The following is a 54,674-nucleotide window of genomic DNA, read 5'->3' as shown; positions in this document are numbered from 1 at the left end:
ACAACTGGTCAGCAAGCCAATGAGCAACGCGAACATCAGCTCCATTAGAAATCTCCCCTTCGCAGCGGCACCTTGGACAACTTGCCCAGGTTCGCGAGTATCAACAAAGTAGCACCGACCACAGTCAGATAGACCCCCAGATCAAACAGCATGGCAGTCGCCAGCTCGACGTCACCCACCAGTGGAATATAGAAATGGTCGAAGGCGCTGGTCAGGAAGGGATAACCAAACAACCAGCTGCCAGCACCGGTAGCTGCTGCGATCAACACGCCCGAAGCTGCCAGGTAATGGTAATTCACCGGCCAACGCTCGGATGTCCACTCTTCGCCGCTGGCAACATACTGCAGAATCAGCGCTACAGCGGTAATCAGGCCGGCAATGAAGCCGCCGCCCGGCAAATTGTGTCCGCGCAGGAAGATGAACACCGAGATCAGCAACGCCAACGGCAGCAACACCCGCGACAGGTTCACCAACATAAGTTGCTCGCTGCGTGTCGCCCAAGGCTTGCCAAGACTATCGCCGCCGGGCAAACGTAATCGCAAGCCATCGATCAGCGCGTAAATACCGATGGCAGCAACTGCCAGCACGGTGATTTCGCCCAAGGTATCGAAGCCACGGAAATCAACCAAAATCACATTGACGACGTTAGTGCCGCCACCGCCGCTAAGACTGTTTTCCAAGAAAAACCCGGCAATACTGTCATAGGGCCGTGTCATCACCGCAAAAGCCAGCGCTGCCACCAACAGGCCACTCATTAACGCCAGCAACAGGTCGCGCCCACGGCGTAATAAAGAAGACTCGCGTGGCGTACGCGCTGGCAGGAAGAATAACGACAGCATTAGCAGCACTATGGTGACCACTTCGACCGATATCTGCGTCAAGGCCAGATCCGGCGCGGCGAAACGAGCAAACGCCAAGACCACGCCCAAGCCCACTACGCTGAGCATGGTCAAGGAAACCAGCCGCTGCCGGTGCCAGAACACTGTCGCCAAGGCAGCTACGGCCATGATGAGGGTAACGGCCAGGCTAGTACCATCAATCGACGACATAGCTACGTCACCACGCAAACTTGGCAGTTTAAACAGCCAGTAACCGCTGACCACTAGCGCTGAGCCCAGCAAAAACGTGAGGTAACGCTGTAACGAAGCATTCTCCAGCATCAGCGTGAACTGACCGGCGCCACGCACCATAGACTGAATCATGCGTTCGAAAACCAGCTTGGCATCCAGCTCTCGCTGGCGCTCGTACCAGGCAAACAGAGGCGCACGTGCGGCGTAAACCAGAACACCCACCACCAGTGCCACAAAGCTCATCATCAGCGGCAAGTTGAAACCGTGCCAGATCGCCAAACTGTATTCCGGCAAGGCGCCGCCAACTGTCGCTTGCGCTGCGACGGAAAGCAGACCTGCAACCGTCAGGCCAGGAGCCAAACCAACCATAAGACACATGGCCACGAGAATTTCTACCGGCACCTTCATATAGCGCGGCGGCTCATGCGGCGGGTACTTGGGCAGGTTGACCGGTTTGCCGTTGAAAAACACATCGTGGATAAAGCGCAGCGAGTAGGCGACAGAGAACACCCCGCCCAAAGTCGCACCCAGCGGAATCAGCCAGCTGAAACTACCAAGCATGTGTTGCTCCAGAGTCTCGCTGAAGAACATCTCCTTGCTCAGAAAGCCGTTGAGCAGCGGTACACCGGCCATTGCCGAGGCGGCTACCATCGCCAGGGTGGCGGTGTGCGGCATAAAGCGCAACAGGCCATTAATCCGCCGCATATCACGCGTACCCGTTTCGTGATCGATGATGCCGGCGGCCATGAACAAGGACGCTTTGAACGTCGCATGGTTGATGATGTGGAACACCGCCGCCACTGCGGCCAAGGGAGTATTTAAACCAAACAGCAGCGTAATCAAGCCCAGATGACTAATCGTCGAATAGGCCAGCAAGCCCTTGAGATCGTGCTGAAATAACGCCGTACAGGCCCCCACCAACAGCGTGGCCATGCCGGCACTGCTAACCAAATAGAACCACAGGTCAGTATCGGCCAGCGCCGGATAAAGCCGCGCCAGCAAAAATACCCCAGCCTTGACCATGGTCGCAGAATGCAGGTACGCCGACACCGGGGTAGGCGCCGCCATAGCGTGGGGCAACCAGAAATGGAAGGGGAACTGCGCCGACTTGGTAAACACCCCAAGCAACACCAGTATCAGCATCACCGGGTATAGCGCGTGTCCGCGCAGCAAATCGCCTGCAGCGAGTACATCCGTCAGCTGGTAGCTGCCTACCACTTGGCCAATCAGCAACACGCCTGCCAGCAACGCCAGACCGCCAGCGCCGGTCACCGCCAAAGCCATGCGCGCGCCCTTGCGGGCATCTGTAGAGTGCGACCAGTAACCGATCAACAAGAAGGATGACAGGCTAGTCATCTCCCAGAAGAACATCATTAGCAGCAGATTTTCCGATAGCACCACACCCAGCATTGCTGACATAAACAGCAGCAAGTAGGCAAAAAAACGACCCATCGGGTCGTTTTTAGCAAGGTAATAGCGCGCGTAGAGAATCACTAGCAGGCCAATACCTAAAATCATCAACGCAAACAGAAAACTCAGACCATCCAGGCGGAAACTGATGTGCAAACCGAGCAGGTCGAGCCAACGCCAAGTTTGTACCAGCGTTTCACCGGCAAATACTGCCGGCGCCTGTTGCCACAACAGCACCATGCCGATGACCGGCGCCAACATAGTCATGCTGGCACAAAGCGAGCGGCCATGATTACTAAACAATAACGGCAGCAGACTGCCGATCAGTGGAAGGATGACGATAAGCGCCAAGGTCATGCAGGACTCACTCCATCTATGGCCAAGAAGGCTATTACCGGTATTTCCGCGCTCCGAGCGCGGTAAGCCGACGGTTCAATCTGGCCGCCCAGCCTATCACGGTAGCGGCATAGAGGCCGCAGCGCTCATATAAGAAAGCGCGCAAGCAAAGATCGATAGTATAAAGGCAGGAGCTCTTGCTGCGGGCTGCGCGGAACGCGCATTGCGTTACAAAATGCGTAGCCTACCGGCGAGATGCCGACAGGCTTTGGCGCAAACTGGAGGTCACTTAACTACGCGCGACTCGCCGTTTACCGTCATTACACGCACTCTATCCCCTACAATAAAGTCCACACCCTCCTGCACTTCCTGCACATAGGCTCGGGTCTGTCCTCCATCTTCGGTTACCGTGACCTCAACACCCTGAGTACGGGTCACACCCTCCTCAGCTGCAGCGCCGGCCACGCCACCGGCCAGAGCGCCAATGATAGTCGCGATTGCGCGACCACTGCCGCCGCCCACACTATTACCAGCAACACCGCCAATTGCCGCGCCGGCAGCGGGCCCGATTACGGTTTTAGTGCCTTCGATCTTCACCAACCTGACCGACTCCACGGTACCCATACGCACAATTTGCGGTGCACGTGCGTCGTCGCGGCTATAGCTGTCCCCGGTCAACGATGAAGCACAACCGCCCAGTGTCAGCAATGCGCTAATCAGCAGGGTCGTTATCAGTTGTTTGTTCATATCAATAACCTCAAGGTGGGTGTAAAAGGTTGCATTCTAGGGTTGCGCAGCTTGCCGAAATTGAGCGATCCCCACCAGTGGTCGGCACAACCATTGATCGGGAACTGTACAGCGCTGGTCGAATTAAATCGCCAAATCGCCTAAAATCGCGCCTGCTTATGAACCGGTGGAATGGCAGAAGCCGCCACCACATCATCCCATTTGTGTATCGCTGTAACCCTCCATAACCACAAGAATAGACAGGTACAGGCTGGACTGAAAGCGTCGTGATAACACATGTCGCCGCCGCTAGCGTACCGCAGGTTACCGATTACGTTGTTCGGAGGACCCGCTATGTATCCGTTGCAGGCAGCATGGATGTACTACCTCGCGCATCCCGCGTTGGTTATCAATAGTCTGGCGTTATTTTTTGCCGTCAATGGCAGCTGGCTGTGGATTGCCACCCAACTACGTGGCGTGCTCAACGCTCAGCGTATCGCTACCGCGCCGCAGGGTGCTGAGCTAAGTACCGATGACCAGGCGACTCAACGCAGCAACCGTTTATTCTATCGCGTGGGTGCTGTGGCACTCACGCTGGCACTGTTGTTGAGCCTAATCAGCACCCAGCTCTGAGCGCATTCAACGCTATTGTTGCGCCAAAACTCGCAAGCGGCTGAGCACTGGATTGGCGTATTGCAATAGCCAGAATGGCCGCTGTGCAACCGGGCACTCCGCCAAACGTGCATTGAAGCGTGCTTCTTCTTCGGCTATCTCAGCCGCAGTAAAAGATGCACGCCAATCCGCCACATCCGCAGGAATATCCCCCTGCTGCTCTAGCGCTAAATAATTACTTGGAAACAGCCGGTAGTGGGTCAGCACCTGCTGATCCACCGCACGGGCGACTGCCTTCGCATCAGCGTAATCATCCTGCAGTGGCTCGCCAAACGCCACGTGCACACGCCCTTTGTAACCAGTCAGCCCTTTGGCGATGGACCTATCGTCCTCGCCAGGCTCCTTGCGGTATTCGCCCAGTCGCGCCTTTTGTTCAAGCTCGCGCGCCTTCATGCTGTCACAGGGGTCCCATTCGTAGGCGATCGATACCGGCACAAGATTCAATGACTGAATCAGACCGGAAAACTCCTCACTCTTACGACTCATACACACCATTTTGATGATCGCCGGATCGGTTTCGTCCACACCATCCTTGGCTCGCCCTTCTGCCTGAGCAATCCAGATCGACTCGCCCTGCGCCAATGAATGGCTGATGTAAGCGGACAAGGTCTGGTACGCCTGCAGCTTTTCCCGACGACCGGTTAACGAACGGTGCACGATAAAGCACTTATTCAGCCGCATCAGATCGGCAACAAAAGACCGCTGCAGCAGATTATCCCCAATCGCCATGCGTGGCGTCGGATGGCCGGCGTGGTAAAGCGCATAATTGACGAAAGCCGGATCCATGACGATGTCACGATGGTTAGCCAGAAAAAGGTAGGCCTGGCCATCGCGCAGATGTTCCATACCGCTATAAGTGACCTGCAACGTGCTGCTTTCAATCAGCCGGTCGAGGTAAGGCTCCATCCGGTGCTGCAGGGTATCAACACACTCAATGCCGCGCGCCTCACGCCGCAACCCGAGCTCCACTGCGCGCTGCATCAAGCCCGGAAACCAGCGCGCCAGGCGCGGAAAACGATAAGCAGCCAGCATCCGCATCAGTTCCCGATCGCCTAGCAGGCGGTCCATTACGGCTGGAACCTCAGCATCGTCATACGGCCGAATAGCATCAAACGCGCCCATGTTTTCCTCAATCTAGTAAGCTTTAGCCGCGCATTATGCGACGTGTACGGCGGTTTCGCCAAATTGACGATAGGGCTACACTGGGCGCCACACGTTAACCACTGGAGCCATCCTCTTGCAGGCCATTGAAGAAGCCAACCTCGCCTGCCCCTATTGCGGCGAACCCATAGCCTTGCTGCTCGACCTCACCGGCGGCTCTCAGGACTATATCGAAGACTGTCAGGTGTGCTGCCAACCGATCCAGGTGAACCTGTCAATTGACCCCGAGCAGGACGATTATCAGGTCGACCTGCGCCGCGAGCAGGACTGAGCATGCAGTGTGCATATCGACCCTTCGACATGGCCGAGGCCACCTTGCTGCAAAGCATGCTGGCGGACCATCACATTAACTGCCATATCAGCGGTCAATACTTGCAGGGCGCCGTTGGCGATTTACCAGCGCATGACCTGCTCGCCATCTGGCTTAGCGACGAAGATATTCAGCGCGGCAGCCAACTGATTAATGATTATCTAAGCGCTAGCCCACTCGAAGAACCTAGCGACCTTATAGCGCCGGATCCCACCAATCCATGACTGGCCGCCTTGCCCAATTCACCCCTCCCCATCCCAGCACCCCGTCCGATTGGCAACCTGAATGGAATCTGCCACCCGGCGGGCGGGTATTGATTTTGCGTAAACAGCAGGGGCGCCTGGAATGCGTGCCGGTGTTGTGGAACCTGACGCCTGGCTGGCTGAAAGACCTCAGCCGTGCCAGCTTTAATGCGCGAGCGGAATACCTGCATGAGAAACCCATGTTTAAACAGGCTTTCGCGCAGCGGCGTTGCTTGGTACCGATCAATGGTTATTATCTATGGAAGAGCAATGGCTCGCGCAAACATCCATGGTATCTGCGTCGCCGCGACGGCGGGCTGGCTTTGGCCGCCATCTGGGAGCGTTATCAGCTCGACGAAGGGATCTATTGGGACAGCTGCGCGATCATTACTGCACCGTCCAAAGACCTACCGGCTAAATTGGCCGAGCGCATGCCGGTTGCGCTCAATAGCGGCGAGCAGGCCATCTGGCTGGCAGATGCCACACCGGTCAGCGCGTTACAGCCATTGCTACTGAACGCCGACGCTCAGGTAGAGATGATTCACCCTGTGAACAGCGCCGTCAGCACGCCACTGACCAAGGGGCCGCATTGCTGCAACCCCAGCGGCCCGATTCAAACCTTGAACTGATTGATCAGACGGCGTTGATGCTCTGCTAGCTTGGTCAGCGAGGCGCTGGCCTGCGATGCTTCATCGGCGCCAGCCGCTACTGATTTAGCCACCGTATCGATAGTAGTAACGTTGCGGTTAATGTCTTCAGCTACCGCACTCTGCTGCTCCGCCGCACTGGCAATTTGATTATTCATATCGTTAATCACTGATACCGCTTGAGTGATTGAGGTCAGCGCAGCATCCGCCTCTTCTGCCTGTAGTACGCTCTGATCGGTGCGTGAGCGACTTTGCTCCATCACTTTAACGGTCTCGCGCGTACCGTTCTGCAGCTGCTCGATCATCGTCTGAATCTCGGCAGTAGAGGCTTGGGTTTTCTGCGCCAAGTTACGTACTTCATCCGCTACCACGGCAAAACCACGGCCTTGCTCGCCAGCCCGCGCTGCCTCAATGGCGGCATTGAGCGCCAACAGATTGGTCTGTTCCGCGATGCCACGAATGGTGTCGAGAATCCCAGTGATGTTCTCGCTGTTACGCGCCAGCGACTGCACACTTTCGACCGCGCGCTGAATATCCTCTGAAAGATTCTGAATAGTGGCCGAAGTCGCTCTGACCACCTCGCGGCCATGATTAGCAGAACCGTCCGCGTTATGCGCAGCGCTTGCCGCCTGGGCAGCATTGCGCGCTACATCCTGCGCAGTCGCTGTCATCTCGGTAACCGCGGTGGCTACCAGGTCAATTTCACTGAGCTGCCGCTGCACCCCATCGTTAGTACGAATGGCAATATCGGCGGTGTGCTCGGAAGCATCGGTAACCTGCTGCACCGAGCCAACCACTTCCTTGATCATCCCCTGCAACTTATCGAGGAAGGCGTTGAAACCGGCCGCTATGGCACCTAGCTCATCCGCGCGATCCACATTGAGACGTTTGGTTAGATCGCCGTCACCCTTGGCAATGTCATCCAGCATGGCGACCAGCTGACGTGCAGGCTTGGCCAAGCCATAGGCGACAAAGATCATCACAACAAGACCAACCAGCGCTACCAGAAAGCCAACCACAGCCAGCATCAAGGCAGACTGAGTGCTCTGCTCGGCCACTTCGCCATCCAGCGCGATCAAGTCAGCCATGACTGCATCCATAGGCAAGATGATCAACAACGACCAGCGCGTACTGGTATTACCTAGGGTGATGGGCATGGCCAATTCAATATGGCCACGGGCCTCGTCTATCGAATAGATGGGTTGATCTTGTAACTTTGCCAGATTGGCCAAGTCACTGCTGTCCAGGACTTTGTCGGCGCGATCACCAGGCTTGGCGCCCTCGCCGGTAAAGGCAACCAACCGTCCGCTACTGCTAACCAACGCCTGGGTGCCCACGCCGTCGTATAACGCATCATCGCCACGCTGCAGCATGCCCTGCAAAAAGTCCATGGACAGGTCAGCCCCCGCTATACCGCGAAACTCGCCTTCGCTGATCAGCGGAACGGTAAAGGAAGACAACAGAATAGTTCTGTCACCGACCTCGTAAGGTGCCGGATCAGTCACGCAGGGTTTGAGGGTATCCTTGGGGCAAAGATAGTACTCGCCAGCGCGCACGCCGGTATCTAGCAGAGTTTCATCTTCCAGGTCAGCCAGCGAATCCATCTCAAGGCTGCCGTCTTCGCTGCGGTACCACCACGGCATGAAGCGGCCGCTACCATCGTAACCGTCGGTCTCGATACCCTGAAAGAAGTTATCCAGATCGTCAAAAGCATTTGGCTCCCAGCCAACATACGCGCCCAGCAGATCAGGATTTTCCTGCAGCGTCATACGAATAACCCGGTTCATTTCCTCGCGCCCCATCATCAGCGAAGGCATACCGTCTGGTTGTATCTCACCCAACATAACGTTCAGATTGGCCAACTGTGAGGCCACTCCCAAGGGGTATTCCAGCTGGCGGCGAATCTGCTCCCGTTCACCGTTAGCGATGGACAGGAGTCGGTCTTTCACTACACCTTCGAGTAACTCCTGACTGCGATCTTGCACATAAGCTTGGCTGCGCTCTGAGGAGTAGACGGAAAAAAGGGTCATGACCCCGACTGCGATGAACAGACAAGCTCCAGCCAGAACTGCGATGGATAGCTGAATCGACTTGAATTTCATTAATTACCTCGGCTTAGCCGCCAGACAAAGGCGCGCATACATGTTCTTGTTGTTATATCGGCGACCAGCAAAAAAACTTCAATCCTGTGAAGACATTAGCGCGTTTGCGCTGTCTGATTGCCTGAAACCGGTGATGGCCATACCATACTAGCCGTGTTTCATTGAGCTGAACTACCTCGTTCTGGCACCGCAGCGATCTCAACAGAGAATCCCTGCGTAAGCAAAGAACGTCACGAAATCTGCAGCTCTGCTAGATTTAAAAGTGCTGGTCTGTATTGCGTTCAATAATCCTGGAGATACAAAGCAATGAAAAAGACGCTGATGATGCTTGTAGCAACCCTGTTTGGTATCGCTGTTCTCTCGGGTTGTAATACCGTTGAGGGCTTTGGCAAGGATGTGCAAAAGGTTGGCGATGGCATAGAAGATTCTGCTGATCGATAAGCACCACAACGGCGTGGCGGTTGTCCGCCACGCCCAGTTCATTCAAGGATAAAAGAACCATGCGATTGCGTTTTCTACTGTGTGTGCCGGTCATTGCCCTGGCCGGATGCCAAAGCGTGCAAACCACTCAAGGCGGCAACGTTGGAGTGGACCGTACCCAGTACATGATGAGCGGCCTGTCGAGCGAAGAAGTCAACCAAATGGCGGCTCAGTCTTACGACGAGATTCTGGCTGAAGCCAAGAAAGCCGGCGTGCTCAATACCAATGCTGCGACCGTCAGCCGTTTGCGCAAAATCGCTGACGACCTGACCGCGCAAGCTACCTATTTTAGGCCGGATGCAGCTCAGTGGGATTGGCAAGTCAATCTGATTAAGGATGACCAGCTCAACGCCAGTTGCGCGCCCGGCGGTAAAATCCTGTTCTACTCCGGGATCATCGATAAACTCAACTTAACCGATGACGAAATTGCCCAAATCATGGGCCACGAGATTGCTCACGCCTTACGCGAGCATGGCCGCGAAGCCATCTCCCGTGCGTACGCCACTCAGATGGGCACTCAATTGGCTGGCGCACTACTGGGCTTGGGCTCTGGCAGCCAGCAGGCAGCGGATATGGCTGTTCAGTATGGCCTAACGCTGCCCAACAGCCGCTCCAACGAGAGCGAAGCCGACCTGATTGGCCTCGAACTCGCTGCCCGGGCAGGCTACAACCCGCAGGCCGCCGTCAGCCTGTGGCAGAAAATGTCAGGCGCCTCGCAGGGCGAGCCACCACCGTTCATGAGCACTCACCCATCATCCTCAGGCCGTATTGAAGCTCTGCGTGCCGCCGCACCGCGCGTGCAGGCGTTGTACGAAGCCAATAAGTAAGCCACAGGCCGGGCAGCTGAAAAGCAGCCCGGCTTTTCACTTTACTCTTTCTGCTGGGCCGTCCCGTTCATCCGTTGTGCCGGAAATGTCTGGCTGTCTGCGAATAAATCATTAGAATGTGCGCCGCTTAAGGTCATTCTGACCGCATGGGTTCCCTAACCCCATTTATAAACAACGGCGGAGGCAGCGGCTTCCGGATCCGTAAAAAGGACACAAAATGACGACCCTCTCTTCCGCACGCCGGCAAAAAGCCTTGGCGTTGCTGATTGCTTTTCATATTGCCATCATCATTGCCAGCAACTACCTGGTACAACTGCCTATCACCTTGTTTGGTTACCATACGACGTGGGGCGCTTTCAGCTTTCCTTTCATTTTTCTCGCCACCGATCTAACTGTGCGCTTGCTCGGCAAAAGCGCCGCCCGCAACGTCATTGCCAAGGTGATGCTGCCAGCGTTGCTGGTGTCCTATGCGGTGTCGGTGGTATTCCAGGAAGGCAGCTATCGCGGCATTGAATCACTGCTGTCATTCAACGACTTCGTACTGCGTATTTCACTGGCGAGCTTTGTCGCTTACGTGATCGGTCAGTTACTGGATATTCAGGTATTCGACCGCCTGCGTCAGTCGAAAAAGTGGTGGATTGCACCCAGCCTGTCGACAGTACTGGGCAACCTGGCCGACACCTTTGCCTTTTTCTCGGTGGCCTTCTGGCGCAGTAGCAACCAGTTCATGGCGACCCATTGGGTCGAGATCGCTACCGTCGATTACGCCATCAAGCTGGGCATCAGTCTGTTGCTATTCTTGCCGCTGTATGGCGTGTTACTCAAAGCGCTACTGCGGCGTTTTTCTGGACCGGATACCGCCACCAGCCATTGATCCAATTGCCGCGCCAACCTGGCGCGGTTACCAAAGGCTGATAAGCAACCCCAGCAACGCGCAGCACCCAAGCGTTTGTAATACTGAGCGCTTGGCAACGAACAATAGCAATGTTGCCAGCCCGGCGATCAGTACAGACCCAAGGTCCAGCCCCGCAGCAAACCCCTGTGGCCAGAGCACGTGCCAAGCAAAGAACAAAGCTAAATTCACAATCACACCGACTACCGCGGCAGTGATCCCCGTTAACGGCGCGGTGAACGAGAGCTTGTTATGGGTCGATTCCACCAGCGGCCCGCCCCCCAGAATGAACAGAAACGAGGGCAAAAAGGTAAACCAGGTTACCAACAGCGCCGCGACCAAACCCGCCAACAACGCCTGCTCCGCGCCAAACACCTGCAACACATAACCGCCAACAAAAGCGACGAAGGTCACCACCATGATCAAGGGTCCCGGCGTACTTTCACCCAAAGCCAAGCCATCAATCATCTGTGTTGGCGTTACCCATCCATGTTGCTCCACCGCCCCCTGAAAAACGTAAGGCAGCACTGCATAAGCGCCGCCAAAGGTAAGCAGCGCCGCTTTGGTGAAGAACCAGCTCATCTGGGTCAGCTCACCGGCCCAGCCATAACATACCGTCAGCACCGCCATCGGCAGTACCCACAGCAATACACCAACCGCCAGCAGACGTGACAGAGAGCTCCATCTGAAGAGCGCATGCTCAGGCGTAGGGGTTGTGTCATCAATCAGCGCTGGAGGGTGATCAACCTGTTTAACCGTCGCGTCCCCGCCCGGCTGAAACAACGCGGGCCGCAGACGACCACCCAAGTAGCCGAGCAAAGCTGCGCCGAGTACGATCAGCGGAAACGGCAACTGCAACACAAAAATTGCCAGGAAAGCTGCTATCGCAATCGCCCAGAGCCACCGATTTTTTAATATACGCCCGCCAATTCGCCAGGCAGCTTGAAATACCACCACAGTAACGGCCGGCTTGATGCCATAAAAAATACCTGCCACCCAAGGCAGATCGCCGTATGCGACATATACCCACGCGAGTATGATCAGCAAAAACAACGACGGCAGGATAAACAGCAGCCCTGCCAACACACCGCCCCAGGTACGGTGCAACAGCCAACCGAGGTAAGTAGCCAATTGCTGCGCTTCCGGCCCGGGTAGCATCATGCAGTAATTGAGCGCATGCAAAAAACGCCGCTCCGAAATCCAGCGCCGTTTGACCACTAGCTCTTCATGCATTATCGCGATCTGCCCTGCCGGCCCTCCGAAACTGATAAAACCTAACTTCAGCCAGAACAGCATGGCCTGGTAGAAAGGCGCGGTCGGGGCAGCACTATCAAGATTTAGGGAAGTCGGTCTGTTTTGCATCTTATCTGGCAATCTCTTTTCAGATGTTACGTAGCGGTTCGGCATAGCACATCGGCTCTAGAACGCAGCATGCCAGAATCAGGTTGCAACCTGATTGCAATATTCTTGAAAAATAGCTGCCAATGGGGCTAGGCGAAAATATAAAGCGAAGGCATTATTCTGCCATCGCAGGCATTGCCTCGCGGCCCCACCTTGCGGCACGGATGCCTCGACACTCTGCCTTGTTTTTGTATTTATCCGGTCTTTTTTCGGACACCCGCGCGTGGGCAAATACTGAGACCCAATGGGTCTTCATACCCTCAGCGCTTTGCGTCAAAGAGAATTACCCACAAAAAGGAAGTAGTCGATGTTAGCCAGGAAAATGCTGTTCTCTGCCGTACTCATCAGTGCTGTTATGGCCACAGGTTGCGCCAGCGTCAACAAGGCGCCCAGCGCCATGGACGCCGAAGCCAAGCAATTCAATACTCACCCCGACTACGCTCAGGTGTACGTCTACCGCAACGAAACCTTCGGCGCGGCGATCTCCATGCCGGTTGCAGTCGACGGGCAACGCGCAGGCACTACCGGCCCAAAGTCGTTCTTCAAGTTTCAACTATCTGAAGGCCAACACACCATCAGCTCTCAAAATGGCGCCTCTTCGCTGCTGCTGAATACCGAGAAAAACAAGAACTATTTTGTCTGGCAAGAAGTAAAAATGGGCATGGCTTCCGGCGGCTCTAAACTGCAGCTGGTAAACGAAAGCACAGGCCGTTCAGGTGTTAAGGAATGCAGCCTGATTCAGAGCAACCTCTAATAGTCCAGGAGGAAGGCCGGCAGCGATTCAGGCTGCCGGTCACGCTTGCTCGCGGTTACTGAAAACGATGAAACATCCAAAGCCAATACCAGCCAACCAAAAAGGATAAAAAAATGGCGACCTGTGCAAACTGCAAAAAGATCATTCTTATGGGAGGCGTTCGTCAAGAAGGTCTTCGTTTCTGCGGCAGACCTTGCTTACAGCGCGGGCAAGCCGCACTGCTGGCCGCTCGCATGCCGGAAGCGGAGCGAGTAAGAGCAGCGCAAACGCTGTTTCGCGGCCCCTGCCCCACGTGCAACAAGCGTGGAGGTATTGATCTATACAAATCCCATTACGTAATGTCTTTTGTGCTTTTTACCCGGCATGGCAGCCATTCACTTATCAGCTGCCGTACTTGCGCGCTAAAAAAGCAAGGCGGCGATTTCATGCTGTCATCCCTGGTTGGGTGGTGGGGTATACCTTTTGGCTTGTTGCTAACCCCGGTGGCGTTGCTGCGTAATGGCTATGCCATGCTTTTTCCACCCAATGGGGTAGAACCTTCCCCGGCATTTCAACAGGAAGTAGCGCTACGGTTGGCCTGCGCCGAAATAGATCGCCAGCAAGCGGCGCAAAATCCACCACAGCAGAGGCCTGAAAAAGCCAACTGGAAAGAGTAAACCGATTAAATGCGGCGAATCCCAAGGAGAAACCGATGGGCGATATAAGTGGGAAGTGTCTCTGTGAAGCGGTGCAATACCGCATCTGCGGCAGTCTGGGGCCAATATACAATTGTCATTGCAGCAAATGTCGGCGCTGGCATGGCGCGGCTTTTCGCACTCGTGCCTCTTTCAAGCGCGAGCAGTTCAGTTGGTTGAGCGGTGCTGACAATCTTTCCAGCTACGCCTCTTCGGATAACGTCACCCGCTACTTCTGCAGCACCTGTGGCTCGCCGCTGATAAGCACCTATAAAGATCATCCCGACGTACTGGGTATAGCCTTGGGAGGGCTGGAAGGCGATATCATCGGCCGGCCGCAAGCACACCTTTTTACCGACTCCAAGGCCAGTTGGCATCAGATAACCGATGACCTGCCCCAGCATTCTGGCTGGCCCGGGACTGAGTCGGCGGTTAGAAAAACCGTGGATTAGGCGGGGTTAGCGGCGGCATTTTGCTGGGCAATTTCGCGTAGCGCCTGAACCAGGTAATCCGCTTCCTGCGCGCCAGAGATCAGGTATTGATCGTTGACGATAAAGGCCGGGACCGATGACACGCCAGCTTGCTGGTAACGTTGCTCATCGCTGCGCACTGCTTCCACGTAGGCATCTGACTCCAATACCTGGCGCGCCGCAGCGGCATCCAGCCCTACCGACTCAACGCAACGCAGTAACACTTCTGTCTCACCTACATTCTCGGCGTGGCCAAAATAAGCATCGAACAGCGCCTGTTTCATTGCCGTCTGCTTGCCCTGCTCTGCCGCCCACTTGACCAGCCGGTGGCCGTTAAAGGTATTAGCGGTATAGCGTTCCTGCATCTTGCTGAAGTTAAGCCCTAGACCGGTGGCAATTTCGATCATATTGGCCTGCGCGGCTTCCATCTCTGCCTCGCTACGGCCGTATTTGCGGCTCAATGCCTGCAAGATCGGCTGCGGTTGACTGTCGGGATTAGGGTTCAACTCAAAGGCGTGCCACTCAACATCAAGTTCAAGCTCGCCCGCCAAACTGGCCATAGCTTGCTCCAGCCGCGCATAACCGATAGCGCACCAAGGGCAAGCGATGTCGGACACAATATCAATATGCAAATTGCTCATGGACTGTCTCACTCTGAGTCGTTATCAATAGGCATAGCCTACACGCCCCGCAGCGCGCTTTCACCTATGACAACATCTTGAATAGTGCCAAATAGGCTTGGGGCCATATACTCAAAGCAGTTCAAAAGGAAGATGGCTTGGATGATTATTAGGTCAGTAAGCATCATAGCCACGGGCTGATCATCAGCCACCGCGGCAATACAAACCTTTATCGGAGTGCGCCATGCTGGAATTACGCCCCAACTGCGAATGCTGTAACAAAGACTTGCCGCCCAGTACCTCCGATGCGCTGATCTGCAGTTTTGAGTGCACCTTCTGCCGTGATTGTGCAGAACGTCAGCTGCAGCTCACCTGCCCAAATTGCGGCGGCAACCTGGCCGAGCGACCGATTCGACCGGAAGCGCTGCTGGCGGCCAACCCAGCATCGACTGAACGGGTGTTAAAAAAACGCTGTTAGGGCACAGGCATGCCGAACTTAGACTTTAGTCACATAGCTGCCTATTTCTTCCCAAAGCCGGCTATCCTATGCGGTCGCGTCGTCTATAGTTGACCAAGACTAGTAAGTGGCTGGTTGGCGTCTGTTAGCAAAAAAACAAGAGATAACCGGGAGCCTTGCATGAGCGCTGTAATCCTGTTGGTGGTAGGTCTAGTCCTGATGAGCCTAGGATATTTCATCTACTCCAAATTCATTGCTGAAAAAATCTACCGACTCGACCCTGACTACCGCACACCTGCGCACGAATTCGAAGACGGCGTAGATTTTGTGCCCACCAACAAATTTGTACTTTGGGGTCACCACTTCACGTCGGTTGCCGGCGCAGCGCCCATTGTTGGCCCGGCCATCGCCGTTATCTGGGGCTGGGCCCCTGCCTTCATGTGGGTAGTGTGTGGCACCATCTTTTTTGCCGGCGTACACGATATGGGTGCCATCTGGGCCAGCGTGCGTAACCGGGGCCGCTCGGTTGGCTCATTGACCGGCGACGTAGTCGGCAAGCGTGCTCGCAGCATATTTATGATCGTCATCTTCCTGGTGTTGCTGATGGTCAATGCGGTATTCGCCGTTGTCATTGCCAAGCTGATGATGAAATTTCCAACTGCCGTGCTGCCCGTCTGGGGCGCTATTGTCGTGGCGCTAATTGTTGGGCAGTTAATCTACCGCCGCATTCTCAACCTGGTCAGCGTTTCGGTGATTGGCGTCATTGCGCTCTACGCATTGATCTTCGCGGGCCCCTCCATGCCGATTCAAATGCCTGCCGAAGTGGCCGGGGTATCCGGCAACGCCCTCTGGATCGTATTGCTGTTCATTTACGCCGGTGTGGCTTCCATTCTGCCGGTGTGGATGCTGCTGCAACCACGCGACTACATCAACGGCTTGCAGCTTTTCGTTGGCTTGCTGATCCTCTATGGCGCCATACTGCTGCTGAATCCGACCATGGTCGCGCCGATGTTCAACGATGCTGTACCTCCGGGAACGCCATCGATAATACCTTTGCTCTTCGTCACCATTGCTTGCGGCGCGATTTCTGGCTTTCATGGTTTGGTGGCCTCGGGCACAACATCCAAACAGCTCAATAAAGAAACCGACGCGCGCTTTGTCGGTTACTTTGGTGCTATCGGTGAAGGCTGTTTGTCGCTGGCGGCGATTCTGGTCGCCACCGCCGGCTTTGCCAGCCTGACTGACTGGAAAGCCATGTATTCGGCTTTTGGTCAGGGCGGCGTAACAGCCTTCGTTGAAGGTGGCGCTTACATCATCCACAACGGCCTCGGCCTGTCAGAGGTTACTGCGGCAACACTGCTGACCGTAATGGCCGCGCTGTTCGCCGGTACTACCATGGATACAGGCCTGCGCCTGCAACGTTACATTTTCCAGGAGTGGGGTGAGATTTATAATCAGGAGTGGATGAAGAAGCCGCTGGTTGCGACCCTGCTGGCCGTAGGTAGCTGCATGGCGCTGGCTTTCGGCGCCGGTGCCGATGGCTCTGGTGGCATGATCATATGGCCGCTGTTCGGCACCACCAATCAGTTGTTGGCCGGGCTGACACTGCTGGTGATCACTGTGATGCTGGTGCACCTTAAGCGTCCAATGTGGTACACCCTCGCGCCGCTGTGTTTCCTGATGGTAATGACCGTGGTTGCTTTGGTTCTGCAACTGCGCACCTTCTATCAGCAGGGGAACTTCTTCCTGCTGTTCCTGGGTGTGGTGGTATTAATTGCTGCCATCCTGGTGGCTATGGAAAGCGGAGCGGCGCTCAAACGACACCGTGCATTGGCAGCAGCCGAGGACAGCAATGCCTCCTAAGCGTCACCCCGGAGAATGGCGCGCCTGGCTTAGCAAGGCGCGCTTTTTTCTGGAAGAGACCTACAGCACCCGTTACCGTGGCGCCATTGCGCGAGCGCGGCGTGACGAGGATGACCTGTTTATGCTGCTGGTCTTCTCGGAAATGATGGGAGTGCCTAACCCCGCCAGTTATTACACCCTTGAGTTGCAGCCACTATTGCTGCAGCGCTTCCATGACTGGCATCGCCGTATGGGCATGGAGCATTCCCCGCTTGATCACTTTCGCTGCTGCTGATCTGGAGCACCTGTTATCACTACCCCAAGCTTTGACCTGCTCAACCGCCGCCTAATCTGGGTGGGAGGTAAAGGCGGAGTCGGCAAAACCACCGTTTCCGCTGCCCTCTCGGTATTGGCCGCTAGCCGCGGCAAACGTTGTTTGATCGTCTCCACCGACCCAGCGCACAGCCTCGGCGACGTATTTGCCAAGACGTTGGACGACAAGCCGCGCCGCCTGCTGCCCAACCTAGATGCCATGGAAATTGATCCTGACGTTGAGGTGGAAGCTCATCTGGCGCGCGTTAAAGCCCAGATGCGCAGCTTCGCCAGCGCCGAAATGATGCCTGAGCTCGAACGCCAGCTAAAATTGACGAGGCAATCGCCGGGCACTCAGGAAGCAGCGCTATTAGAGCGTATCGCCCGGCTGATCAGCACGCCACAACCCGATTATGACCTGATCATTTTTGATACCGCGCCAACTGGGCATACCTTGCGGCTACTGACGTTGCCCGAGGCTATGGCCGCGTGGACTGAAGGCTTGCTCAGTCATAACCGCAAATCTGAAGAACTCGGAAAGGTGCTGCAGCATCTCACGCCAAAGCGCGGGCGTGATATCGACAGCCCTTTTGATGACCCGCAGGACAATGCATTAAGCGATTTTGATCGCAAAACCCGCGATGTAGCCGAGACGTTATTGACCCGTCGCCGGCTATTCCATCAAGCCAGACGCGTATTGCAAGACCATAAACAAAGCGGCTTCCTTTTTGTACTTACCCCCGAACGCTTGCCTATACTGGAAACAGCCCGGGCGGTCAGCACCTTACAATCAGTCGATATTCCGGTGGTAGCAGCGCTGGTTAACCGCGTTATACCCGAGGACGCCGACGGCCAGTTCCTGCAGCGCCGACGCGAGCAGGAAGCAACCTACCTGCAGCGCATAGATAAGGAGCTAGGGCATTTGCCGCGTCCGCAGTTGCCTTGGTTGGAAACCGATGTGCAGGGTGTAGAAATTTTGCAGCAGATTGCTGAACAGTTGGCCGCACAAGGGTTCTGAGTCTTTACTGGCGGTAATGCCGGGCTGGCAAGCTCTGGTCAAATCAACCTGAAGGGACACGACCATGAAACACGCTCTACTGATTGCCGCAGCGCTGCTGCTGATCGCCGGCTGTTCCAGCCAGCCCATTTACAACGTCGACGATAACAATACGTCTATCTACAACAACGACTTTCAGCCCACAGAGCAACAGGTCGAACAAGCCATTATGCTGGGTGCGACCCGCTATGGCTGGCAACCAAGGCTGGTGGAGCCTGGCCTGATTGAAGCCAGCATTTTATTGCGCGATCACCAAGCGACCGTAGAAATCCCCTATTCCGCCAACAGCTACAGCATTCATTACAAGAGCAGCGAAAACCTGGATTATGAAGATGGCGAGATACATCGCAACTACAACCGCTGGGTGATGAACCTGTCTTCTGCTATCCAGCAACAGCTGAGCGCCGAGGCCTATGGCGACACGCCACAAGGTGGCCAGATACGCTGAAGCCTAAGCTGCACCAGCAGCCCGCCGTCATGCACAAACCGCCGCCCGGAGAACCAATTTATGCTCAACATCACTCTTGATCCCGAGAATGCCATTGTCATGCTGGAACCGCATGGCACCCTGAGCGAAGAGGATTTTCGTCGCGTGCGCGCGGCGGTTGATCCATTCATCGAACTGCATCAAGGCTTGCGGGGCATGATTATTCATGTGCACTCCTTCCCCGGCTGGGATTCCTTCAGTGCAATGATCTCGCACCTGACGTTCGTGCATAACCACCACAAGAAAGTAAAACGTATCGCCGTTGCCAGCGACTCTAATCTGGGCAACGTCGCAGAAGCACTCGGCTCACACCTGATCGCAGCCGAGATAAAATCATTCGACTTTACTCAGCTGGCCGACGCTCAGCGTTGGATTCTCGAGGGGTGATCCAACCCGCGCGTTAACTCGAAGCCGACACACATACGTGCTATACAGGAGCCATTAACATCCACGGACAGGATTAGACATGGCACTCAACCCAGCTACCATCACCCAGATAAAGACCCTTCTCTCCGGCGCGCAGGACAAGATCGAGCAACTGCGCACGATCGAGCCGTTCTTCATTGATCTATCCCTGCGAGAAAACCCGGTTGGCGCACGCGTCGGGCAAACTCTGGCTGACAAGCTGGCGATACTGCCGAAAATTCGTGCCTTTGGTTTCGACAAGATCCTGCTCGGCACCCTCGATTACTCCATGCCAGATGAGCTGGAGGTCGATGACGACTTTATGATGTATCTGCGCGATCAACAGATGGATACCACAGGTTGTTACGCCTTTACCGATATAGGCTTGGTAAATGAGCAGGGGCTGTTCACGCCCTCACCTTCCATGCTCAAGCTACGCGATTACGCAGTGCCCAATACCCTGCACGAAATCTATTTGAGCAAGGACGCCATGGCCGGTCAGTACGATCTGGCTACCTTGCTGCGCAGCCTACCCGCCAGCATTCAATGGCTGCAGGAGAATGTGCGCGGCGATCACGGCGGCGCACCGCGCATCCTGATCAACGTAGTGGATGGCTGCGACGCCTTGGCTGAAGATCCTGAGACCGCGTGTGAGGTCTTTGCCATGCTTGCTCAGCAACCTATTGAGGGCATCAGCATTGAGGATGACCGGGGCACCTACCTGCCCTTTCAAGTTGGCGCCTTTGTGGCGGCCATTCGCTGTGTACTCCCGCGGCCGCTAAAGCTATTGGTACACATGCACGCCGGCGGCGGCTTTGAGAATGCTTCGGTACTGGAAGCTCTGATCAGCGGTGCCGATGGTGCCTGGGGAGGCCTACCCAAGCGCGCAGCTATTATTGGTCATGCCTCGCTCGGTGAGTTAATCGCCAACCTGGTGCGGGTCGGTAATCCGCATATGCAGAACACCTATCAGCTGAATCAGCTGATGCCGCTGGCGACTAACTTGCAAATCATGGATGAGGAGCAGGCCGTGCCGGATGATCTGCCTATCCTCGGGCATAACGCCTATCGCCTGACGCTGAGTTTTTTTCGTCAGCGGGCAGATCGTGTCATGGACTTGGTGCCGGAAGCTATTGGCGGCCGTTACGGTTTTCGAATTTGTCCGGTGGTCAGTGATCCCGCCGTCATTGCCGGTCGCCTGAGCGAGGTAACCGGTCTGCCTGCAAGCAGCTTTCCCTCAGCCGTACTGGAGCAAATGGTCCGCCTGATGCGCCGCGATCTGCGCGCGGGCGAGCGCATTGTTTACGACGAGCCCGCACAGTTGATGGCGCTGTATCAGCGCGCCGGTGGCAATAGCTGAGCAACCACTCGGCGGCTGATGCTTTACAACCGCCCCAAGGTAGGGCTAAAACAAGGTGCTGCGGACTTTTTCACAGTTCAGCATGACGCTTTTACTCGCAACGGATCAGCGCCCCTATGCCATGGAACTGGCTGAGCCTTGCACTCTGCACTCACACACACAGAGTTGAAGGACGATGACAGACATAGCCCGAGAGATAGAAGAAGACAGCGCGGTCTACAAGACCCTGCTCGAATCCACCAAGGCCATCCCCTGGAAAATCGATTGGGCAAGCATGCAGTTTGCTTATATCGGCCCTCAGATTGAAGCTCTACTGGGCTGGACACCGGGCAGCTGGCTCACCGTCAACGACTGGTCAGACCGCATGCACCCCGAAGATCGAGAGTGGGTGGTCAACTTCTGCGTCTCCCAATCCCAAGCCGGTATCGACCATGAGGCCGACTATCGCGCACTTACCAGCGATGGCAACTATGTGTGGATTCGTGATGTGGTGCACGTGGTGCGTAACGACGACGGAGAGGTCGAAGCGCTGGTTGGCTTTATGTTCGATATCAGTGAGCGTAAAAAAACCGAAGAGAAGCTACTGAGCCTGCAAAAGGAGCTGGAGGAGTTGTCGTTCAAGGACGGTCTGACTGGCGTCGCCAATCGCCGCATGTTCGACTCCATACTGCAACTGGAATGGACCAACGCCCGACGCACCGGCCAACCCCTGTCGGTCATCATGATCGATATTGACTACTTCAAGCAGTACAACGACCACTACGGCCACGTTAAGGGTGACGATTGCCTCAAGCGTGTTGCCAAGGCACTGGATACCGCCGCCGCTCGCTCACGCGACTTCTTCGCCCGCTTTGGCGGCGAGGAGTTTGTGTTGGTATTGCCTGAAACCGACGCGGCCTCCGCCGAACGCGTTGCCGAGCGTTGCCGCAACCTGGTTTTCAAAGAGCAGATTACGCACGGCTCATCCCAAGTCGCTCAAATACTCACGATCAGCATGGGTTTGGGCACCATAGTGCCCACCCAGAAAGACGAAACCCGCAGCTTTATCGACGCGGTAGACCGCAATCTCTATTTGGCCAAGCAGCGCGGGCGTAACCAACTGGTCAGCGGCCTCGACTAAGCTATACCGAGCTAAGCAACTCAGGTTGACTGAAATACCAGCCAGCCTGAGTATAGCCCTAGCAGTAGAAACATCAGCGCGGTAAACCGACGAATCCATGTCAGCGGCAACTTGTCGGCGGCGGCATTGCCCAGCAACACTACAGGCACATTGGCCAGCAGCATGCCCAGTGTCGTACCCATCACCACCCAGACGTAGGCATCAAACTGCGCCGCCAGTACCACGGTAGCAATCTGCGTTTTGTCGCCCATTTCCGCCAGAAAAAACGCCACCAGCGTCGCCATGAATGCGCCATAGCGGCCGATCGGTGGGGTGTCTTCTTCGTCGAGTTTGTCCGGCACCAGCGTCCATGCTGCCACGGCCAAAAAAGACACCGCAAGCAAGCCATGTTGCCATTGGTAACTGAGCATATCGGCGGCTATCTGCCCAACCGCACCCGCGAGGGCGTGATTGACTATGGTCGCGACAAGAATACCCCAGATAATCGGCCAAGGCCGACGGAAACGCGCGGCTAGCAGCAAGGCCAGCAGTTGGGTTTTGTCGCCGATCTCTGCCAGCGAGACAATCCCGGTTGATACAAAAAAAGCTTCCACGGAGGTTCCAACGGAGGGCGGGTCAGACAAACCAATGACATACAGACACCCCCGCCCTCGGCTGGTGTTCGTATGTCATAGGTCTCGTCAAACCCGTGCCGCGCAGAGCGGCTGAGGTTTGCGAACGCCATGATCTGCGGATCAATTGTGTTGACGTTCGCCAATGGAAGGCAAGCTTCCGGAGAGACTACTCCCCTAAGACGGGAGCAAATTTACCAGTATCGTTATGACCAGGCAACTGAAAATCAACCCGGTGCAACGGCGGAGTAAACCTTGAAGCGATTGTTCTCTCGCAACACCACGCAGGGACCAATGTGCTGTTCTATCAAGGGCGGATAACGCAGAAAGCCGTTGGCCACGATGCGCAATTCACCGCGTGGCAGCAAATTACGCGTCACCTGATTGAAAAAGCGCTCAGCGATGCTGGTGTCCTGGCGAATGCCAGTATGAAACGGTGGATTACTGATCACCGACCCATAGCGGCCATGAACTTCGCTGAGACCATCGGAGGCGTAAACCTGCGCTTCAACCCCATTCAGTCGCAGCGACTGCTGAGCGCAGTAAACCGCCAGCGCATCCACATCTACCAGTTCAAACTGACAATCCGGGTTACGTCGCGCCAGCGCAATGGAAAGCACACCTGAGCCGCAGCCAAAATCCAGCACTTTTCCGCGAGGCAGCAATTTGCCTTCGGCCAACAGTAACTCGCTGCCCTCGTCCAATCGACCATGGCTAAATACGCCCGGCAAACTCAGCAATTCAACGTGCTGATCGGCCAACGCCAGGCTGTAGCGCTGCTGCCAGCCTTCCAACTTGAACGGCGCCGCGACACGGTCAGTGACCACTCTCCACAGCTGGCAATGCCGCGCTGAGTCAAGTTTCTCAGGCGTCGTGCCATATTGACTCAACAGGCGCTCGGCACGGGTAATACCGCCCTTCTTCTCACCTACGAGATAGATTGGCTTGCCCACCGCCAACAGTGGCGCTATCTGCGCCAGCGCGTACTCAGCACGCTCAATAGCTTTAGGCATCACCAGAATCACAGCGTCTAGCGCTTCCACCGCAGGGCACAGATGGGAAAACACCAATTGCTGCTCGGATACCTGCCCAGACAAGCCATTTGTTACCGCAAAATCCCAGCTCCACAAGGTCCAGTCCGCCGGCAAGCTGCGGGTAAGGCCGTCTGCGGTGGGATTGACCAGCAGCAGGCGCTGGCCGCTGAACAACTCGGCGCTGCGTTCAAGAATCTGGCTGGTGTTGTCCATCGGTTGCTCCTGGCGATCTACTGGCGGCGTGCGCAAAGTGCGCATTGTAAGCGCAGTTGCGAGCGGATCAACTATTCAGATGCTGCGAAGTGCATTCAGCTTCTTTGGCCGCAACAGCGGGCAAGCAGCGCAGTACTCAACCGGATTGCTGGCCTGATAATAAAAACAACAGGTGCGACGAAAGCGAATACTCTTGCCATCGGGCAGCAAGGTGGGATCTCTGCGAAAGTGCGCCAGCGGGTTATAGCTCAAACCGAAAAGTGCCGGATCGGCTTCATGCATCAGCCAATGAAAGTCTGCCTCCGCGCGTTGGCGGACCTGCGGGTCTTCGAGCTTAGCCATGCGCTTTTCATACAGCGAATACACGCGCACCGCGGTGTTGTCCCAGAGGATACGCCGGGAAACACCGCTAACCTGATGAAATACTTCCCAAAGCGGCGCAAGAAGCCCGGCAAATAGCGACCGCACGATGGCTTCGCGCCACGCTTCCCTTTCGCCCGCCCTGTAGCCGTACAGATTATCATCCGCCAGCGGCATCGATGACGTCCAGAGTCCGTCGTCGTGGGCATATTCCACCACCACGTTATCCAGCGACAGCAACAGCCCTTTATCACAGGCGGACATGGCGTACAGGCAAGCGCCGGTGGCAAGAAACGAAAAACGCTTGGCCAACAGCGATGCGGTAATCGCTCTGGTGGGTGAACCTATTACCGGGCCCAACTGCTCTAGCACCTGAGCGCAAACCTGCCCATCCAGCAACGCACGCGCCCTCACAGAACGCTGCGTGTCGCGCAAATCCATACTGGTTAAACGCAATGGCCCGGATAACACGGCCCAAGCCTCTGGGCTGAAGGCCTCACTCAAACTCACTGTGGCAGCTCCCTGCCAAATGGGATGCACAGCGGCGTACCGAAGAACGGATCGGCAATGATGCGGCAGTTGAGATCAAACACCTGCTTTACCAACGCTTCGGTAAGAATGTCGGCGGGCCGCCCTTGAGCAAAGGCTGTGCGTTGATGCACCGCAACCATATGGTCGGCGTAGCGGCAGGCCAAATTGAGGTCATGCAGCACCATAACGATCGTCTTACCCTCTTGGCGATTGAGGTCACGCAGCAGGTCCAACACTTCTATCTGGTGCGCCAAATCAAGGTAGGTGGTGGGCTCGTCCAGTAAGACAATATCGGTATCCTGGGCCAGCGTCATAGCAATCCAGACGCGCTGGCGCTGGCCGCCGGAGAGATCGTCGACAGGCCTGTCGGCCAGGTCCTGAACGCCGGTTTGCCGCAGCGCCCGTTCGACCATGGCTTCATCATCCGCCGACCATTGCTGCATCCAGCTCTGATAAGGGTAGCGACCCAGTGCTACCAGCTGGCGCACCGTGATGCCTTCGGGCGCGCTGGGCGTCTGTGGCAGGATCGCCAATTCACGCGCCACCGCAGCGGTAGACCGCCGCTGAATGTCCATCCCATTGAGAATCACCGAGCCTTGCTGAGGCTTCAGCAAGCGCGCCAAGGATTTGAGCAAGGTGCTTTTGCCGCAACCATTGCTACCAATCAGCACCGAGATTTTGCCCGCCGGCAACTGCAGATCCAAGGCGTCGATAATGACCTGACGCTGATAACCGAGGGTCAATTGCTGGGTCTCCATCGAGGTCATCATGGATCCTTTAATGTGGCTGATTGATCAAGAGATACAGAAAATACGGCGTGCCCAGCACGGCAACAAAAATACCAGCGGGCAAGTCCAGCGGCAGAAACAGGGTACGCCCGATCAAGTCGGCGAGCATCACCACATTAGCGCCAACCAACGCCGCCATCACCGCCTGCCCCGCGAAACCGGGCGCCACCAAACGCTTGGCAATATGCGGTGCGATCAGCCCAACAAAGGCAATCGCGCCGCCCCAAGCCACCGCCGCGCCGGCCAAGGCGGCACTCACCAACAGCAGGGCCGCCCGCAGCCATTGAACTTGCACGCCAATGCCCTGCGCCAAAGCGTCATCCAACTGCTGCACGCGCACCTGACGGGCCAGCAATACCAGCAACGGCATGATGATCAACAAGCATCCGGCCAACGCCCGAGGCTCAGACCAGTTAGCGCCATAGACACTGCCGGTCAACCAAACATACGCCGACAGGGTAGTGGTCAGCGGGCTGAATACCAGCGTAAAAGTCGTCACGGCCATAAGCAATGCCGAGACGCCAACACCGATCAACACCAGCCGCAACGGTGATGCTCCCCGCTGCCAAGCCAGCAGGTAAATGGCCAGCGCTGCCAGCCCGGCGCCGAGCATGGCCGCCAGTGGCAAAAATTGCGAGCCGAACAGCATCGAGAAGAACGAAAGGTAAATTACCGCTGCTGCGCTGGCGCCGCTGGTAATACCCAGCAGGTCAGGCGACGCCAGCGGGTTGCGGATAATGCTCTGTAAAATCAGCCCCGATATCGACAACGCTGCGCCTACCAACGCCGCCAGCACCAGACGCGGCAAACGCAATTGCTCAACGATGAAAACCAGCTGATCATCGCCTCCGTGCCAAAGCAGCTCCAGTACCTTGAGTGGCGATAGATTGACCTTGCCGAGTGACAAGGCACCCAGCATCACCAGCAGCGTTAACACCAGAGCCACCAGTAGACGCCACAAGGTTGCCAGATCGATACGCCGGGAAAAGCCGCCGCTGCGCAGCGTCAGGCTCTTATGCATAGCGACCTCCACGGCGGATCAGCGCAATAAAGAACGGCGCACCGAAGAGCGCCGTCATCACGCCAACGGGTACTTCCTGGGGCAGAATCACCACCCGCGCCAGCGTGTCTGCCAACAACAGCAAGCTGGCACCGGCCAACGCGCAGCCCGGCAACAACCAGCGATGATCAACTGACACTCCTTTGCGCACCATATGCGGCACCAACAGCCCAATAAAGCCAATACTGCCCGCTAGCGCCACGGCACTGCCCGCCAAACAAATCACCAGAATGCCCATCAACAAACGAATCAGCCCGGTGCGCTGCCCCAAACCGACAGCGATAGACTCGCCCGCACTCAGCACATTGACGTGCCCAGCCAGCAGCAACGAACCCATCAGCGCCAGTAGCACACAGAGCAGCAAAGGCGAGGCCACGGCTAAATCGCGTTCAGACAGCGAGCCAGCCAACCAGAAAAGCACGGTATCCAGCCCTTCCTGATTGACCACCAACAATGCCTGACTGAACGCCGAAAACAGCGCCGTAATGGCGGCACCTGCCAGTACAATACGCAGCGGATTGAGGCTGCCCTGCCCGCTGCTGCCGATGATCCAGACGAGGCTGCCGGCCACGGCAGCGCCGACAAACGCGCACCATAACCAGTGCTGCTGCGCGGTCAAGCCGAAAACCGTGATGCCCAGAATAATTGCAAAGGTCGCTCCGGCATTCACACCAAACAAGCCGGGTGAAGCTAGCGGGTTACGCGTCAGCGCCTGCATCAGCGCGCCTGCCACGGCGAGGCTGGCACCCACGGCCATGCCCATCAGGGTGCGCGACAGACGCGTGGTTAACACCAGATCATGCACCTGCCCCAGGTCGTCGGCGTGCCCAAGCAAAGCACGTATCAATTGCCCCGGCGCAATCCAGGTGACCCCGGCGGCCAGGCTCAGCAACGCACTCAGCACCAGCAGTGCTAACAAGCTCAGCAGCTTCAGGGAAAGACTCATCGTAGCGCCTTGGCGTTTGCCATGCGGGCGATGTCATCGAGCATCAAGTTTGCCCCAAGAATGCCGCCCGACAGGCTCCAGGTCACGCTGTCGACATCCCAAACCAGCCCCTGCTGCGGCGCGCGCAATTGCTGCCACAGCGGGTGGTCCAGCACCTGCTGATAGTTGCGTTGCGAGGCTTCACTGTTGGAGCGCTGGAAAATAAAGAACAGGTCTGCGTCCACTACCGGCAGGCTCTCTTTGCTGGTGAGCTTCAGAGAAACTCCTGCAGCGTCCTGGGCAGCGGGGCTCCATACAAAGCCCAACTCAGTTAACACCGAACCAGCAAAACTGGCCGGCAGATAACTGCGTATATGGTCCTCGCGGATGTCGAGTACCGAGATCGTCATGGGCCAGCGCTCGGCGAACGCCACCTGCAACTGCTGACGCAACTGCGCTACCCGCTGCTGCCATTGCGCCAACAACAGGCTGGCCTGTTGTTGGCGTTGCAAGGCTTCGCCCATCACCACCAGGGTCTGTTTGAACTCGAATACTTCATCGAGCATCACCACCCTGCCCATCTGCGCCAGCAAGGGTGCGATGCGCTCATGCCGAAAGCGCGACGCGATGATCACATCAGGCCTGAGCAGCACGATGTCTTCGAGGCTTGGCTGAGTTTCCAACCCCACATGCGGCACGCCCGCTAAGGCATGACGCAGATAGCGGTACATGGGTTTCTCGCTCCAGGAGTCCACCACGCCACAGGGCAGCACACCCAGCGCCACGGCGCTATCCGTCGCCCCCTGAAACAGGGTAACCACCCGCAGCGACTCGCCCCGCACTGGCAAGGGCAAAATCAGTAACCCCAGCGACAAACGCAGTAGCGTACGCCGGGAAAGTCGCGGGTAGAACTCAGACGTCACGGTGTACTCACAGAGCTGAACACGCTCCCTTTTTATGCGATGCCAAGCGAACCGGCTCTTTCAAGTCAAAAGCCAATAGTGGCTGACAACAGGTAAGTTCTAGGCGTAGAGAGTGTCAGACCACCCGCGCTGTCGTCCGATGCACCGGCGGAGGTCCATGAGCGGTCATCCATCACGTTCTCGACGCTCGCGCGCAGCGTGATGTCTTTCTCCGCTGCCTTGAACGCAAAGCGTGAGCCTACGTCGTAACGCTCCCAACCATCGATTTTCTTGCTGTTTTGCTGATCCAGATACTGTGAGCTGGAATGAATGCCACGCGCGCTCAGGGTCAAGCCCGAGACTGCTGGCACATCCCATTCCGCGCCCAGGTTTACGCTGTACTCCGGCGTGGCCGGAGCACTGCTGCCGTCAGAGACGCCGCCCACGGTATCGGTCAGCTCACTGTCGATAAACATAATGCCGCCCAGCAGACGAAAGCCCTTGAGTGGCTCGCCGAAGGTACTCAGCTCAATGCCCTGATTCTCACGCTTGCCGTTCTGGTCAAAGCGGCCGGTGATATCGTTAGTCTCGTAGGCCGGCTGTTTGATGCGAAAGGCGGCAGCGGTCAGGCCAAAGGTGCCCTGATCGTATTTGGCACCGACCTCAACCTGGCGACTGGTGAAAGGTGGGAATATTTCGTCCGAGTTAATCGAAGTTGAAGGCGCGATCTTGCCTTGGCTCAGGCCTTCCATGTAGTTGGCGTAAAGCGACAACTGCGGATTCAGCTTGAACAGAATGCCCGCCGAGGGCGACACCTTCTCCTCATCATAATTGGTTTTACCTTTGACGCCACTGGTCCAATCGTCAACCTTGACCCGCTGCCAGCGCGCACCCAGCGTCACCAGCAGACGATCATCCATAAAGCCGAGGGTGTCTGCCAGCGCGACGCCGCTAAAGCGGTTTTCGGTATACACCTCATTGTCAAAACGGGTCGGTGTGGTGGGTGTTGGCGTTGCAACCGGGTTGTAAAGGTTGCTGGAGCCGTTGGCGTAGCGCGCACCACCATTGGTGAAGTCCATGTAGAAGTAGCTGGCAGCCAGGTTCAGCTCATGGCTTACGGAGCCGGTGTCAAACCAGCTGCGTGCACCGGCCGTAACAGTCCTTACGCTCTCATCACGGGTGAAATCACGCGGCTGCACGGTGAAGTCGCCAGCGTCGTTGATAACAGACACGTTGTGCCGTAGGAATTCGTGCTCGCTTTCACGGGCGCCAGCAGCGCCATAGACCATGATTGAGTCGTTAACGTCGAACTCGCCATTCAAAGTGGCAAAGGTATCTTTGGTACGCGCCTTGCTCCAGGCCTGTGCATAGTTGTCACGCACTTTATCTGCGTCCGGCACCTTGGCGCTGGCGCCAACTAGCACCCGCTCTTGCGGCGCATCGGTGTCACGTTCGGTATGGCCTATATCGGTCGACAGACGCAGCCGCTCACCACGAAAGTCCAGCCCCAGCACAGCCATCTCGCGATCGACACTTTGGTGATCCCACTCGGTATCGCCGGTCTGCTTCACACCATTGAAGCGCAGGCCGAACTTATTGTCTTCACCAAAACGGCGGCCAACGTCCAACGCCCCGCCCAACTGACTGTCCGAGGCGTAGCTACCAGTGAACTCGGTAAGCGGCTTATCATCTGCTCGCTTGGGCACCACATTGATACCACCGCCCACGGCGCCGCGCGGGGAGATGCCATTGATCAACTGGCTCGGCCCGCGAATCACATCCACGCGGTCGGCCATTTCCATATCAATCGAGTAGGTCGGCAACACACCATAGAGACCGTTGTAGGCCACATCGGTGTTGAACAGGCTGAAGCCGCGAATGGTGAACTGCTCAAAGCGCCCGCCGGCTGGGTTAGTCGCACGCACCGAAGGGTCGCTGGCAATCAGATCACCCAAGGTGCGCGCGTTCTGATTTTTCACCGTTTCGCTGGTGTAGGTGGTCATGCTGAAGGGCGTTTCCATGAAATCACGCGAGCCAAGCAGACCCTGCGAGCCACGGCGTGCCACCTGGCCACCGGCATAACGCTCGCCATCGGCGCGGCTCCCCGGCTGCACGCCGATCACCGTGATAGGCGCAATTTGCATCGCCTCGGTGCCTTCGGGCATCGGCACCAGCGTATAGGCGCCCGCCCCCACCGTTTGAAGTTGCAAGCCACTGCCCTGCAACAACTGCGCGAAACCTTCATCCACGCTGTAATCACCGGACAGCCCGTTGCTGCGGCGACCACTCATCAACGCTGGATCAACCGACAGGCTAACGCCAGCCTGACCGGCAAAGCGCGTCAAGGCGGCTCCCAGATTACCCGCGGGCACTTCATAGCTGCGCCGGCTGGCGTCTTGCGCCCAGCTAGGCGAAGCCAACAGCGGGCTGATGCTCAGGCCAATCACAAAACCGAAACGTGCCAAGGAGCGCAGACTGAAAGGCGCCGGGCGGATACCGCCAGGAGATAGTGCAGACATATATAAAGTCCTCATTTTTTTACTTACCTGTACTGACTGGCGAGACAAAAAAAGGGGACACACTTCAGGCAGTTTTTTTGCGGGGCACCAAAGTGACCCAATAACGGGTGCGCGATTGCACCTCCAGCGGCAAGCTGGCGGCCAACAAGGAAAGTACGCGATCAGTATCTTCCAGGCGAAAGCTGCCGGTGACTCGCAGCCTTTCCAACGCCGGGTCCCAACGCAAAATGCCCGGACGATAACGGCTTAGCTCGCGCAGAAAATTGCCGAGCAATTGATCCTCGGCCATCAACACGCCCTCCCGCCAGCCAGGTAGCAAAGCATCGAACGCCTCGACAGGCCCAAGTCCGGAGCGCTGCAATGTCGCCTGCTGGCCTTGATTTAAGACCAGCGCAGTTGCAGCCTGAGCAACCTGCAAATGCGCCGACCCACTAATTACTGAGACGCGGCAGTCCTGCTCATTCAAGCGCACACAGACTCCGCCATGACTAACCGCAATACCGCCATAGGGCACTTCAATTGTCAGCGTTGAACTAGCAGATACCTTGAGCGCTATCTCACCGCGCACCAGTGTCAGTCGACCCGCGAGCAGATCAAGATTGACCGCGCTATCGGTATTCAGCAATAACGAGCTACCGTCGGCCAGCGTCAATTGCTGCTGTTCGCCGGTAGCGGTATGCAGGTCAGCACGCCATACATCGACTGGCATCTGTCTACCCACCAACCAGGCTGCGGGTAACAGAGCCGCTACCCCAAGCGCACGTTTGACCGCGGCACGTCGAGCCATGTCCGGGCGATCCAGAGCAGCCATGGCCAGGTCTGTCGGCAAGCCAGAAAAGCGCTGGCGTAATAGCAGCGCACTTTGCCAGGCATTCTCGTGATGAGCGCTACTGCTACGCCAGTCCTGCAGACGCGCGTGATCGGCTTCGCTGGCGTGACCAGACTCTACCAACGCCAGCCACTTTGCGGCAGCGCGCAGCATATCGCGGGCCTCCCCGGTTGCCGGGGCTGCTCTCATGCCAGGTCCATCAGCAGACAATGCTCGTAAGCCTGAGACATATAGCGTTTAACTGTGCGCTCTGAAACCTCTAAGCGCTCAGCGATTTCGCGATACCCGAGCCCTTCCAATTGGCTCCAGAGAAACGCCCGACGCACCAGCACCGGCAGGCCATCAAGTAACTCGTCCAGCGCTTGAAGGGTTTCCAGCAGTGCCCAGCGATGCTCCGGCGAGGGCACGCACTGCTCAGGCAGTTGCAACAACGCATCTAGGTAGGCTTGCTCAAGGTTTCGACGACTGTAAAAAGTGTTCAGCAGCCGCTTGCCAATGGTTAGCAGGTATGCCCGTGGCTCTTGAATATCAGCGATCTTCTGCGAGCTGGTAGCCACTCGTACGAACGTATCCTGACTCAGGTCGGCCGCATCCCAAGCATTACCCATCCGCCGCCCCAGCCAGCCCTCCAGCCAGCTTCGGTGGTCACGGTACAGGGCGTGCAAGCTCTGCTCCTGTGGCGAGGCTAATTCAGTCATATCAAGAGGCCTGAACGGAAGAGGTTAAAGAGGTTCGCTAAATGCGATTGATTGTATTTAACAATACCCCGCTATAGCAAGGTGAATTGCCATCACTTCGCTACATACTCAACAACTCCGGCCCGGCATATCCTCTGCTGGCTGAGTTCAACCGCATTCTCGCGCTGCTGGAAAAGCTATTTACGAGGCTTGGCACGCCGTGTGGGTTCTGCTTGCAACGGATCGTCTGGCCAGTAGTGTTTGGGATAACGGCCCTTCATATCCTTTTTCACCTCGGCATAACTGCCCTGCCAGAAGCCGACCAGATCCTGAGTCACCTGTACCGGGCGCTGCGCAGGTGACAGCAACTGCAATTTCAATGCTTGCCGACCACGGGCAACACGTGGGTTATCTGCGCTGCCGAACAACTCCTGCAAGCGCACCGAGATACTCGGCGGTGTTTCGCTGTAATCAATGCGAATACGCGAACCGGTCGGCACCGTCCAGTGGGTGGGCGCCTGCTCTTCCAATTGCTGCGGCAAAGGCCAGGGCAGCAGCCCTCCGAGAATGCCGGGCAACTCAAGGTTAGCGAAATGTGCCAGCCGGGTGACCTTATCCAGATAGGGCGCGAGCCAGTTTTCCAGACCATCAAGCAGCGCTTGATCCCGCAGGTCGGGCCATTCGCTTTCAACCTTGTCGGCCAAATCCAGTGCGCGCAACAAACCTACCCGCGCCTGCCATTGGCGTAATACCGGGGTCCACGGCAGCAGCGCCAAGCCTTGTTTACGCACCACATCGCAGAGCGCACGCTGGCGCTGTTCAGGGTCAATTTGCGGTAAGGCTGTGCGCTGCCAGGTCAGTTCGCCAATGCGCTGTTGCCGCTCAGCCAGCAGGGTTTCAGTGCGCGTATCCCAAGCGAGTGTGTCGCGCTGATTGAGCAAGCCGGGCTGCACCTCCAGCAGCGCGGGCATATCCAACTCTGCCGCCATAAAGATACGCGCGTTGCGCTGGCTGGCCTGACCGCCCAGCGCGGCAATCGCCAACCAGTCGCACTGCTGTAGAGAATCAGGTTCAACAAAAGCAGCGGCCCGGCCATTGGCCAAGCGGTAGTCGCTGCCCGCCTCGCCCCGGCGCTGCGCAATGCGGTCCGGATACGCCAGTGCCAGCAGCACACCTATCCATTTCTCATTCTGCGGATCGCTGACCGGCGCATTGGCGGGCAGCTTCTTGAGCAGGCCTTGCCATTGCGTCGCCAACTTTCGCGCCCGCTGCAGGGCATTGCGATCGGCATCCGCGCCACGAGGATCGTCAAACAACGCCAGACGCCGGCTGATATCGGCACTCTGGGCACGTCGCAACACATCACGCTCATCCACTATCGCCGCCAGACGTGCAGCCAACTGGCCCAAACCAAGCCGTTGCCCCTCGACTAACATGTGCGCCAGACGTGGATGCATTGGCAGGCGAGTCAGAGTTTCGCCATGTGGCGTGAGTTGCCAGCCTTGCTCGGAAGACAACAGTGCGCCCAAGCGTTGCAGTAACTCGCGGCCCTGCTGCAATGCAGCCGAGGGCGGCGGGTCAAGCCAGACCAGTTCGCTTGTCTCTTGCACGCCCCAGTGCGCCAGCTGCAGCGCTAGTGGCGCTAGATCGGCTTGGCGAATTTCCGGTTCGCGTTGCGCCGCCAGTTGATCGTGCTGTTGCACTGACCAGAGTCGATAGCAGATACCCGGTTCCAGGCGACCGGCGCGGCCAGCGCGCTGCTCAGCGGCGGCACGCGAGACGCGACGCGTCTGCAAACGGGTCATGCCTGACTGCGGATCAAAAGCGGCTTCGCGCGACAACCCGGCATCCACCACCACGCGGATACCTTCGATGGTCAAACTGGTTTCTGCAATAGCAGTGGCCAGCACCACTTTACGTTGCCCTGCAGGCGCCGGCTGAATCGCTTGCCGCTGGGCGGCAAAATCCAGCTCGCCATAGAGCGGCGTCAACAGCACATCAGGGCTATTACTCAGGCTCTGCTCCAGCTGCGCTTGCACGCGTCGAATCTCAGCGGTGCCCGGCAGAAACACCAGCACACTGCCCCCTTCTTCATCCAGCGCCTGCAGCACCGCCTGACAGACTAATGGTTCTATGAATTGGCGTGGCTCCCAAGGCGCGCCGTACTTCACTGTTACGGGATACTGCCGGCCCATACTGGTAAGCACTGGTGCGTCATCCAGCAGTTGACTGACGCCCTCCGCATCCAAAGTGGCAGACATCACCAGCAGTCGTAGCGGCAATTCATCGCGCAGGTATTGTTGGGTCTGCACGCAAAGCGCCAGGCCTAGATCAGCATCCAGGCTGCGCTCATGAAACTCATCAAAAATCACTAGGCCGATACCCGGCAATTCGGGATCTGTCTGCAATAGTCGTTGCAGAATACCCTCGGTCACTACCTCGATACGGGTGGCCGCACTCACCTTGCTGTCGAGCCGAATCCGATAGCCCACCGTCTGCCCGACCGGCTCACCCAGCAGTTCCGCTAACCGCTCAGCCGCTGCCCGCGCCGCCAGCCGCCGCGGCTCCAGTAAGATGATTTTCTGCCCAGCCAGCCAATCCGCACGCAACAACGCCAGCGGCACCAGCGAGGTTTTACCAGCGCCGGGCGGCGCTTGCAGGACTGCGGAGGGGTTGTGCTCAAGTGCCTGCAACAATTGCGGCAAAATGTGCGTGACGGGTAATTCGCTCATGGGCCAACCGTACAGAAGAGAAGAGCCGCATTATACGGGTTGCGGGCTTTCAGTCAGCCCGGCACGCGGATATGCTATGCGCAATGCACACTTCGCCGTGTTGCAACCATTACTCACGCTACCGTCCACTTGCATCAGGAGTCCCGCCGTCATGCGTCTGAAGCCCCTCGCCAGCATTTTGCTAGCCACTACTCTGACCACTCAACTGACCGCCTGCGGTACCGTGTTCTATCCTGAACGTCGCGGCCAAATTACGGGCGAGATTGATTCCGGCGTAGCCATCCTCAACGGCATTGGTTTGCTTTTTTACATCCTCCCTGGCGTCATCGCCTTCGCCGTCGATTTCGCTACCGGTGCCATCTATCTACCGGACGCGCGTTACAGCATCAATCCTGAGCAATTGCAGCCAGCCATCCGTGCCGACGGTAAGATCGACAAGAGCAAGCTGCAGGCGATTCTGCACCGCGAGCTGAACCTTGATCTGCCGGTTGAGCAGGCCGAGGAAAGTAATCAGCCACTACCCAGTCACTATGCCCTGCTGCAGGGTACGCCCCGCGCCTGATGACCCAGCAGACCTTTGATGCTACCGAGCGCGCACGCCTGCTTAAACTGGCGACGCGTGCCTCGGTGGCCGTAGCGCTGCTGTTGATCGCTCTAAAGGGCGGGGTTTGGCTCGCTTCGGGCTCGGTCAGCTTGCTGGCCGGCCTGATTGACTCAGTGATGGACGCGGGCGCGTCTATCATCAATCTGTTTGCCGTCGCCTATGCCCTCAAGCCAGCAGACAAGGAGCATCGCTTTGGTCATGGCAAGGCTGAAGCGCTGGCCGGCCTGGCGCAAGCCGCCTTTATTACTGGTTCGGCGTTGTTGGTTCTGCTGCAAGGGGTCGACCGATTGTTGCATCCGCAGCCGCTGGAAACAGCATGGGCCGGCATCGCTGTCATGTTGTTTTCCATCGTCGCCACGCTGGGCCTGCTGGCCATCCAGCGGCATGTGATCCAGCGCACGGGCTCGACTGCAATCGGCGCAGATGCACTACATTATCGCTCTGACTTGCTACTTAATTTGAGCATCATCATCGCGCTTCTGCTCGCGCAGCTGGGTGTGCAGCGAGCCGATGCACTTTTTGGCCTGGGCATCGCGCTGTTTATCGGTTTTGGCGCCGTGCAGATTGGCCGTCAGGCGGTGCAAATTCTGATGGACCGCGAGCTGCCCGACGCGGTGCGCGCTCACGCTCTGCAAATTGCGCGCTCTATCCCCGGCGTGTTGGATATTCACGATCTGCGCACCCGCGAATCCGGTCAGCACTGGTTTATGCAGCTACATTTGGAGCTACCAGCAGACCTTACGCTAGCTGAGGCGCATGCCCGTGGTGAGCAAGTACGCTTGGCGATAGTCGAGCATTACCCGCAAGCCGAGGTGCTGGTACATAAAGATCCGGGCTGACTGGCAACTGCGCTCCTTTGATCACTACAGACAGCAAAAAGGCGAGCCACCCAATGAGTAGCTCGCCTTTTTTATGTCCTCTGTCATCCTTTTGGGATCTTGCCTTGCTCCCGTGCCTTGTGGGCTGGGTAACCGATTGGCAGCACACCTGGTAGGTGCTCTTGCCCCAGCTCGCCGGATAAGCGAGCTGGCTGGACGATCGGTTCTGGCTGAAACTGTTGACTATAGTAGGCAGGTAACAGCGAAATAACTTACCTAATATTGCACATTCTATTGCGCAGTTAGCAATAAATAGCTAAAAGTCTAATGAATTGCGCAATCAGGACAAAAATCATGAGTTCCATCAATCTCGACCGTTACGATCTAAAGATTCTCGCCGCCCTGCAACACGATGCACGCATCAGCAATCAAGAGCTGGCTGAACGCATTGGCCTCTCCCCTTCGCCCTGCTCACGGCGCGTCAAACAGCTGGAAGACAGCGGCTTGATCAAACGGCAGGTCGCGCTGCTTGACCCAGCCATGCTCGGACTCAAGCTGACCGCGTTCGTGATGATCGGCATGGATCGTCATACCCCAGAACGTTTCGCCGGTTTTGAAGCAGTCATCCGCGAATGCCCTGAGGTGCTCGACTGCTGCCTGGTTACCGGCATGGATGCGGACTACCACCTGCGCGTAGTGGTGCCTGATATGGAGCATTATCAGCAATTACTGCTCGGCACCCTGACCCGAATTGAAGGGGTCTCCAGCGTACGTTCCAGCTTCGTACTCAGCCAGGTGCTGGCCAGCACAGAACTGCCATTGAAACATCTGGGGCTGAACTGAATAGCAGAGGGAAAACTGCAGGCGGCCTAACAACAAGCTGCCTGGCAGCAGCTTGCGAGGCGCCGTTATAAGCGTGATGAAGGTACTGGTTTTACCTGTATACGCAGGTGCGCGTTGAGGTAAGGGGTCAGACATGTTGGCCGTCGGAGGCTAAGTCTACCCTTGCCAGCCGTTCGGCATTTTTATTCATATCTTCCTGACGCCACTCGCTAACAAGTTGTTGCAGATCCTCCCTGTCAGCCTGATCACCGAAAACAGCGGCAGGCGTGACGGTGCGACTGGCTTGCGCGGTTAATCTTAGTTGTGCGCGGGTTAAGCGGTGCACCTCTTGCGCTTGCAACTCCTCCGCCGATGCCACGTCTTTTAAGTATCGCTGATAAAAGCCGTGCATTTCTGTCGACGTTTTGTTGTAAAAACGCATGTCATGGCGCGCCATTTTCTTGAATTCACTAAAAGTTCCCGCTTTCCAAGCCTTTATCTCTGTAACCAGGTTGTAGAGCTGCGATCTAAGGTCTACTTTCTCCTCTTTGGTAAAGAGCTGTCCGTCACGGCTGAGGCTGGCGTTCCAACGCAACAGGTTAGTTAGTGCTGCACGGGCATAGCCCGAGTCACTGTAGTGGTGTGGAAACGAGGCAAGCTGCACAAGAAAACTCCGGCGCTTAGCTGCATCGCCAATAATCGAGAGATTGGCTGTGAAGCGTGCGCAGGAGCCCTCTTCGAGGGCGGCGCAGCCCGGTTGCCATAATACTGAAGCCTCACTGCCGCCGCCGGGCTTACGTGGCATAAAGTAATACTGCTCGCCATGGTGTTGGTAAGAATCACCCTCCAGATTGACCAAGCCAGCCAGCAACAGGCTAATTGCCTTGATTGGCGGGGCAAGCGAGGCCAGTAGCGTAACAAGCCCGGGGACAACTATTTTCCACTCCGCATCCATCCAGGTCGCGGGAACGGAGGGTACGAGATCGTCATTATTAACAATACGGTGGTGAACCAGTCCCTTGGCGCTTTCCACAAAAGCGCTGTCACCTGTACGTGGGGCGCCGAAAGTATATAGCTGGGTTTTGGGTGACCAATTCTTTTGGAGATAATCTGCAAGTAACAGGGCTATTGAGCCACCCAAGCTATGACCGCAAACTATTATCGTGTGGCCCTCATCGTAAAAGCTCGCCAGATATTTTGTAGTAAAATCTCTGGTTTTTTTGTAAGCCTCATGAAATCCGCGATGAGCGTTGCCGGTACCATCCTGGATGGGGACTTGGCGCGCGTCGAAATCACGGAGCCAGTCATCAAAACTGGCGCTCCCTCGAACTGAAATCAAGACCACCTTGTCATTATGGGTGATAAATGCTTCTGTGTCGGTAGAAGCATCATGCAAAAAATGTACATCTTCAGGAGTGCGCTCGCCACCTGTACTTGAATAACGTTCAAGGTCATACGGCACAACTTCAAAGCGTTTTGAATAAGGCACTTCCTCGGATAACAAATGAAAATTGGCTGTATCAAAGCGTGTTGGTTTGATGTGATAAGCCAACTGCTCTCGTAATACATTTCCGATGCTGCCTGGTTGAAGATATGGTGGCGGCTGAGACGGCGCAAAGCCTTTACGTCTCACGCTAAAGGGCGCATATGATAGTTTGCACGCCACAGCCAATTGATAAGCATTCAATGCGGAAAATTCAGGCGATGTAGAGAATATGGGGCTATAGGCTCTGAGCGCCTTGACCTCAAATACGTGGTGCTGGTTTGGCTCCAGAGCAATACCGTGCTGCTCAGCAGTTGCGCCTGCCGCTTGTTTCAGGCCTGCGCTGGGTCTTGGCCCCCAAGTATCGTCTGGGTCTGGTAGGTGCTTGGAGGCCTCGACCAGATCGCTAACCTCTACCCGGAAAAAACGCGCACCTTCCTGCGCTGCGCGCTCTTCTGCCAGATAAGTTTTGGTGTCGCCTGAACGACGAGGGCCTATGGAGGGCTGCTCGGCGGCTATTTGAAAATTCGTTAATGGTAGGGGATAAGCTTTCCGATCCCTCAAGTTCTCATACCACCTTTCACCACCTGCGTAGACTTCATCGACGCAGAGAAGCATGGGACCGCAGTAACTGTTATTGACTACAGCGAATCCATCCTCATCTAGCTGCCCCGTTGTGATCTGCGCTTGGCTGTCGCGCAGCTCAAAAGAAAGACCGCTAAAACAGGACGAATCACCATGTTCATCCACAAAACGGAAACTGACCCATTGATTCCTATTTGGACAATCTATTGATTCTGGTCTTTCGTAATTGCTCAAGTTCGTCATCCGTGATTACTCGGTGCAGCTGGGGTAGACAGTACATTCCTGCCCGTTCATTTTAAAGGTCTTGAATATGGGTGGTTCCTGGCAACGATCCGATAGCTCTGTACCCTTACAAGGCTTCCAGCCTGATGGTGTTTCAATCCAACGTCTGTACATGGAGGGCTCCTCCTGCGGATCCTCACGGATATCCAATACAATGGTTTTATCCGCAAGCTCGTCCCGGCCTACGGTCACGCCAAGGCTCCTGCGTTCAGAAATCACCTCACTCTGCGACCAGTTTTCGTCTGGTTGTGAGCAGTGGAGTAGTTTGCTTACTTGACCATTACGTGAAGAAGCTTTGCTTAACTGAAACATCCAGCCGCACATGCCCCGCAGTAACATAGTGCCATCTTCCGCAAACCTAGGTGCCCCCGCAGGGCGTGAATCAACTACGGCGATACCGCCGCCATGACCGCCTTGTTGCCAGCGCTCTTCGCCATAGCGCCCTGTAACTTCGAGTCTTACCCGAGACAGTTCTGCATGACACAAGCCGATATGGTGGGTCAGCGGGATTTGCAGGTTGAAATTGTAGGGGTGAGTCTTTAGCTCGGTGTCTTGCTGTGTGGCCATGACACGGGTTGAGGTGCCGCTTGAACCGAAATTACGTATTTGGCACTTTTCTTCATCCAGCACTTGGTAGGACATCATTGCAGATAACTGGAAGCTGGCTGGCAGCGTTCCAGTCAGCGTGAAGTGTTCCCCCCCGTCCCGTTCGGTCATTGACAAGGCACCTTCCTTTGCCATATGCCCGACAAGGCTGCAGGCGGTGAGAGCCAAGGTGCTCAGACATAGCAGTAGAGGCAGCTTCATGAGTTGCTCCAGTAGGTAGTATTGGCCAGCGCATTACGGCAGCGCTGATAGTGGGTTGCAGGGGCTTCGCCAAGTTGGGCGGCCCAGAATGGTTGGTTGGCTACCTGAGTATCCAACTGGTGTTGCAGCAGAAAATGCAGTTGCTCAGTGCTACCCCAACCCCACTGATCGGCTGTTTCCAATTGCCGTTGCAGCCACTCCTGCAGGGGCTCGCGTCGAGCCAGTTGGGTGACGGCTGCTGGATGCTGCTCCCACAGCCATTGCTGCAGATTGTGTTGACGGATGGCGTTGCGCGTTGCGGCTGGCTCGGGAATGTCTAGCCAGGGCGTGCTAGACGGCGGGTTTTGGATGCCGGGGGCTGTGTTGTCCCATACCGCCCAGTTGTCGTGCTGCGAGCAGAGCAAACTCTGCAAGGGCCCCATTAATAAGGGTCGCTGCTGCGCAGTCAGACTGGTTAAATGATGAGCGATAACCCGATTGTCCTGAAAGCGGTACAAGTCTTTTTTATCAGGCGCTGAAATCAGCATACGCTCGCGCCAATGTGCGCACAGCGTTGCCAGCTCAAGTTTTTCAGCGCTTGCCAGCCAGCCCCAGTTCTGCTCCGGGGTCTCGAGTAGAAAACTGAATGACCGGGAATTATGGGTGGGTATCTTTACCAGCCAGGGGCCTATGTCTTTAAGGTCGTCAAAATCTGTGCCGGCATACAGGTTGATATATTCCCGCATCAAGTCCAGACCGAACAGCACGGGTATTAGGTCTGGCTCTGCCAAACGGTCAATGATCAGAAAGAGTTGTCGCCCTACGGCTTGTTGTTCAGACATCCACTCCTGCGGATTAATTGGTGCATGTTCAATCATACGGGGCATACCCCTTCTCTACAGGCTTCGCACACAGGACAACGACTAGCCCCAAGTGATCGCGCCTGACGTGCCAAGTTGATTTGCGCGGTGGCCAAAGTCATCCCAGCGCTATCACTGTCCGCCGCGTTTGTAATTCCTGGCAGCTTGATCGCCAGACCGCTACCACCGCCGGGCGAACCACCCGAATTAATCTTCAGCATCGCGCCACCCAAACTAATGCCGCTAGGATCGAGCTTCAGGAAGGAACCGCCGCCCTTGGCGGTCAGCTCCATGCCGGCGTCGATCACAACTTTGTCACCGGCGTGATAATGAATCTCGTTGCCGGCTTGGGTTAGCTGCGCAGTGCCGATTTTGACATGCTGGCTAGTGCCGACGGTGAGGTGGTCGTTAGCTTTGATTTCGGTTTTGCGGTCTGCGTGGGTGGTGCGGTGTTCTTCGGCTTTGAACTCGCTGTAGCTGTTGGCCTCGACCGTGTCATGGCGTTCGTTGCCCACGCGCACGGTTTGGTTGTGTTCGATATTTTCATCCCAGTCTTTCTGCGCGTGCAGGTAGATCTGTTCTTCGCCCTTTTTGTCCTCGATGCGCAGTTCGTTGTAGCCACCGCCGCCGGGACTGCTGAGGGTTTTGAATACGCTGCGGGTTTTGTGCGCGGGCAGTTCGTACGGGACTTCGTGTTCTTTGTGGTACAGGCAGCCGGTGACCAGGGGTTGGTCGGGATCGGCTTCGAGAAAGGTAATGAGCACTTCCATCCCGACTCTGGGGATGGCGATGCCGCCGTAGCGGTCGCCGGCCCAGCCGGAGGCGACGCGCAGCCAGCAGCTGGTTTTATCATCAGCTTGGCCTTCGCGGTCCCAGTGGAATTGTACCTTGATGCGGCCGTACTGGTCGCAGTGAATCTCTTCGCCCTGTGGGCCGGTTACCACGGCGCTTTGGCTGCCGAGTACCTTGGGCTTTTTGTGATCTAGCTGCGGGCGCCAGATGACTTGCCAGGGCGTGGCTTTGAAGTGGTTGCGGTAGCCTTGGGTGAAGCCATCACTTTCTTTGGTATCGCTGGTAACGCCTTCTTCGAGCACTTGCGGCTGTTTGCCTTCGTGCTGAATCTCGGTCAGTAGCCAAAGGTCATTCCAGTCACCGCGCGGGTGACCGGTGAGCGGCATAAAGTGGCCCGTGCGCAGTTGCGGTTGGTCGCTGCTGCCATCGGCCAGTTGCTGTTCGGCGCGGTGGCGTTCGAGGTTGATCTGGCTGAGCTGCTTGCCGCGCTCGCGGTCGGTGAAACGGCCGGGGTAGTCGTAGTCTTCCAGATCAGGTTCTGGCTTCTGGTCTTCTTCTGCTGCGTTCTGGCTGGTATGGGCCGCTTCCATCAGCAGCCGTGGCTTTTCAAAGTCATAGTCACGGCGCGTGACGCGGCTGGGGCGGGTTTCGACTCTTAGGCCGAAGCGTTTGACCACCGGTTGATCTGCCACCAGGCCGGTGCCTTGGCTGTAGCCGATTTTTTGTAGCGGCGGGAAGGTGGTTTGGTCGTCGCCGAAGACGATGATATGACCTGTTTGGCTGTGTTCAAAGTGGTAGTGAATGCCTTCTTCTTCACACAGGCGCTGGATAAAGTGCAGGTCGGTCTCGTCGTACTGAGTGCAGTAGTCGCGTTCAGGGTAAGTGGCGTTGAGTTGAAAACGGTAGGCGTCGCCCTGAATGCCGTGCTCTTCCAGCAGGCGGCTGATGATCTGTTGCACGCTGAGGTGCTGGAAGATGCGTTGATTGGTTCTGTGCGCCAAATAGCTAAGCTGGGGTCGCAGGCAGAGGTGGTAGCGGGTGAGGCGTTTGCCGGCTTCGCCTTGGGCGAGGCGGTCGATAAAGCCGTGGATGCCAGCACCTTGGCCCATGTCGAGATAGGCGGTGTGATGCAGTAGCGAGGCGAGGTCAATATCGGGGTGTTCGCTGATCAGCTCCAGCTCAAAGGCGAACGGCTGGTTGAGGGCCTCTGTGCCGGTGAAGGCCAGTACCTTGAAGTCGTGGTCGGCACCGTCGATGTGCAGGGTAAAAGCGGCTTCGTTGGCTGGGGAGAACATCCGTTGTCCTTTTCAAATTGCTGCTTTCGTTAGCGTGGAACGGGCAATGCGTTGGAAACGCAAAAGTGCATCGGCTGAATGAGTCGGCCAATGGCGAGGCATTGTAAAGAGGTCGGAGAGTACTGGCTGTGCACCAGTCATCAGAAGCGGAAGTGCGTCACACCTGCCAGAGCAGTTAAACCGCTCTAGGGAGTACCGCCTAGAGTCGCTATACTGGCGACCCTTTTCAAACCGTCTGGAGCTCTCCCCCATGACTTACCAACAATTTGAAGCCCTCGCCATGCCGCTGATGATTTTCGGCCTGGTTGCCTTTATGGGCTTTATCGTTTGGGACCTAGCCAAAAAATCCAAAGCAGGTCGTTACGGTACTCTGATGTTATTTTTGGTGCTTGGCCTCGGCGTCGCTGCTTTTGTTATCAAAGAAGTGGTCATCGTAGTTGTCGGCTGAGTTCTTGCGGCGGCGGCGATAGCTGCCGCTGCAACTGAGCAACGTCATTCCACGGCCAAATCATCACTGCATCTGGCCGATTTCCCACCTGCATCAAAGTCTGAACCCTGATTCACTATCATCAAATAATGAATATGGATTCAGATCATGGCTTACCGCACCACCGCCAGCCGCTTGGAACGCGATCAGGTTCTGCGCGAACATGTCCTAGACTGCGCATTGCAGCAGGTTGCCGAACGAGGCTTCAGCGCGCTAACCATGAGCGGACTCGCCCGCAACGCGGGTATCGCCACCGGTAGTTTGTATCGCCATTTTCCAGGCAAGGGAGCGCTGGCCGCCGACGTGTTCGTTAAGGCGACGCGCATCGAATTGAACACTCTGAAAGAGCAATTCCTGGCGCCGGGCGTGGCCAGCGATCGCCTGCGCAATGGCATTGCCCAATTTGCTGCCCGCGCGTGGCACAGCCGCCAACTCGCCTACGCGTTGATCGCCGAACCCGCCGAAGAAGAGGTAGAAACTCAGCGCCTGTACTACCGTCAGGCATACGCCACCATCTATGGAGAGCTACTGGCTGACGGCGTGCGCGATGGCAGTTTCTTGGTTGAGAATATTCCGCTTACCGCCGCGTGCTTAGTTGGCGCTATCGCAGAATCGCTGGTGGGCCCGCTCTCTCCGCAGGCCCGAGTCGACCGGGAAAGTGGCCTGCCCAGCGAGACACTCGAAGCCGTCACGCACACCATCACCCGTTTCTGCCTGCGCGCCTTGGGCGCCAAGGAGCTGCCACAATGAACCTGCATGAGTACGCCCAAACCTGTGCTGAAACCCACGACGTCACCAATCAGGTACCGCCGCTCAATAACATCAACCTGTATAGGGATGATCTGCCGCTGCAAGAGTGGGTTAAACGTTATCAGGGCGACTGGGCAGACGAAGCGCTAAATGCCTATGGTCAACTGGCTGGCAGCAAACTCATGGAAGCCGGCTTCCTCGCCAACGAGAACAAGCCGATATTCAAGAGTCACGACCGTTACGGTCACCGAATTGATCTGATTGAATTTCACCCGGCGTACCATGAGCTAATGTCGGCGGGCATCGCGGCGGGCATCACCAGCGCCCCTTGGACCGACCCGCGCCCCGGTGCACAGGTTGCCCGCGCAGCCACCATGTATCTGCACAACCAGGCTGAGGCCGGCACCAGCTGCCCCATGACCATGACTTACGCCTGCGTCCCGGCGCTGAAGCTGCAGCCCGATTTGGCCGAACACTGGCTGCCAAAGATACTCTCGCGCCAGTACGACCCACGCAACCTACCGATTGAGCAGAAAACCGGCGCCACCATCGGCATGGCCATGACCGAGAAACAGGGCGGCACCGATGTGCGTGCCAACACCACTCACGCGCACCCGGTCGGTATCGGCGGGCCGGGGCAGGCCTACGATTTGGTTGGCCACAAATGGTTCTGCTCCGCGCCCATGTGCGATGCCTTCCTCACCCTAGCGCAGACCGACAAAGGCTTGAGCTGCTTTCTGTTACCGCGGCACCGGCCCGACGGCTCGCGCAATCAGTTCTACATCCAGCGTTTAAAGAACAAGCTGGGTAACTGCGCCAATGCCTCCAGCGAGGTTGAATTCCGGGGAGCCCTGGCCTGGATGGTCGGGGCGGAAGGTCGTGGTGTACCCACCATTATCGAAATGGTCTCGCTGACCCGCTTTGACTGCATGATCGGCTCCAGCTCTCTGATGCGTCAGGCCCTCACCCAGGCGGCGCATCACTGCGCGCATCGCACAGTCGGTACCCGCGTGCTCAGTGAACAGCCGCTGATGCAAAACGTGCTTGCTGATCTGGCGCTGGAAAGCGAAGCGGCCTTGGCGCTGACCATGCGCATGGGCAAGTCTCTGGATAACGCCCACAACGAGCATGAAGAAAAGTTCGCCCGGCTGGTGACCGCCATCGGCAAATACTGGATCTGCAAACGCGCGCCGGGAATGATCAACGAAGCGCAGGAATGCCTTGGCGGCGCTGGCTATGTAGAAGACAGCATACTGCCACGCCTCTACCGCGAAGCACCGGTTAACTCAATTTGGGAAGGCTCGGGCAACGTGCAGTGCCTGGATGTACTGCGCGCGCTATCCAAGGAGCCGGGGGTGCTTGATGTACTCTTTGCCGAACTGGGCGATGGCCACGGCTCCGCTCTGCTCAAGCAGCGTATCGAACAGCTCAAACAGCAGTTCAGCGACACTGATGAGATTCAGTACCGCGCGCGCCAGCTAACTGAAGATGTGGCCGTTGCGCTGCAAGCCAGGTTATTGCTGGAGGCAGGCAATGCAACGGTATCAGACGCTTTTATCGCTAGCCGTTTAGGCCAGCATGGTCAGGCCTACGGAACTTTGCCACGCGGCCTGGATCTTGAGGCGCTGGTTGCTCGCTCCACACCCGCCAGTTTCTGAGGATGAATCATGAGTATGAATCAGCAACAACTCGAAGCCTTTGTTCAATCCGGCTTTGCCCAAGCCGCCTTTTGTGGTGACTTGGGTATTCGCCCCACCGCGTGCGGACCGGGTTGGGTAGAAACCGAACTGGCAATCCTACCGCGCCACAGTCAGCAAAATGGCTTTGTGCATGCCGGCGTGCAAAGCACCATTGCCGACCACACGGCGGGCGTTGCAGCCGCTACAACGGTCGCAGAAGGCTTCAGCGTGCTGAGCGTGGAATTCAAAGTTAATCTGCTGCGTCCTGCACAGTGCGATACCCTGCTGTGCCGCGCTGAGGTGCTCAAAGCCGGCAAACATATATGTGTGGTTGAGGCAGAGGTTTTTGCCTTGAAGGACGGCGCCAAGCGTTTGTTCAGCAAGGCAACCGTGACCGTCGCCGTCATTCCGATCGCAGACACCCAGCCTCGCTGATTTTATTTTAAGGTTAGATTAATGGCTCAACGCCCTCGCCCGCCGCAACGCCCACGCCAGCAGCCAACTGGGAAACCGCGCCGCCAGCCCGCACCGCCGCCGGCTAATCCACAGTTGATCGCGCTAAATAAACCGTTCGATGTACTGACCCAATTCACCGACGGCCAGGGCCGCGCCACGCTCAAGGACTTCATCGACGTACCCGGCATCTACCCCGCCGGACGCCTGGACCGTGACAGTGAAGGCTTATTGCTGCTGACCAATGACGGCCAACTACAGGCACGCATTACCGACCCCAAACACAAGCTAGCCAAAACCTACTGGGCGCAAGTAGAGGGCGAACCCAGCGAGCAGCAGCTCAAGCAATTACGCGACGGACCCATATTAAATGACGGCCCAACTCGACCCGCCGAAGTAGAGACGATCGCAGAACCCGACCTGTGGCCGCGCAACCCACCCGTGCGTTTTCGCCAGAACAAACCGACCAGTTGGCTGGCCATCACCATCCGTGAGGGCCGTAACCGCCAGGTCAGGCGCATGACGGCCGCAGTCGGCTTACCTACCCTACGGCTGGTGCGAGTGCGTATTGGCGACTGGCAATTGGCTGAGTTGCAACCCGGGCAGTGGCGTGAGCTGCCGCTATAACGCAATCGGGGCGTCAAATGACGCCCCGATTCACCCTGCAATACGGCCTAGTAACGCAGCCCAAACATCCGAAACAAAAAGCCCATCAGCCAAATCGGGCCAATCAACAGAAACTGCAGATCTTTAAAGAAAGAAGGCTTCTTGCCCTCCAGGTGGTGGCCGATAAACTGACCAATCCAGGCCAGCACGAAGATCGCCACGCAGGGCCAAAACACATAAGTCATCAAGCTTAGGATTAGCAACATCAAGAGCGACAACACCAGCATCACCGCCGCAATCCGCCAAGACAGCATCACGTAGAACAGCAGCGCCGCGGCCACCGCGATCATCGATACCCAAGGGTGAATGGCCCAGAGAATACCTAACACACTGAACGTGATCAGCGGCACACAAATCCAGTGCAAGAGTTTGTTGATAGGATTGAGATGGCTTTCGCCATATTCGTCGAACCATTGGTCAATCGCTTTCATACAGCACCTTTGTTATCGGTTTAATCAGGCGTCGATCGTTGACGCCCAGTGTAGCCAATCACTGCTCCAGCACCAGTGTCACAAAGCGCCAGAGAGGGTGTCATTGACAACTTTCGAGCAAGCGGCGATGCTCTGACTCGCGCCGATTGGCGTCCCCGTTCGCGGAAAGGGCTGCGCCCAATGTACCCACAATGTGTTTATCCATACGACACCCAGCCTGCCAGGCGGACACAGGCCCGATAAGGGGATCGTATGTCCACGAGCAAAGTACCACACAGCCCGATCAGCCACGGCCGTATCAACCTTGAACAACAGCGCAAACGCGCTAAAGAGTTACTCAAAGCGATCAAGGCTGGCGATAGCGACGCATTGCTACGCATCAGTCGCTGGCTGGCGCCGCGCAGTGAGCCATTGCGCCTGGCCGAAGCCCAGTTAGTTATCGCTCGCGAGGCCGGTTTTAGCAGCTGGCCAGCGCTCAAGCAGCATACCGACAGCCTTGACCACGCCAGCCGCCAGTTGCTGCGCCATGGTGATCATGAACTGCGTACTTTGCATATTCGCTGCGGTAGCGATATTCAGCACAGCCTGAAGACCGCCGGTTTCAGCGGCGACTTTCTTGAGTTCTCCGACCCCTTTTGCATAGGCCCGCTGAGCGCCGCAGAGCCGGAAGTCTTGTTGCGTCAACGCGCTGATTTTCTTGCCAAGGCGTTCGATATAGCACCAGCCGACGCCTTGGCCCGTCAGCAGCAAAGTTACCGAAAGCTGCAACAGCTGGATGATTACCAACGCATCGTGCTCTGGTTTGAACATGACAGTTATGATCAGCTGATTCTTGCTTATCTATTGCACCGGCTGCACGAGATCCGCCCGACAGCACGGGTAGAGTTGATCGCCGTAGATCAAATCCCCGGAGTGCAGCGATTTATCGGCATAGGCCAGCTGGCTCCAGAACTGCTTGGTTGGTTGTGGCCCCGCCGTAAGCTGGTCAAAGAAGCACTGCTCGAGCTAGGCACACAAGCCTGGCGCGCGTTGAGCGAGCCAAGCCCAGAGCATTTATTGGCATTAATCAAAAGCGGCACGCCCGCGCTTCCTATGCTGGGCAAAGCACTAGATCGTCATTTACAGCAGCTCCCGGGCCAGCAAGATGGTTTAGGGCTGACCGAGCGGCTGAGCCTGCAAGTTCTGCAACAACAGGGGCCGCTGACCGCCGGGCAAGTATTTCGCGCATTGATGATGGAGCGTGAACCTCTGCCCTACCTTGGCGATATGATGTTTTGGTGGCTATTGCAACCGCTACTGACTGGCGAAGCGCCGCTACTGCAGATAGAGGACCATCAGCCGGATTGGCCGCAACGCGCACTGCAGCTAACTGCGCTGGGCGAAGCTGTGCTGCGTGGTGATGCCGACGGCTTTAGCGTTCGTGCCACGCCCTATTGGGTAGGCGGCGTCAAACTGATACCCACCAAGGCGCATTGGCGTTACCACGTTGAGCACCAGCAACTGCATTACCACAGCACCTGAGACGTCGCGCCGCTGCCCGCCAGCGGCCTGAGATGTTAAGCTAGCGCACTGTTTCGCAGCGCTTCTGCCGCACCCCATGCCGGAAGCCCTGCCCACCGCATAGCCAACGAGCCGGAACCCACACCGATGCCACAACCAAATCCTTTCAAGCCGGTCGTCCTCTGTCTGTCCGGTCACGACCCCAGCGGCGGCGCAGGTTTGCAAGCCGACATCGAAGCGCTGCTAGCGCAAGGCTGTCACGCCGCTCCAGCGGTCACCGCGCTCACCGTACAGGACACCGTGGATGTGAAAGACTTCCGCGTACTGGACAAAGAATGGGTACTAGCCCAGGCCAACGCCGTACTCAACGACATGCCGGTATCGGCGGTTAAGCTAGGCATGCTGGGTAGCGTAGAAATGGTCGATACGATCATCGAGCTGATGCGCGCCAACCCCGGCTTGCCATTGGTCTGCGATCCGGTGCTACGCGCCGGAGGCGGCGGCTCGCTGGGTAAAGAGGATGTCGGCTTTGCTATGCGTGAACGCTTGCTGGCGGTTGCCTTAATCGCCACGCCGAATCTGCCAGAAGCGCGCATCCTCGCCGAACTGCCCGAGGGTAGCGCTGACGAGTGTGCTGCCAAGCTGATGCCGTTCTGCCAAAATTTATTGATCACAGGTGGGCACGGCGACGAAGCCGAGATACACAACCGCCTGTATTGCAAAGACGGCAGCCAGCATGATTTCACCTGTGCTCGCCTCCCCGGCAGCTACCACGGCTCCGGCTGCACATTAGCCAGCGCCCTCAGTGGCCGTTTGGCACTGGGCGAAGAGTTGGTCAGCGCCGTTCGCTCAGCACTCGATTACACCTGGCGCACCCTGCGCGACGCCGAGCAGCCCGGCCACGGCCAGTACGTGCCGCGCCGCCTGCCGCTGGATTTCTGTTCGTGAACCAGCGCGGCCTCTATGCGATTACCGATAGCGCGTTGCTGGCGGATGGCAAACTGCTGCCTTACGTGGAAGCGGCAATAACGGGCGGCGCACGTTGGCTGCAATACCGTGACAAGAGCAAAGACCCAAGCCGGCGGCTCGACGAAGCCAGCCATTTGGCGCAACTGTGCAAAGGTTATGACTGCCAGTTGATCATCAATGATGACCTGGCATTGGCGAGCCGCCTGGGCGTTGGCCTGCATCTGGGACAGGAAGATGGCTCGCTGCGTGAGGCGCGCCAGCAACTTGGTTCACAAGCGCTGATCGGCGCTACCTGCCACGCCAGCCTGGAATTAGCTGAGCAAGCGGTCACTGACGGCGCCAGCTATATCGCCTTCGGCCGTTTCTTCCAGTCGGTCACCAAGCCCGGCGCGCCGGCAGCCACGCCTGTACTGCTGCAACAAGCACGCAAACGCTTCACACTGCCGATCATCGCCATCGGCGGCATCACCCTGCACAACGCACCGCAATTACTCGGTGCCGGCGCCGACTACCTGGCCGTAATCAACGGCCTGTTCGGTGCCCCTGACGCTGACGCAGTAAAAGCACGCGCCAGTAGCTTCAGCCAACTCATTAACGCCTGTTGAGAGGATATTCCATGTCTCAGTCCCGCTCCGAAACTCTGTTCGCCAACGCCCAAAAGCACATTCCCGGGGGCGTAAACTCGCCAGTGCGTGCTTTCAAGAGCGTCGGCGGCACGCCACTATTTTTCAAGCATGCCGAAGGCGCCTACGTTATCGATGAGGACGACAAGCGCTATGTCGATTACGTTGGCTCCTGGGGGCCAATGATTCTTGGTCACGGCCATCCAGACGTACTGGACGCTGTACGCAACCAATTGCAGCACGGTTTATCTTTCGGCGCGCCAACCGCGATGGAAACCGAAATGGCCGACCTGGTCTGCGCTCTGGTGCCATCGATGGACATGGTGCGCATGGTCAGCTCCGGCACCGAAGCCACCATGAGCGCCATCCGTCTGGCCCGTGGTTACACTGGTCGCGACAGCATCATCAAGTTCGAGGGCTGCTACCACGGCCACTCCGACAGCCTGCTGGTCAAGGCCGGCTCGGGCGCACTCACCCAAGGCGTACCGAACTCCGCTGGCGTACCTGCTGCCTTCGCCAAACACACGCTTACCTTGCCCTTCAACGACATTGACGCAGTCAAGCAGCTGCTGGCCGACGTCGGCCAGGAAGTAGCCTGCATCATCGTTGAACCAGTCGCCGGCAACATGAACTGCGTACCGCCAGCACCCGGCTTTCTGCAAGGCCTGCGTGATGCCTGCGACGAGCACGGCGTGGTACTGATTTTTGACGAGGTAATGACCGGTTTCCGGGTTGCCCTCGGCGGCGCCCAAGCGCTCTATGGCGTTAAGCCGGACCTGACCACCTTCGGCAAAATCATCGGCGGCGGCATGCCGGTCGGCTGCTTTGGCGGCAAGCGTGAAGTCATGGAGCAGATCGCGCCACTTGGTCCTGTCTACCAGGCAGGCACCCTGTCCGGAAATCCATTGGCCATGGCCGCAGGCCTCACTACGCTCAAGCTGATCAGCCGCGAAGGATTCCATAGCGAGCTGACCGACTACACCAGCCGACTGCTTGCGGGTCTGCAGCAACGTGCCGACGCCGCGGGCGTGCCATTTGTGACTACTCAGGCAGGTGGCATGTTTGGTCTGTACTTTTCCGGGGCAGACGACATCGTCACCTTCGACGACGTCATGGGCAGCGACTCGGACCGTTTCAAACGCTTCTTCCACCTGATGCTGGAGGGCGGTGTCTATCTGGCACCAAGTGCCTTTGAAGCCGGCTTCACATCCATAGCTCACGGCGATACCGAACTGCAGCTGACACTGGACGCCGCCGAGAAGGCGTTCGCCGCACTATGATGAGTCTGATTTATGGGCTGCTCAGTGCAGCCCTGTTTGGCGTCAGCGCATGGTTATGGCGCCGTCGCGGCGGCCTAAACGATAACGCTCGCGGCGCGATCATTGCAGCCCTACTAGCGCTGCTGCTGCCCGCGGCCAGCAGTCTGCTGCTCACACTGGACAGCTTTGCATTGAGCGAAACCCTGACCCATATACAGCGCATGCTTGGCTTGGCGGCGCAAAATATCAGCCTGCCACTGCTCGGGTTAACTGCGTTCTATATGGCTTTTGGTCTGCGTTGGCAGCCAGCCAACTGGGGCCGCATTTTGCTCGGTTTGATGGCTGCCTTCGAGCTGACCCGGCGCATGGACATGCAGCACAGCTACCAGTGGAGCATTAATCTGCTGAGCCTTGCCTTGCTGTTGCTTGCCGGCGCGCTGATCCTACGTCGCGACTTGCGCCCCATGTTATTCGGCAGCCTTGCTGCAATCGGCATCGGCGCCCCGCTATTCAGCCCTGGTGCTGTCGCGCTAGCGGGCCTGCTTAGCAGCTCACCGTTGGCACTCTGGTTATTCCCCACTTTGCTGGGCGCTGGACTGGCAGTTGGCCTGCTCAGCGAACAGGCGCACAATAGCCATAATGAAAGTGTCGAAGCACCGAACGCCGAGAGGACCTGAACACACCATGTATCGCCTGCTGCCAAGGCTTACCCTGATCAGCCTGCTGCTGTTGCCTGCCACCCAGGCCAACGCCGAGACTGAAAATCCGCTGCTGATCAGCGCAGACGACCGCTGCGCTTTTGAGCGTGTGGACAACGAAAGCCTGCCATTGGCAATCGACACCTGTCTTGGCGCAGCAGCTGACGGCGATATGAAGGCGCAATACGAGCTAGGCCAGCTCTATTACAGTGGTGAACGGGTGGAGCAAAACTACGACACCGCCCTGCAATGGTTGGAACAAGCCTCAATTCAAGGCGAGCCCCGCGCGCAGTATCGCCTCGGTATGATGCACTTCAAAGGCGAAGGCGTGCGGCGCAACCTACCCCAGGCCTACATCATTTTGAAAATGGCCTCCATCAACGGCCACGACGCCGCTATGGACAGCGCCGATCTCGTCGCCCTACAGATGAATCAACAAGAAATGAACGCCGCCACGCATGTGCTGGGCACGCTGTTTCGGGATTATTTGGCGCAGATTCGCGAAGAGCAGTTGAACGGGACACTGAAGATGGAAGAACCGCCAGAGCGGCCTGATTCGAATGCGCAAGAGATTGAGGAGTTGTTGGAGTAAACGCTGTTATTTTCCTCTATCTACAACCCGAGCATGTTGTCATGTCGTCGCTCGCGAGCTTGCGTGCTGAGAATGTCGGTTTATAGTCTCGCGCGCTTTGCGCCAGTCACGGGGACTTTGTCGATACCACTCATGAAATGCACGACTGAATGCGGATTGGCTGGCGTAACCCAGCAGATCAGCCATCTGCGCGATACTGATAGTCGAGTCTTGCAGGTAATAGCACGCCATATTCTGCCGAACCTCCGTTAGCAACTTTTGGAAGCTAGTGCCCTCCCTGGCCAATTGTCTCTGCAACTTGCGTGTACTAACCTTCATATACTCGGCGACCTGCTCAATATTCGCTCTTGCATCCGGCAGAAAACGGCGAATCAGTTGCTGAATCAATCTCGGCAGCTCTTGCTCAGACATGTGCTCCAGATTATCCAAGTGCCCTTGAATCAAGCGATGCAACACCGGGTCTGCCGTGTCCAAGGTCACATCCAGCAAAGCAGCGTCGAACATCCATCCGTTATAGGCCGAATTAAAACTCGGCAAGATACCTACCACTTGCCGGTAATGGCGTGGCTCAACTACTGCGGCATGTTGGAACAACAAGGCCTGAGGTCGCCAGCGGCTGCCAAGCAACGTGCTTAGCATTTGCATGCCTACGCCCAACGCCCTTTCCACGGCATGGCGCGAACCAAATACAGCAGTATCCGTAATCGCATAGGAAAGAATCGCGTGGCTGCCATGCTCCTCCAGCGTTACCGCTGCAGCACCGCTGTGTACGTAAAACTGACGCGTCAATTCATTCAAGGCCGTTCGCACATCCTTGGCATTACGCATCAGGTAAAACAGGGGCCCAAACAAGCTGACATCCTGCGATACCCCATATTGCAGGGCGAATAAGCGATTGCCGCTATGCAGATCGCAATTATTCAGCAACGCAACCAACTTGCGAAATGGAATCAGGTTATCGCCGTGTTGCTCTACGTCGCTGGGCAAACCGACTTTCGCCAACATTTCCATTGGCTGGAGACCTTGGCTGATAGCAAATGCGGAGAAATCAGAAAGCACTGAAGCGCGAGCGAATACTGCCATGCCGGGCCCCTCCATGGTTAAAAAGCGGCGTTAATTTGTCGCCAATTGGAATATTCGCGACGCCAATTATCAAATTTTTATTGATCAATTAGAGCAGCATAGCCTCAGATTCACAGTCCGAAAACAGCGGATGGTAGAGAAG

56 protein-coding genes, 1 pseudogene and 1 riboswitch (1 of these 58 running past the window's edge) are annotated in these 54,674 nt (G+C 56.9%); of the genes and pseudogenes, 32 read left to right on the top strand and 25 right to left on the bottom strand.

Annotation, left to right across the window (positions count from 1 at the left end; genetic code table 11):
* The 3 genes from AC1XYH_RS03595 to AC1XYH_RS03585 form a co-directional block, all read right to left on the bottom strand.
* Positions 1-45: the 5' end (the start) of a Na+/H+ antiporter subunit C gene (locus AC1XYH_RS03595; protein ID WP_483325294.1), read on the bottom strand. The gene continues 282 nt to the left of window position 1, outside the view; the window shows 45 of its 327 coding nt (coding positions 1-45); the start codon lies at positions 43-45; the stop codon falls past the left edge of the window.
* Positions 45-2,837 carry a monovalent cation/H+ antiporter subunit A gene (locus AC1XYH_RS03590; RefSeq protein ID WP_483325293.1) on the bottom strand — a complete coding sequence of 931 codons (2,793 nt, stop codon included), beginning with the start codon at positions 2,835-2,837 and terminating at the stop codon, positions 45-47. Before AC1XYH_RS03590 ends, AC1XYH_RS03595 begins: the two co-directional genes overlap by 1 nt.
* A 264-nt stretch (positions 2,838-3,101) precedes the next feature.
* Complete coding sequence (locus tag AC1XYH_RS03585; protein ID WP_483325292.1) at positions 3,102-3,563, bottom strand: outer membrane lipoprotein; 462 nt, start codon at positions 3,561-3,563, stop codon at positions 3,102-3,104.
* A 333-nt stretch (positions 3,564-3,896) separates the two neighbouring features.
* Between AC1XYH_RS03585 and AC1XYH_RS03580 the strand changes: the two genes are divergently transcribed.
* The gene (locus AC1XYH_RS03580) at positions 3,897-4,175 is read left to right on the top strand and encodes a hypothetical protein (RefSeq protein WP_483325291.1); all 279 of its coding nucleotides are present in this window, start codon (positions 3,897-3,899) and stop codon (positions 4,173-4,175) included.
* A 12-nt stretch (positions 4,176-4,187) separates the two neighbouring features.
* On the opposite strand, the gene AC1XYH_RS03575 is transcribed toward AC1XYH_RS03580, so the two are convergent.
* Entirely contained in the window at positions 4,188-5,336 is a 1,149-nt protein-coding gene (locus AC1XYH_RS03575) for a 1-acyl-sn-glycerol-3-phosphate acyltransferase (protein WP_483325290.1), read from the bottom strand.
* A 115-nt stretch (positions 5,337-5,451) separates the two neighbouring features.
* On the opposite strand from AC1XYH_RS03575, the gene AC1XYH_RS03570 reads away from it, so the two are divergent.
* From AC1XYH_RS03570 to AC1XYH_RS03560, 3 genes are read left to right on the top strand one after another with little or no spacing between them, the layout of a single operon-like run.
* Entirely contained in the window at positions 5,452-5,646 is a 195-nt protein-coding gene (locus AC1XYH_RS03570) for a CPXCG motif-containing cysteine-rich protein (protein WP_483325289.1), read from the top strand.
* 2 nt (positions 5,647-5,648) lie between these two features.
* On the top strand, positions 5,649-5,909 hold the full coding sequence (locus AC1XYH_RS03565) for a putative signal transducing protein (RefSeq protein ID WP_483325288.1): 261 nt from the start codon (positions 5,649-5,651) through the stop codon (positions 5,907-5,909).
* Positions 5,906-6,556 carry an SOS response-associated peptidase gene (locus AC1XYH_RS03560; RefSeq protein ID WP_483325287.1) on the top strand — a complete coding sequence of 217 codons (651 nt, stop codon included), beginning with the start codon at positions 5,906-5,908 and terminating at the stop codon, positions 6,554-6,556. The genes AC1XYH_RS03565 and AC1XYH_RS03560 overlap by 4 nt, the downstream gene beginning before the upstream one ends.
* On the opposite strand, the gene AC1XYH_RS03555 is transcribed toward AC1XYH_RS03560, so the two are convergent.
* Together AC1XYH_RS03555 and AC1XYH_RS03550 are read right to left on the bottom strand one after the other, a co-directional pair.
* Complete coding sequence (locus AC1XYH_RS03555) at positions 6,541-7,245, bottom strand: methyl-accepting chemotaxis protein (protein WP_483326295.1); 705 nt, start codon at positions 7,243-7,245, stop codon at positions 6,541-6,543. The genes AC1XYH_RS03560 and AC1XYH_RS03555 overlap by 16 nt on opposite strands.
* 201 nt (positions 7,246-7,446) lie before the next feature.
* A pseudogene (locus tag AC1XYH_RS03550) lies at positions 7,447-7,503 on the bottom strand (hypothetical protein); the annotation flags it as partial.
* A 1,479-nt stretch (positions 7,504-8,982) separates the two neighbouring features.
* Here AC1XYH_RS03550 and AC1XYH_RS03545 point away from each other — a divergent pair.
* The 3 genes from AC1XYH_RS03545 to AC1XYH_RS03535 all read left to right on the top strand — a co-directional run bounded on the left by AC1XYH_RS03545 (position 8,983) and on the right by AC1XYH_RS03535 (position 10,857).
* Positions 8,983-9,117, top strand: a complete 135-nt coding sequence (locus AC1XYH_RS03545; RefSeq protein ID WP_092285111.1) for an entericidin A/B family lipoprotein — start codon at positions 8,983-8,985, stop codon at positions 9,115-9,117.
* Between the two features lie 59 nt (positions 9,118-9,176).
* Positions 9,177-9,983 (top strand): M48 family metallopeptidase, encoded by an 807-nt coding sequence (locus AC1XYH_RS03540; protein WP_483325286.1) that lies wholly within the window; start codon positions 9,177-9,179, stop codon positions 9,981-9,983.
* Positions 9,984-10,200: 217 nt separating this feature from the next.
* Entirely contained in the window at positions 10,201-10,857 is a 657-nt protein-coding gene (locus AC1XYH_RS03535) for a 7-cyano-7-deazaguanine/7-aminomethyl-7-deazaguanine transporter (RefSeq protein ID WP_483325285.1), read from the top strand.
* Between the two features lie 27 nt (positions 10,858-10,884).
* Here AC1XYH_RS03535 and chrA read toward each other — a convergent pair whose 3' ends face one another.
* Entirely contained in the window at positions 10,885-12,237 is a 1,353-nt protein-coding gene (gene chrA / locus AC1XYH_RS03530; protein ID WP_483325284.1) for a chromate efflux transporter, read from the bottom strand.
* A 346-nt stretch (positions 12,238-12,583) separates the two neighbouring features.
* Between chrA and AC1XYH_RS03525 the strand changes: the two genes are divergently transcribed.
* The 3 genes from AC1XYH_RS03525 to AC1XYH_RS03515 all read left to right on the top strand — a co-directional run bounded on the left by AC1XYH_RS03525 (position 12,584) and on the right by AC1XYH_RS03515 (position 14,156).
* Positions 12,584-13,030, top strand: a complete 447-nt coding sequence (locus AC1XYH_RS03525) for a DUF2846 domain-containing protein (RefSeq protein ID WP_483325283.1) — start codon at positions 12,584-12,586, stop codon at positions 13,028-13,030.
* Between the two features lie 113 nt (positions 13,031-13,143).
* Positions 13,144-13,686 carry a hypothetical protein gene (locus AC1XYH_RS03520; RefSeq protein ID WP_483325282.1) on the top strand — a complete coding sequence of 181 codons (543 nt, stop codon included), beginning with the start codon at positions 13,144-13,146 and terminating at the stop codon, positions 13,684-13,686.
* Between the two features lie 35 nt (positions 13,687-13,721).
* On the top strand, positions 13,722-14,156 hold the full coding sequence (locus tag AC1XYH_RS03515; RefSeq protein ID WP_483325281.1) for a GFA family protein: 435 nt from the start codon (positions 13,722-13,724) through the stop codon (positions 14,154-14,156).
* On the opposite strand, the gene AC1XYH_RS03510 is transcribed toward AC1XYH_RS03515, so the two are convergent.
* Complete coding sequence (locus AC1XYH_RS03510; protein WP_483325280.1) at positions 14,153-14,815, bottom strand: DsbA family oxidoreductase; 663 nt, start codon at positions 14,813-14,815, stop codon at positions 14,153-14,155. The genes AC1XYH_RS03515 and AC1XYH_RS03510 overlap by 4 nt on opposite strands.
* A 223-nt stretch (positions 14,816-15,038) precedes the next feature.
* Here AC1XYH_RS03510 and AC1XYH_RS03505 point away from each other — a divergent pair, with 223 nt between their 5' ends.
* The 8 genes from AC1XYH_RS03505 to AC1XYH_RS03470 all read left to right on the top strand — a co-directional run bounded on the left by AC1XYH_RS03505 (position 15,039) and on the right by AC1XYH_RS03470 (position 21,834).
* Positions 15,039-15,272: a DUF1272 domain-containing protein gene (locus AC1XYH_RS03505; protein WP_483325279.1), complete on the top strand. Its 234-nt coding sequence runs from the start codon at positions 15,039-15,041 to the stop codon at positions 15,270-15,272.
* Between the two features lie 159 nt (positions 15,273-15,431).
* On the top strand, positions 15,432-17,114 hold the full coding sequence (locus tag AC1XYH_RS03500; protein WP_483325278.1) for a carbon starvation CstA family protein: 1,683 nt from the start codon (positions 15,432-15,434) through the stop codon (positions 17,112-17,114).
* On the top strand, positions 17,104-17,388 hold the full coding sequence (locus AC1XYH_RS03495) for a cory-CC-star protein (RefSeq protein WP_483325277.1): 285 nt from the start codon (positions 17,104-17,106) through the stop codon (positions 17,386-17,388). The genes AC1XYH_RS03500 and AC1XYH_RS03495 overlap by 11 nt, the downstream gene beginning before the upstream one ends.
* Before the next feature lie 60 nt (positions 17,389-17,448).
* Positions 17,449-18,423, top strand: a complete 975-nt coding sequence (locus AC1XYH_RS03490; protein WP_483325276.1) for an ArsA family ATPase — start codon at positions 17,449-17,451, stop codon at positions 18,421-18,423.
* A 64-nt stretch (positions 18,424-18,487) separates the two neighbouring features.
* Complete coding sequence (locus tag AC1XYH_RS03485; RefSeq protein ID WP_483325275.1) at positions 18,488-18,910, top strand: hypothetical protein; 423 nt, start codon at positions 18,488-18,490, stop codon at positions 18,908-18,910.
* A 60-nt stretch (positions 18,911-18,970) separates the two neighbouring features.
* Positions 18,971-19,336: a SpoIIAA family protein gene (locus AC1XYH_RS03480; RefSeq protein WP_483325274.1), complete on the top strand. Its 366-nt coding sequence runs from the start codon at positions 18,971-18,973 to the stop codon at positions 19,334-19,336.
* A 79-nt stretch (positions 19,337-19,415) separates the two neighbouring features.
* The gene (locus AC1XYH_RS03475; RefSeq protein WP_483325273.1) at positions 19,416-20,714 is read left to right on the top strand and encodes a hypothetical protein; all 1,299 of its coding nucleotides are present in this window, start codon (positions 19,416-19,418) and stop codon (positions 20,712-20,714) included.
* A gap of 175 nt (positions 20,715-20,889) precedes the next feature.
* Entirely contained in the window at positions 20,890-21,834 is a 945-nt protein-coding gene (locus AC1XYH_RS03470; RefSeq protein ID WP_483325272.1) for a GGDEF domain-containing protein, read from the top strand.
* Positions 21,835-21,854: 20 nt separating this feature from the next.
* Here the strand turns inward: AC1XYH_RS03470 and AC1XYH_RS03465 are convergent, their stop codons facing one another.
* The 11 genes from AC1XYH_RS03465 to hrpB form a co-directional block, all read right to left on the bottom strand.
* Positions 21,855-22,427 (bottom strand): TMEM165/GDT1 family protein, encoded by a 573-nt coding sequence (locus AC1XYH_RS03465; RefSeq protein ID WP_483325271.1) that lies wholly within the window; start codon positions 22,425-22,427, stop codon positions 21,855-21,857.
* Positions 22,428-22,444: 17 nt separating this feature from the next.
* Positions 22,445-22,635: riboswitch (yybP-ykoY riboswitch) on the bottom strand.
* 37 nt (positions 22,636-22,672) lie between these two features.
* Entirely contained in the window at positions 22,673-23,692 is a 1,020-nt protein-coding gene (locus AC1XYH_RS03460; protein WP_483325270.1) for a methyltransferase, read from the bottom strand.
* 75 nt (positions 23,693-23,767) lie between these two features.
* Positions 23,768-24,562, bottom strand: a complete 795-nt coding sequence (locus AC1XYH_RS03455) for an IucA/IucC family C-terminal-domain containing protein (RefSeq protein ID WP_483325269.1) — start codon at positions 24,560-24,562, stop codon at positions 23,768-23,770.
* A complete protein-coding gene (locus tag AC1XYH_RS03450; RefSeq protein WP_483326294.1) occupies positions 24,559-25,350 on the bottom strand; it encodes an ABC transporter ATP-binding protein in 792 nt (263 codons plus the stop codon). The genes AC1XYH_RS03455 and AC1XYH_RS03450 overlap by 4 nt, the downstream gene beginning before the upstream one ends.
* Positions 25,351-25,360: 10 nt before the next feature.
* On the bottom strand, positions 25,361-26,392 hold the full coding sequence (locus AC1XYH_RS03445) for a FecCD family ABC transporter permease (protein ID WP_483325268.1): 1,032 nt from the start codon (positions 26,390-26,392) through the stop codon (positions 25,361-25,363).
* Positions 26,385-27,377, bottom strand: a complete 993-nt coding sequence (locus AC1XYH_RS03440; protein WP_483325267.1) for a FecCD family ABC transporter permease — start codon at positions 27,375-27,377, stop codon at positions 26,385-26,387. Before AC1XYH_RS03440 ends, AC1XYH_RS03445 begins: the two co-directional genes overlap by 8 nt.
* Positions 27,374-28,279, bottom strand: coding sequence for an ABC transporter substrate-binding protein (locus AC1XYH_RS03435; RefSeq protein ID WP_483325266.1), 906 nt, complete (start codon positions 28,277-28,279; stop codon positions 27,374-27,376). Before AC1XYH_RS03435 ends, AC1XYH_RS03440 begins: the two co-directional genes overlap by 4 nt.
* A 65-nt stretch (positions 28,280-28,344) precedes the next feature.
* Positions 28,345-30,777 carry a TonB-dependent siderophore receptor gene (locus AC1XYH_RS03430; RefSeq protein ID WP_483325265.1) on the bottom strand — a complete coding sequence of 811 codons (2,433 nt, stop codon included), beginning with the start codon at positions 30,775-30,777 and terminating at the stop codon, positions 28,345-28,347.
* Positions 30,778-30,841: 64 nt separating this feature from the next.
* Positions 30,842-31,795, bottom strand: a complete 954-nt coding sequence (locus tag AC1XYH_RS03425) for a FecR domain-containing protein (RefSeq protein WP_483325264.1) — start codon at positions 31,793-31,795, stop codon at positions 30,842-30,844.
* Positions 31,792-32,304 carry a sigma-70 family RNA polymerase sigma factor gene (locus AC1XYH_RS03420; RefSeq protein WP_483325263.1) on the bottom strand — a complete coding sequence of 171 codons (513 nt, stop codon included), beginning with the start codon at positions 32,302-32,304 and terminating at the stop codon, positions 31,792-31,794. The genes AC1XYH_RS03425 and AC1XYH_RS03420 overlap by 4 nt, the downstream gene beginning before the upstream one ends.
* A 176-nt stretch (positions 32,305-32,480) precedes the next feature.
* Positions 32,481-35,015: an ATP-dependent helicase HrpB gene (gene hrpB / locus AC1XYH_RS03415; protein ID WP_483325262.1), complete on the bottom strand. Its 2,535-nt coding sequence runs from the start codon at positions 35,013-35,015 to the stop codon at positions 32,481-32,483.
* 151 nt (positions 35,016-35,166) lie between these two features.
* Here hrpB and AC1XYH_RS03410 point away from each other — a divergent pair, with 151 nt between their 5' ends.
* The 3 genes from AC1XYH_RS03410 to AC1XYH_RS03400 all read left to right on the top strand — a co-directional run bounded on the left by AC1XYH_RS03410 (position 35,167) and on the right by AC1XYH_RS03400 (position 37,280).
* A complete protein-coding gene (locus AC1XYH_RS03410; protein ID WP_483325261.1) occupies positions 35,167-35,577 on the top strand; it encodes a polyribonucleotide nucleotidyltransferase in 411 nt (136 codons plus the stop codon).
* Complete coding sequence (locus AC1XYH_RS03405; protein WP_483325260.1) at positions 35,577-36,458, top strand: cation diffusion facilitator family transporter; 882 nt, start codon at positions 35,577-35,579, stop codon at positions 36,456-36,458. Before AC1XYH_RS03410 ends, AC1XYH_RS03405 begins: the two co-directional genes overlap by 1 nt.
* A gap of 333 nt (positions 36,459-36,791) precedes the next feature.
* Positions 36,792-37,280 carry an Lrp/AsnC family transcriptional regulator gene (locus tag AC1XYH_RS03400; protein ID WP_483325259.1) on the top strand — a complete coding sequence of 163 codons (489 nt, stop codon included), beginning with the start codon at positions 36,792-36,794 and terminating at the stop codon, positions 37,278-37,280.
* A 127-nt stretch (positions 37,281-37,407) separates the two neighbouring features.
* Here AC1XYH_RS03400 and AC1XYH_RS03395 read toward each other — a convergent pair whose 3' ends face one another.
* The 4 genes from AC1XYH_RS03395 to AC1XYH_RS03380 are packed head-to-tail and all read right to left on the bottom strand — an operon-like array spanning position 37,408 to position 43,342.
* Positions 37,408-39,570 carry a lipase family protein gene (locus tag AC1XYH_RS03395; RefSeq protein WP_483325258.1) on the bottom strand — a complete coding sequence of 721 codons (2,163 nt, stop codon included), beginning with the start codon at positions 39,568-39,570 and terminating at the stop codon, positions 37,408-37,410.
* 6 nt (positions 39,571-39,576) lie between these two features.
* The gene (locus tag AC1XYH_RS03390) at positions 39,577-40,416 is read right to left on the bottom strand and encodes a hypothetical protein (protein WP_483325257.1); all 840 of its coding nucleotides are present in this window, start codon (positions 40,414-40,416) and stop codon (positions 39,577-39,579) included.
* Complete coding sequence (locus AC1XYH_RS03385) at positions 40,413-41,273, bottom strand: DUF4123 domain-containing protein (protein ID WP_483325256.1); 861 nt, start codon at positions 41,271-41,273, stop codon at positions 40,413-40,415. Before AC1XYH_RS03385 ends, AC1XYH_RS03390 begins: the two co-directional genes overlap by 4 nt.
* A complete protein-coding gene (locus AC1XYH_RS03380; protein ID WP_483325255.1) occupies positions 41,270-43,342 on the bottom strand; it encodes a type VI secretion system Vgr family protein in 2,073 nt (690 codons plus the stop codon). The genes AC1XYH_RS03385 and AC1XYH_RS03380 overlap by 4 nt, the downstream gene beginning before the upstream one ends.
* A gap of 250 nt (positions 43,343-43,592) precedes the next feature.
* Between AC1XYH_RS03380 and AC1XYH_RS03375 the strand changes: the two genes are divergently transcribed.
* The 5 genes from AC1XYH_RS03375 to AC1XYH_RS03355 all read left to right on the top strand — a co-directional run bounded on the left by AC1XYH_RS03375 (position 43,593) and on the right by AC1XYH_RS03355 (position 47,338).
* Positions 43,593-43,790 carry a DUF2788 domain-containing protein gene (locus AC1XYH_RS03375; protein WP_483325254.1) on the top strand — a complete coding sequence of 66 codons (198 nt, stop codon included), beginning with the start codon at positions 43,593-43,595 and terminating at the stop codon, positions 43,788-43,790.
* Positions 43,791-43,937: 147 nt separating this feature from the next.
* On the top strand, positions 43,938-44,579 hold the full coding sequence (locus AC1XYH_RS03370; protein ID WP_483325253.1) for a TetR/AcrR family transcriptional regulator: 642 nt from the start codon (positions 43,938-43,940) through the stop codon (positions 44,577-44,579).
* A complete protein-coding gene (locus AC1XYH_RS03365) occupies positions 44,576-46,237 on the top strand; it encodes an acyl-CoA dehydrogenase family protein (RefSeq protein ID WP_483325252.1) in 1,662 nt (553 codons plus the stop codon). Before AC1XYH_RS03370 ends, AC1XYH_RS03365 begins: the two co-directional genes overlap by 4 nt.
* A gap of 15 nt (positions 46,238-46,252) precedes the next feature.
* Positions 46,253-46,693: a PaaI family thioesterase gene (locus AC1XYH_RS03360; RefSeq protein ID WP_483326293.1), complete on the top strand. Its 441-nt coding sequence runs from the start codon at positions 46,253-46,255 to the stop codon at positions 46,691-46,693.
* A 21-nt stretch (positions 46,694-46,714) separates the two neighbouring features.
* A complete protein-coding gene (locus AC1XYH_RS03355) occupies positions 46,715-47,338 on the top strand; it encodes a pseudouridine synthase (protein WP_483325251.1) in 624 nt (207 codons plus the stop codon).
* Between the two features lie 47 nt (positions 47,339-47,385).
* Here the strand turns inward: AC1XYH_RS03355 and AC1XYH_RS03350 are convergent, their stop codons facing one another.
* Positions 47,386-47,808, bottom strand: a complete 423-nt coding sequence (locus tag AC1XYH_RS03350; protein ID WP_483325250.1) for an Mpo1 family 2-hydroxy fatty acid dioxygenase — start codon at positions 47,806-47,808, stop codon at positions 47,386-47,388.
* Between the two features lie 252 nt (positions 47,809-48,060).
* Between AC1XYH_RS03350 and AC1XYH_RS03345 the strand changes: the two genes are divergently transcribed.
* The 6 genes from AC1XYH_RS03345 to AC1XYH_RS03320 all read left to right on the top strand — a co-directional run bounded on the left by AC1XYH_RS03345 (position 48,061) and on the right by AC1XYH_RS03320 (position 53,449).
* On the top strand, positions 48,061-49,329 hold the full coding sequence (locus tag AC1XYH_RS03345; protein ID WP_483325249.1) for a DUF1835 domain-containing protein: 1,269 nt from the start codon (positions 48,061-48,063) through the stop codon (positions 49,327-49,329).
* Positions 49,330-49,455: 126 nt separating this feature from the next.
* Positions 49,456-50,256 (top strand): hydroxymethylpyrimidine/phosphomethylpyrimidine kinase, encoded by an 801-nt coding sequence (locus AC1XYH_RS03340; protein ID WP_483325248.1) that lies wholly within the window; start codon positions 49,456-49,458, stop codon positions 50,254-50,256.
* A complete protein-coding gene (gene thiE / locus AC1XYH_RS03335) occupies positions 50,253-50,882 on the top strand; it encodes a thiamine phosphate synthase (protein ID WP_483325247.1) in 630 nt (209 codons plus the stop codon). Before AC1XYH_RS03340 ends, thiE begins: the two co-directional genes overlap by 4 nt.
* A gap of 11 nt (positions 50,883-50,893) precedes the next feature.
* A complete protein-coding gene (gene hemL, locus AC1XYH_RS03330) occupies positions 50,894-52,180 on the top strand; it encodes a glutamate-1-semialdehyde 2,1-aminomutase (protein WP_483325246.1) in 1,287 nt (428 codons plus the stop codon).
* Positions 52,177-52,836, top strand: coding sequence for a hypothetical protein (locus tag AC1XYH_RS03325; protein ID WP_483325245.1), 660 nt, complete (start codon positions 52,177-52,179; stop codon positions 52,834-52,836). The genes hemL and AC1XYH_RS03325 overlap by 4 nt, the downstream gene beginning before the upstream one ends.
* A 7-nt stretch (positions 52,837-52,843) precedes the next feature.
* Positions 52,844-53,449, top strand: coding sequence for a tetratricopeptide repeat protein (locus tag AC1XYH_RS03320; RefSeq protein ID WP_483325244.1), 606 nt, complete (start codon positions 52,844-52,846; stop codon positions 53,447-53,449).
* Positions 53,450-53,488: 39 nt separating this feature from the next.
* Here AC1XYH_RS03320 and AC1XYH_RS03315 read toward each other — a convergent pair whose 3' ends face one another.
* A complete protein-coding gene (locus AC1XYH_RS03315; protein WP_483325243.1) occupies positions 53,489-54,532 on the bottom strand; it encodes an AraC family transcriptional regulator in 1,044 nt (347 codons plus the stop codon).
* Positions 54,533-54,674: the final 142 nt, after the last annotated feature.

The sequence above is a fragment of the Pseudomonas sp. GW-45 genome, from assembly GCF_056896675.1.
The sequence above is the reverse complement of the archived record's forward strand: the minus strand, read 5'-3'. Positions and strand labels throughout refer to the sequence as shown.

What these genes read in the sequence shown, in the direction of transcription:
- chrA (WP_483325284.1), bottom strand. Translation starts at nt 12,237, where the DNA reads ATGCAAAACAGACCGACTTCCCTAAATCTTGATAGTGCTGCCCCGACC.
- AC1XYH_RS03510 (WP_483325280.1), bottom strand. Translation starts at nt 14,815, where the DNA reads ATGAGCAATTTGCATATTGATATTGTGTCCGACATCGCTTGCCCTTGG.
- AC1XYH_RS03350 (WP_483325250.1), bottom strand. Translation starts at nt 47,808, where the DNA reads ATGAAAGCGATTGACCAATGGTTCGACGAATATGGCGAAAGCCATCTC.
- AC1XYH_RS03585 (WP_483325292.1), bottom strand. Translation starts at nt 3,563, where the DNA reads ATGAACAAACAACTGATAACGACCCTGCTGATTAGCGCATTGCTGACA.
- AC1XYH_RS03485 (WP_483325275.1), top strand. Translation starts at nt 18,488, where the DNA reads ATGAAACACGCTCTACTGATTGCCGCAGCGCTGCTGCTGATCGCCGGC.
- AC1XYH_RS03500 (WP_483325278.1), top strand. Translation starts at nt 15,432, where the DNA reads ATGAGCGCTGTAATCCTGTTGGTGGTAGGTCTAGTCCTGATGAGCCTA.
- AC1XYH_RS03385 (WP_483325256.1), bottom strand. Translation starts at nt 41,273, where the DNA reads ATGATTGAACATGCACCAATTAATCCGCAGGAGTGGATGTCTGAACAA.
- AC1XYH_RS03475 (WP_483325273.1), top strand. Translation starts at nt 19,416, where the DNA reads ATGGCACTCAACCCAGCTACCATCACCCAGATAAAGACCCTTCTCTCC.
- AC1XYH_RS03425 (WP_483325264.1), bottom strand. Translation starts at nt 31,795, where the DNA reads ATGAGAGCAGCCCCGGCAACCGGGGAGGCCCGCGATATGCTGCGCGCT.
- AC1XYH_RS03540 (WP_483325286.1), top strand. Translation starts at nt 9,177, where the DNA reads ATGCGATTGCGTTTTCTACTGTGTGTGCCGGTCATTGCCCTGGCCGGA.
- AC1XYH_RS03380 (WP_483325255.1), bottom strand. Translation starts at nt 43,342, where the DNA reads ATGTTCTCCCCAGCCAACGAAGCCGCTTTTACCCTGCACATCGACGGT.
- AC1XYH_RS03575 (WP_483325290.1), bottom strand. Translation starts at nt 5,336, where the DNA reads ATGGGCGCGTTTGATGCTATTCGGCCGTATGACGATGCTGAGGTTCCA.
- AC1XYH_RS03360 (WP_483326293.1), top strand. Translation starts at nt 46,253, where the DNA reads ATGAATCAGCAACAACTCGAAGCCTTTGTTCAATCCGGCTTTGCCCAA.
- AC1XYH_RS03525 (WP_483325283.1), top strand. Translation starts at nt 12,584, where the DNA reads ATGTTAGCCAGGAAAATGCTGTTCTCTGCCGTACTCATCAGTGCTGTT.
- AC1XYH_RS03400 (WP_483325259.1), top strand. Translation starts at nt 36,792, where the DNA reads ATGAGTTCCATCAATCTCGACCGTTACGATCTAAAGATTCTCGCCGCC.
- AC1XYH_RS03460 (WP_483325270.1), bottom strand. Translation starts at nt 23,692, where the DNA reads ATGGACAACACCAGCCAGATTCTTGAACGCAGCGCCGAGTTGTTCAGC.
- AC1XYH_RS03370 (WP_483325253.1), top strand. Translation starts at nt 43,938, where the DNA reads ATGGCTTACCGCACCACCGCCAGCCGCTTGGAACGCGATCAGGTTCTG.
- AC1XYH_RS03340 (WP_483325248.1), top strand. Translation starts at nt 49,456, where the DNA reads ATGCCACAACCAAATCCTTTCAAGCCGGTCGTCCTCTGTCTGTCCGGT.
- AC1XYH_RS03375 (WP_483325254.1), top strand. Translation starts at nt 43,593, where the DNA reads ATGACTTACCAACAATTTGAAGCCCTCGCCATGCCGCTGATGATTTTC.
- hemL (WP_483325246.1), top strand. Translation starts at nt 50,894, where the DNA reads ATGTCTCAGTCCCGCTCCGAAACTCTGTTCGCCAACGCCCAAAAGCAC.
- AC1XYH_RS03555 (WP_483326295.1), bottom strand. Translation starts at nt 7,245, where the DNA reads ATGACAGCGACTGCGCAGGATGTAGCGCGCAATGCTGCCCAGGCGGCA.
- AC1XYH_RS03445 (WP_483325268.1), bottom strand. Translation starts at nt 26,392, where the DNA reads ATGCATAAGAGCCTGACGCTGCGCAGCGGCGGCTTTTCCCGGCGTATC.
- AC1XYH_RS03470 (WP_483325272.1), top strand. Translation starts at nt 20,890, where the DNA reads ATGACAGACATAGCCCGAGAGATAGAAGAAGACAGCGCGGTCTACAAG.
- AC1XYH_RS03495 (WP_483325277.1), top strand. Translation starts at nt 17,104, where the DNA reads ATGCCTCCTAAGCGTCACCCCGGAGAATGGCGCGCCTGGCTTAGCAAG.
- AC1XYH_RS03355 (WP_483325251.1), top strand. Translation starts at nt 46,715, where the DNA reads ATGGCTCAACGCCCTCGCCCGCCGCAACGCCCACGCCAGCAGCCAACT.
- AC1XYH_RS03345 (WP_483325249.1), top strand. Translation starts at nt 48,061, where the DNA reads ATGTCCACGAGCAAAGTACCACACAGCCCGATCAGCCACGGCCGTATC.
- AC1XYH_RS03450 (WP_483326294.1), bottom strand. Translation starts at nt 25,350, where the DNA reads ATGACCTCGATGGAGACCCAGCAATTGACCCTCGGTTATCAGCGTCAG.
- AC1XYH_RS03325 (WP_483325245.1), top strand. Translation starts at nt 52,177, where the DNA reads ATGATGAGTCTGATTTATGGGCTGCTCAGTGCAGCCCTGTTTGGCGTC.
- AC1XYH_RS03515 (WP_483325281.1), top strand. Translation starts at nt 13,722, where the DNA reads ATGGGCGATATAAGTGGGAAGTGTCTCTGTGAAGCGGTGCAATACCGC.
- AC1XYH_RS03405 (WP_483325260.1), top strand. Translation starts at nt 35,577, where the DNA reads ATGACCCAGCAGACCTTTGATGCTACCGAGCGCGCACGCCTGCTTAAA.
- AC1XYH_RS03395 (WP_483325258.1), bottom strand. Translation starts at nt 39,570, where the DNA reads ATGACGAACTTGAGCAATTACGAAAGACCAGAATCAATAGATTGTCCA.
- AC1XYH_RS03480 (WP_483325274.1), top strand. Translation starts at nt 18,971, where the DNA reads ATGCTCAACATCACTCTTGATCCCGAGAATGCCATTGTCATGCTGGAA.
- AC1XYH_RS03365 (WP_483325252.1), top strand. Translation starts at nt 44,576, where the DNA reads ATGAACCTGCATGAGTACGCCCAAACCTGTGCTGAAACCCACGACGTC.
- AC1XYH_RS03505 (WP_483325279.1), top strand. Translation starts at nt 15,039, where the DNA reads ATGCTGGAATTACGCCCCAACTGCGAATGCTGTAACAAAGACTTGCCG.
- AC1XYH_RS03565 (WP_483325288.1), top strand. Translation starts at nt 5,649, where the DNA reads ATGCAGTGTGCATATCGACCCTTCGACATGGCCGAGGCCACCTTGCTG.
- AC1XYH_RS03410 (WP_483325261.1), top strand. Translation starts at nt 35,167, where the DNA reads ATGCGTCTGAAGCCCCTCGCCAGCATTTTGCTAGCCACTACTCTGACC.
- AC1XYH_RS03580 (WP_483325291.1), top strand. Translation starts at nt 3,897, where the DNA reads ATGTATCCGTTGCAGGCAGCATGGATGTACTACCTCGCGCATCCCGCG.
- hrpB (WP_483325262.1), bottom strand. Translation starts at nt 35,015, where the DNA reads ATGAGCGAATTACCCGTCACGCACATTTTGCCGCAATTGTTGCAGGCA.
- AC1XYH_RS03560 (WP_483325287.1), top strand. Translation starts at nt 5,906, where the DNA reads ATGACTGGCCGCCTTGCCCAATTCACCCCTCCCCATCCCAGCACCCCG.
- AC1XYH_RS03430 (WP_483325265.1), bottom strand. Translation starts at nt 30,777, where the DNA reads ATGTCTGCACTATCTCCTGGCGGTATCCGCCCGGCGCCTTTCAGTCTG.
- AC1XYH_RS03545 (WP_092285111.1), top strand. Translation starts at nt 8,983, where the DNA reads ATGAAAAAGACGCTGATGATGCTTGTAGCAACCCTGTTTGGTATCGCT.
- AC1XYH_RS03390 (WP_483325257.1), bottom strand. Translation starts at nt 40,416, where the DNA reads ATGAAGCTGCCTCTACTGCTATGTCTGAGCACCTTGGCTCTCACCGCC.
- AC1XYH_RS03535 (WP_483325285.1), top strand. Translation starts at nt 10,201, where the DNA reads ATGACGACCCTCTCTTCCGCACGCCGGCAAAAAGCCTTGGCGTTGCTG.
- AC1XYH_RS03315 (WP_483325243.1), bottom strand. Translation starts at nt 54,532, where the DNA reads ATGGCAGTATTCGCTCGCGCTTCAGTGCTTTCTGATTTCTCCGCATTT.
- AC1XYH_RS03590 (WP_483325293.1), bottom strand. Translation starts at nt 2,837, where the DNA reads ATGACCTTGGCGCTTATCGTCATCCTTCCACTGATCGGCAGTCTGCTG.
- AC1XYH_RS03520 (WP_483325282.1), top strand. Translation starts at nt 13,144, where the DNA reads ATGGCGACCTGTGCAAACTGCAAAAAGATCATTCTTATGGGAGGCGTT.
- AC1XYH_RS03420 (WP_483325263.1), bottom strand. Translation starts at nt 32,304, where the DNA reads ATGACTGAATTAGCCTCGCCACAGGAGCAGAGCTTGCACGCCCTGTAC.
- AC1XYH_RS03440 (WP_483325267.1), bottom strand. Translation starts at nt 27,377, where the DNA reads ATGAGTCTTTCCCTGAAGCTGCTGAGCTTGTTAGCACTGCTGGTGCTG.
- AC1XYH_RS03320 (WP_483325244.1), top strand. Translation starts at nt 52,844, where the DNA reads ATGTATCGCCTGCTGCCAAGGCTTACCCTGATCAGCCTGCTGCTGTTG.